This window comes from Parafrankia sp. Ea1.12, from assembly GCF_900465275.1.
Taxonomy (GTDB): domain Bacteria; phylum Actinomycetota; class Actinomycetes; order Frankiales; family Frankiaceae; genus Parafrankia; species Parafrankia soli.
This window is the reverse complement of sequence record NZ_UBIZ01000338.1, coordinates 1-55,362: the sequence shown is the minus strand read 5'-3', so window position 1 is coordinate 55,362 and position 55,362 is coordinate 1. Positions and strand designations below refer to the sequence as shown.

General features: G+C 70.6%; 57 protein-coding genes and 5 pseudogenes (1 of these 62 only partly in view). 31 read left to right on the top strand and 31 right to left on the bottom strand.

Going from position 1 to position 55,362, the window contains the following annotated elements; genetic code table 11:
- The 4 genes and pseudogenes from FMEAI12_RS18865 to FMEAI12_RS18845 all read left to right on the top strand — a co-directional run.
- Positions 1–319, top strand: a pseudogene (locus FMEAI12_RS18865) (transposase); its annotated part reaches 890 nt to the left of the window's first position; the annotation flags it as partial.
- A 47-nt stretch (positions 320–366) separates the two neighbouring features.
- Positions 367–765 carry a hypothetical protein gene (locus FMEAI12_RS18860; protein ID WP_131626267.1) on the top strand — a complete coding sequence of 133 codons (399 nt, stop codon included), beginning with the start codon at positions 367–369 and terminating at the stop codon, positions 763–765.
- A 178-nt stretch (positions 766–943) separates the two neighbouring features.
- A complete protein-coding gene (locus FMEAI12_RS18855) occupies positions 944–1,732 on the top strand; it encodes a hypothetical protein (RefSeq protein ID WP_131626266.1) in 789 nt (262 codons plus the stop codon).
- 742 nt (positions 1,733–2,474) lie between these two features.
- Positions 2,475–3,431 (top strand): site-specific integrase, encoded by a 957-nt coding sequence (locus FMEAI12_RS18845; protein WP_112107053.1) that lies wholly within the window; start codon positions 2,475–2,477, stop codon positions 3,429–3,431.
- Positions 3,432–3,532: 101 nt separating this feature from the next.
- Here FMEAI12_RS18845 and nhaA read toward each other — a convergent pair whose 3' ends face one another.
- Positions 3,533–4,828, bottom strand: a complete 1,296-nt coding sequence (gene nhaA / locus FMEAI12_RS18840; RefSeq protein WP_112107052.1) for a Na+/H+ antiporter NhaA — start codon at positions 4,826–4,828, stop codon at positions 3,533–3,535.
- A gap of 112 nt (positions 4,829–4,940) precedes the next feature.
- On the opposite strand from nhaA, the gene FMEAI12_RS18835 reads away from it, so the two are divergent.
- The gene (locus tag FMEAI12_RS18835) at positions 4,941–5,501 is read left to right on the top strand and encodes a transposase (RefSeq protein ID WP_160144295.1); all 561 of its coding nucleotides are present in this window, start codon (positions 4,941–4,943) and stop codon (positions 5,499–5,501) included.
- 348 nt (positions 5,502–5,849) lie between these two features.
- Here the strand turns inward: FMEAI12_RS18835 and FMEAI12_RS18830 are convergent, their stop codons facing one another.
- From FMEAI12_RS18830 to FMEAI12_RS18820, 3 genes are all read right to left on the bottom strand, one after another.
- A complete protein-coding gene (locus FMEAI12_RS18830; RefSeq protein WP_112107073.1) occupies positions 5,850–6,329 on the bottom strand; it encodes a DUF6326 family protein in 480 nt (159 codons plus the stop codon).
- Positions 6,330–6,573: 244 nt separating this feature from the next.
- Positions 6,574–7,230, bottom strand: a complete 657-nt coding sequence (locus FMEAI12_RS18825) for a response regulator transcription factor (protein ID WP_112107050.1) — start codon at positions 7,228–7,230, stop codon at positions 6,574–6,576.
- Positions 7,227–8,369 (bottom strand): sensor histidine kinase, encoded by a 1,143-nt coding sequence (locus FMEAI12_RS18820; protein WP_112107049.1) that lies wholly within the window; start codon positions 8,367–8,369, stop codon positions 7,227–7,229. The genes FMEAI12_RS18825 and FMEAI12_RS18820 overlap by 4 nt, the downstream gene beginning before the upstream one ends.
- 133 nt (positions 8,370–8,502) lie before the next feature.
- Here FMEAI12_RS18820 and FMEAI12_RS18815 point away from each other — a divergent pair.
- A pseudogene (locus FMEAI12_RS18815) lies at positions 8,503–8,742 on the top strand (ATP-binding cassette domain-containing protein); the annotation flags it as partial.
- Between the two features lie 96 nt (positions 8,743–8,838).
- Here FMEAI12_RS18815 and FMEAI12_RS36655 read toward each other — a convergent pair.
- The gene (locus tag FMEAI12_RS36655; protein WP_112107048.1) at positions 8,839–9,084 is read right to left on the bottom strand and encodes a hypothetical protein; all 246 of its coding nucleotides are present in this window, start codon (positions 9,082–9,084) and stop codon (positions 8,839–8,841) included.
- A 249-nt stretch (positions 9,085–9,333) separates the two neighbouring features.
- Here FMEAI12_RS36655 and FMEAI12_RS18805 point away from each other — a divergent pair, with 249 nt between their 5' ends.
- Positions 9,334–9,648 carry an HAD family hydrolase gene (locus FMEAI12_RS18805; protein ID WP_131626264.1) on the top strand — a complete coding sequence of 105 codons (315 nt, stop codon included), beginning with the start codon at positions 9,334–9,336 and terminating at the stop codon, positions 9,646–9,648.
- Between the two features lie 235 nt (positions 9,649–9,883).
- Here FMEAI12_RS18805 and FMEAI12_RS18800 read toward each other — a convergent pair whose 3' ends face one another.
- The 3 genes from FMEAI12_RS18800 to FMEAI12_RS18790 all read right to left on the bottom strand — a co-directional run bounded on the left by FMEAI12_RS18800 (position 9,884) and on the right by FMEAI12_RS18790 (position 12,503).
- Entirely contained in the window at positions 9,884–11,119 is a 1,236-nt protein-coding gene (locus FMEAI12_RS18800) for an epoxide hydrolase family protein (protein WP_112107046.1), read from the bottom strand.
- A gap of 346 nt (positions 11,120–11,465) precedes the next feature.
- The gene (locus FMEAI12_RS38365) at positions 11,466–11,681 is read right to left on the bottom strand and encodes a hypothetical protein (RefSeq protein ID WP_235014183.1); all 216 of its coding nucleotides are present in this window, start codon (positions 11,679–11,681) and stop codon (positions 11,466–11,468) included.
- A gap of 246 nt (positions 11,682–11,927) precedes the next feature.
- Entirely contained in the window at positions 11,928–12,503 is a 576-nt protein-coding gene (locus FMEAI12_RS18790; RefSeq protein WP_165938651.1) for a PaaI family thioesterase, read from the bottom strand.
- 22 nt (positions 12,504–12,525) lie between these two features.
- On the opposite strand from FMEAI12_RS18790, the gene FMEAI12_RS40000 reads away from it, so the two are divergent.
- Together FMEAI12_RS40000 and FMEAI12_RS18780 are read left to right on the top strand one after the other, a co-directional pair.
- Complete coding sequence (locus FMEAI12_RS40000; protein ID WP_112107071.1) at positions 12,526–12,861, top strand: hypothetical protein; 336 nt, start codon at positions 12,526–12,528, stop codon at positions 12,859–12,861.
- Between the two features lie 175 nt (positions 12,862–13,036).
- Positions 13,037–13,237: a hypothetical protein gene (locus FMEAI12_RS18780; protein WP_112107045.1), complete on the top strand. Its 201-nt coding sequence runs from the start codon at positions 13,037–13,039 to the stop codon at positions 13,235–13,237.
- Positions 13,238–13,906: 669 nt separating this feature from the next.
- On the opposite strand, the gene FMEAI12_RS18770 is transcribed toward FMEAI12_RS18780, so the two are convergent.
- The 4 genes from FMEAI12_RS18770 to FMEAI12_RS18755 form a co-directional block, all read right to left on the bottom strand.
- Complete coding sequence (locus FMEAI12_RS18770; protein WP_112107044.1) at positions 13,907–14,113, bottom strand: Tn3 family transposase; 207 nt, start codon at positions 14,111–14,113, stop codon at positions 13,907–13,909.
- Entirely contained in the window at positions 14,089–14,346 is a 258-nt protein-coding gene (locus tag FMEAI12_RS18765) for a hypothetical protein (protein ID WP_112107043.1), read from the bottom strand. The genes FMEAI12_RS18770 and FMEAI12_RS18765 overlap by 25 nt, the downstream gene beginning before the upstream one ends.
- 67 nt (positions 14,347–14,413) lie before the next feature.
- Entirely contained in the window at positions 14,414–15,283 is an 870-nt protein-coding gene (locus tag FMEAI12_RS18760) for a hypothetical protein (protein WP_112107042.1), read from the bottom strand.
- A gap of 58 nt (positions 15,284–15,341) precedes the next feature.
- The gene (locus FMEAI12_RS18755) at positions 15,342–15,872 is read right to left on the bottom strand and encodes a toxin-antitoxin system HicB family antitoxin (protein ID WP_165938650.1); all 531 of its coding nucleotides are present in this window, start codon (positions 15,870–15,872) and stop codon (positions 15,342–15,344) included.
- A 270-nt stretch (positions 15,873–16,142) separates the two neighbouring features.
- Between FMEAI12_RS18755 and FMEAI12_RS38355 the strand changes: the two are divergent.
- From FMEAI12_RS38355 to rox, 3 genes and pseudogenes are all read left to right on the top strand, one after another.
- A pseudogene (locus tag FMEAI12_RS38355) lies at positions 16,143–16,915 on the top strand (dienelactone hydrolase family protein).
- Positions 16,916–16,958: 43 nt separating this feature from the next.
- Positions 16,959–17,093, top strand: a complete 135-nt coding sequence (locus tag FMEAI12_RS39270; protein WP_255565710.1) for a hypothetical protein — start codon at positions 16,959–16,961, stop codon at positions 17,091–17,093.
- Between the two features lie 255 nt (positions 17,094–17,348).
- Complete coding sequence (gene rox, locus FMEAI12_RS18745; RefSeq protein ID WP_112107040.1) at positions 17,349–18,773, top strand: rifampin monooxygenase; 1,425 nt, start codon at positions 17,349–17,351, stop codon at positions 18,771–18,773.
- A 48-nt stretch (positions 18,774–18,821) separates the two neighbouring features.
- On the opposite strand, the gene FMEAI12_RS18740 is transcribed toward rox, so the two are convergent.
- Positions 18,822–19,316 carry a GNAT family N-acetyltransferase gene (locus tag FMEAI12_RS18740; protein ID WP_112107039.1) on the bottom strand — a complete coding sequence of 165 codons (495 nt, stop codon included), beginning with the start codon at positions 19,314–19,316 and terminating at the stop codon, positions 18,822–18,824.
- Positions 19,317–19,402: 86 nt separating this feature from the next.
- Positions 19,403–20,107 carry an SDR family oxidoreductase gene (locus FMEAI12_RS18735; RefSeq protein WP_112107038.1) on the bottom strand — a complete coding sequence of 235 codons (705 nt, stop codon included), beginning with the start codon at positions 20,105–20,107 and terminating at the stop codon, positions 19,403–19,405.
- 259 nt (positions 20,108–20,366) lie between these two features.
- On the opposite strand from FMEAI12_RS18735, the gene FMEAI12_RS39510 reads away from it, so the two are divergent.
- From FMEAI12_RS39510 to FMEAI12_RS18720, 3 genes are read left to right on the top strand one after another with little or no spacing between them, the layout of a single operon-like run.
- Complete coding sequence (locus FMEAI12_RS39510; RefSeq protein ID WP_112107037.1) at positions 20,367–21,212, top strand: pentapeptide repeat-containing protein; 846 nt, start codon at positions 20,367–20,369, stop codon at positions 21,210–21,212.
- Between the two features lie 51 nt (positions 21,213–21,263).
- Positions 21,264–22,283 carry an aminoglycoside phosphotransferase family protein gene (locus tag FMEAI12_RS18725; RefSeq protein WP_112107036.1) on the top strand — a complete coding sequence of 340 codons (1,020 nt, stop codon included), beginning with the start codon at positions 21,264–21,266 and terminating at the stop codon, positions 22,281–22,283.
- Positions 22,280–22,972: a uridine kinase gene (locus FMEAI12_RS18720; protein ID WP_071063363.1), complete on the top strand. Its 693-nt coding sequence runs from the start codon at positions 22,280–22,282 to the stop codon at positions 22,970–22,972. The genes FMEAI12_RS18725 and FMEAI12_RS18720 overlap by 4 nt, the downstream gene beginning before the upstream one ends.
- 119 nt (positions 22,973–23,091) lie before the next feature.
- On the opposite strand, the gene FMEAI12_RS18715 is transcribed toward FMEAI12_RS18720, so the two are convergent.
- The gene (locus tag FMEAI12_RS18715; RefSeq protein WP_112107070.1) at positions 23,092–24,063 is read right to left on the bottom strand and encodes an epimerase; all 972 of its coding nucleotides are present in this window, start codon (positions 24,061–24,063) and stop codon (positions 23,092–23,094) included.
- A 305-nt stretch (positions 24,064–24,368) separates the two neighbouring features.
- Between FMEAI12_RS18715 and FMEAI12_RS18710 the strand changes: the two genes are divergently transcribed.
- The gene (locus tag FMEAI12_RS18710) at positions 24,369–25,067 is read left to right on the top strand and encodes a PHP domain-containing protein (protein WP_112107035.1); all 699 of its coding nucleotides are present in this window, start codon (positions 24,369–24,371) and stop codon (positions 25,065–25,067) included.
- 128 nt (positions 25,068–25,195) lie between these two features.
- Here the strand turns inward: FMEAI12_RS18710 and FMEAI12_RS18705 are convergent, their stop codons facing one another.
- The gene (locus FMEAI12_RS18705) at positions 25,196–26,131 is read right to left on the bottom strand and encodes a putative protein N(5)-glutamine methyltransferase (protein WP_112107034.1); all 936 of its coding nucleotides are present in this window, start codon (positions 26,129–26,131) and stop codon (positions 25,196–25,198) included.
- On the opposite strand from FMEAI12_RS18705, the gene FMEAI12_RS37215 reads away from it, so the two are divergent.
- Both FMEAI12_RS37215 and FMEAI12_RS18700 read left to right on the top strand, forming a co-directional pair.
- The gene (locus tag FMEAI12_RS37215) at positions 26,064–26,252 is read left to right on the top strand and encodes a hypothetical protein (RefSeq protein ID WP_200835335.1); all 189 of its coding nucleotides are present in this window, start codon (positions 26,064–26,066) and stop codon (positions 26,250–26,252) included. The two genes, FMEAI12_RS18705 and FMEAI12_RS37215, sit on opposite strands and share 68 nt — an antisense overlap.
- A gap of 364 nt (positions 26,253–26,616) precedes the next feature.
- A complete protein-coding gene (locus tag FMEAI12_RS18700; protein ID WP_112107033.1) occupies positions 26,617–27,921 on the top strand; it encodes a hypothetical protein in 1,305 nt (434 codons plus the stop codon).
- Positions 27,922–27,960: 39 nt separating this feature from the next.
- Here the strand turns inward: FMEAI12_RS18700 and FMEAI12_RS18695 are convergent, their stop codons facing one another.
- On the bottom strand, positions 27,961–28,707 hold the full coding sequence (locus FMEAI12_RS18695; RefSeq protein WP_112107069.1) for a dienelactone hydrolase family protein: 747 nt from the start codon (positions 28,705–28,707) through the stop codon (positions 27,961–27,963).
- Positions 28,708–29,176: 469 nt separating this feature from the next.
- Here FMEAI12_RS18695 and FMEAI12_RS18690 point away from each other — a divergent pair, with 469 nt between their 5' ends.
- The 5 genes from FMEAI12_RS18690 to FMEAI12_RS18670 all read left to right on the top strand — a co-directional run bounded on the left by FMEAI12_RS18690 (position 29,177) and on the right by FMEAI12_RS18670 (position 33,623).
- Entirely contained in the window at positions 29,177–30,643 is a 1,467-nt protein-coding gene (locus FMEAI12_RS18690; RefSeq protein WP_112107032.1) for an MFS transporter, read from the top strand.
- 127 nt (positions 30,644–30,770) lie between these two features.
- Positions 30,771–31,403, top strand: coding sequence for a TetR/AcrR family transcriptional regulator (locus tag FMEAI12_RS18685; protein WP_235014178.1), 633 nt, complete (start codon positions 30,771–30,773; stop codon positions 31,401–31,403).
- A 129-nt stretch (positions 31,404–31,532) separates the two neighbouring features.
- A complete protein-coding gene (locus FMEAI12_RS18680; RefSeq protein ID WP_131626261.1) occupies positions 31,533–32,114 on the top strand; it encodes a hypothetical protein in 582 nt (193 codons plus the stop codon).
- A gap of 100 nt (positions 32,115–32,214) precedes the next feature.
- Complete coding sequence (locus FMEAI12_RS18675) at positions 32,215–32,559, top strand: PadR family transcriptional regulator (protein ID WP_112107029.1); 345 nt, start codon at positions 32,215–32,217, stop codon at positions 32,557–32,559.
- Positions 32,556–33,623, top strand: coding sequence for a hypothetical protein (locus tag FMEAI12_RS18670; RefSeq protein ID WP_112107028.1), 1,068 nt, complete (start codon positions 32,556–32,558; stop codon positions 33,621–33,623). Before FMEAI12_RS18675 ends, FMEAI12_RS18670 begins: the two co-directional genes overlap by 4 nt.
- On the opposite strand, the gene FMEAI12_RS18665 is transcribed toward FMEAI12_RS18670, so the two are convergent.
- Both FMEAI12_RS18665 and FMEAI12_RS18660 read right to left on the bottom strand, forming a co-directional pair.
- On the bottom strand, positions 33,577–35,220 hold the full coding sequence (locus FMEAI12_RS18665; protein WP_235014177.1) for an alpha/beta hydrolase: 1,644 nt from the start codon (positions 35,218–35,220) through the stop codon (positions 33,577–33,579). The genes FMEAI12_RS18670 and FMEAI12_RS18665 overlap by 47 nt on opposite strands.
- A gap of 337 nt (positions 35,221–35,557) precedes the next feature.
- Entirely contained in the window at positions 35,558–36,040 is a 483-nt protein-coding gene (locus FMEAI12_RS18660; RefSeq protein ID WP_112107026.1) for a helix-turn-helix domain-containing protein, read from the bottom strand.
- A gap of 55 nt (positions 36,041–36,095) precedes the next feature.
- On the opposite strand from FMEAI12_RS18660, the gene FMEAI12_RS18655 reads away from it, so the two are divergent.
- Together FMEAI12_RS18655 and fabG are read left to right on the top strand one after the other, a co-directional pair.
- A complete protein-coding gene (locus FMEAI12_RS18655) occupies positions 36,096–37,514 on the top strand; it encodes an MFS transporter (RefSeq protein ID WP_112107025.1) in 1,419 nt (472 codons plus the stop codon).
- 194 nt (positions 37,515–37,708) lie between these two features.
- Positions 37,709–38,470, top strand: a complete 762-nt coding sequence (gene fabG / locus FMEAI12_RS18650; RefSeq protein WP_020461636.1) for a 3-oxoacyl-ACP reductase FabG — start codon at positions 37,709–37,711, stop codon at positions 38,468–38,470.
- A 94-nt stretch (positions 38,471–38,564) separates the two neighbouring features.
- Here the strand turns inward: fabG and FMEAI12_RS18645 are convergent, their stop codons facing one another.
- Positions 38,565–38,975: a helix-turn-helix transcriptional regulator gene (locus tag FMEAI12_RS18645; protein WP_112107068.1), complete on the bottom strand. Its 411-nt coding sequence runs from the start codon at positions 38,973–38,975 to the stop codon at positions 38,565–38,567.
- 221 nt (positions 38,976–39,196) lie between these two features.
- Here FMEAI12_RS18645 and FMEAI12_RS18640 point away from each other — a divergent pair, with 221 nt between their 5' ends.
- A complete protein-coding gene (locus FMEAI12_RS18640; RefSeq protein WP_112107024.1) occupies positions 39,197–40,450 on the top strand; it encodes a magnesium and cobalt transport protein CorA in 1,254 nt (417 codons plus the stop codon).
- Positions 40,451–40,528: 78 nt separating this feature from the next.
- Entirely contained in the window at positions 40,529–41,764 is a 1,236-nt protein-coding gene (locus tag FMEAI12_RS18635; RefSeq protein WP_112107023.1) for an EAL domain-containing protein, read from the top strand.
- Positions 41,765–41,836: 72 nt separating this feature from the next.
- Here FMEAI12_RS18635 and FMEAI12_RS18630 read toward each other — a convergent pair whose 3' ends face one another.
- The 3 genes from FMEAI12_RS18630 to FMEAI12_RS18620 all read right to left on the bottom strand — a co-directional run bounded on the left by FMEAI12_RS18630 (position 41,837) and on the right by FMEAI12_RS18620 (position 44,364).
- Positions 41,837–42,283, bottom strand: a complete 447-nt coding sequence (locus FMEAI12_RS18630) for a nuclear transport factor 2 family protein (protein WP_112107022.1) — start codon at positions 42,281–42,283, stop codon at positions 41,837–41,839.
- A 97-nt stretch (positions 42,284–42,380) separates the two neighbouring features.
- Positions 42,381–43,445, bottom strand: a complete 1,065-nt coding sequence (locus FMEAI12_RS18625; RefSeq protein ID WP_235014175.1) for an NAD(P)-dependent oxidoreductase — start codon at positions 43,443–43,445, stop codon at positions 42,381–42,383.
- A 16-nt stretch (positions 43,446–43,461) separates the two neighbouring features.
- Positions 43,462–44,364, bottom strand: coding sequence for a LysR family transcriptional regulator (locus FMEAI12_RS18620; RefSeq protein WP_112107021.1), 903 nt, complete (start codon positions 44,362–44,364; stop codon positions 43,462–43,464).
- Between the two features lie 457 nt (positions 44,365–44,821).
- Between FMEAI12_RS18620 and FMEAI12_RS18615 the strand changes: the two genes are divergently transcribed.
- Entirely contained in the window at positions 44,822–46,246 is a 1,425-nt protein-coding gene (locus FMEAI12_RS18615; protein WP_112107020.1) for an LLM class flavin-dependent oxidoreductase, read from the top strand.
- An 81-nt stretch (positions 46,247–46,327) separates the two neighbouring features.
- Positions 46,328–46,906 (top strand): flavin reductase family protein, encoded by a 579-nt coding sequence (locus tag FMEAI12_RS18610; RefSeq protein WP_112107019.1) that lies wholly within the window; start codon positions 46,328–46,330, stop codon positions 46,904–46,906.
- Positions 46,907–46,932: 26 nt separating this feature from the next.
- Here FMEAI12_RS18610 and FMEAI12_RS18605 read toward each other — a convergent pair whose 3' ends face one another.
- Positions 46,933–48,015: an LLM class flavin-dependent oxidoreductase gene (locus tag FMEAI12_RS18605; protein WP_112107018.1), complete on the bottom strand. Its 1,083-nt coding sequence runs from the start codon at positions 48,013–48,015 to the stop codon at positions 46,933–46,935.
- A gap of 253 nt (positions 48,016–48,268) precedes the next feature.
- Between FMEAI12_RS18605 and FMEAI12_RS18600 the strand changes: the two genes are divergently transcribed.
- Together FMEAI12_RS18600 and FMEAI12_RS18595 are read left to right on the top strand one after the other, a co-directional pair.
- On the top strand, positions 48,269–49,138 hold the full coding sequence (locus FMEAI12_RS18600; RefSeq protein WP_112107017.1) for a Fic family protein: 870 nt from the start codon (positions 48,269–48,271) through the stop codon (positions 49,136–49,138).
- A gap of 98 nt (positions 49,139–49,236) precedes the next feature.
- Positions 49,237–49,932 carry a hypothetical protein gene (locus tag FMEAI12_RS18595; RefSeq protein WP_112107016.1) on the top strand — a complete coding sequence of 232 codons (696 nt, stop codon included), beginning with the start codon at positions 49,237–49,239 and terminating at the stop codon, positions 49,930–49,932.
- A 329-nt stretch (positions 49,933–50,261) separates the two neighbouring features.
- On the opposite strand, the gene FMEAI12_RS18585 is transcribed toward FMEAI12_RS18595, so the two are convergent.
- The 7 genes and pseudogenes from FMEAI12_RS18585 to FMEAI12_RS18555 all read right to left on the bottom strand — a co-directional run.
- Positions 50,262–51,212 (bottom strand): TauD/TfdA family dioxygenase, encoded by a 951-nt coding sequence (locus FMEAI12_RS18585; protein WP_112107015.1) that lies wholly within the window; start codon positions 51,210–51,212, stop codon positions 50,262–50,264.
- A gap of 103 nt (positions 51,213–51,315) precedes the next feature.
- Positions 51,316–52,035 carry an ABC transporter substrate-binding protein gene (locus FMEAI12_RS18580; RefSeq protein WP_235014174.1) on the bottom strand — a complete coding sequence of 240 codons (720 nt, stop codon included), beginning with the start codon at positions 52,033–52,035 and terminating at the stop codon, positions 51,316–51,318.
- A gap of 174 nt (positions 52,036–52,209) precedes the next feature.
- Positions 52,210–52,894 (bottom strand): annotated as a pseudogene (locus FMEAI12_RS18575) (ABC transporter ATP-binding protein).
- Between the two features lie 83 nt (positions 52,895–52,977).
- A complete protein-coding gene (locus tag FMEAI12_RS18570) occupies positions 52,978–53,922 on the bottom strand; it encodes an ABC transporter permease (protein WP_112107013.1) in 945 nt (314 codons plus the stop codon).
- A 422-nt stretch (positions 53,923–54,344) separates the two neighbouring features.
- Positions 54,345–54,548, bottom strand: a complete 204-nt coding sequence (locus tag FMEAI12_RS18565) for a hypothetical protein (protein WP_112107012.1) — start codon at positions 54,546–54,548, stop codon at positions 54,345–54,347.
- Positions 54,549–54,567: 19 nt separating this feature from the next.
- Positions 54,568–54,951, bottom strand: a complete 384-nt coding sequence (locus FMEAI12_RS18560; RefSeq protein ID WP_112107011.1) for an SHOCT domain-containing protein — start codon at positions 54,949–54,951, stop codon at positions 54,568–54,570.
- A gap of 284 nt (positions 54,952–55,235) precedes the next feature.
- Positions 55,236–55,362 (bottom strand): annotated as a pseudogene (locus FMEAI12_RS18555) (DUF2252 family protein); the annotation flags it as partial.

Here is a 55,362-nt window from a genome sequence, read left to right as displayed (position 1 = left end):
GCTGAAGCGGGACCTGCTTTATGCGCATGAGGGCACGGTGCGTGCCCGTCACCTCGAGCAGCAGACCGAGCAGGCATGGTGCCTGACCCTGGCCACCAACGCCGTGGTGACGTGGACAACCGAGTACTACGGGCTCGCGGTCGACTCGATGCGCGGGGCCGGCCGGCGCATAGACGACGAGGTGCTCGCGCACATCTCCCCCGCGCACAGCGAAAACATCAACTTCTTCGGCGCGATCGAGGTGGACATCGAGGGCGAGCTCGCGCAGCTCGGGCCAACCGGGTACCGACCGCTACGCGTCCGCGACACCCTGTTCTGACTGGTCAGAGCGGCACTGGCTGGGGCCGCGGTGGCGATGGTGTAGCCATGGGTGTCAACCGCACCGGCCTGGTCGCCGTCGGCTGGAAACACCCGCCAGTGCCAGGCGGCAGACAACCGGTCGGCAGGCACGCGCTCTTCCTCGATGTGAAGATCGCCGTCCACGGCGAGGACGAGAACGACCAAGGCTGCCTCGGCACCGCATGCACGCCGTCGCCCCTCGTCGCGTTCAGCGACTCGGGTCTACGGGCTGTAGCCCGGGCGATGCGGCAGATTGGACGTGCCGCGCAGGGTGTAGCGAACATGGTGGTCACCCGGGCCAGGGTCCAGTGCTGGTCGGCCCGGCCGGGCCCTTTCCTGTTCCTCCCGGACCCCGAGACCCATCTGTTGCAGGGATTTCCTAATACCTCGGTCTCGCAGGCCATATGCTGGGCCTCGCCAAAGTGAGGCTATGCCGCAGGGCTTCGCACATTCGATCACGAAAATCGAACCACGGTAGAAGGTCTGCGACGTTATCAACGTGGCGCCGCCTGCGGGGATTGATTGCATTGAGTTAGCATTAGTTGCGCAGGGCGACCTCGTCGAAGCCTTGGTGACGCCGTCTGTCTGACGGAGGGTAGTGGGCGTGGAGCCTGTCGAACCAAGCATCGTCTGGTACAACAGCCAGACCGGTGAAACCCAGATCTGGTATATGAACGGCCACCAGCTCCTGCGGCGAGGCGCCGTACTGGGCGAGAACGGCGCGCCGGCCTTCATCGGCCCACCCTTCAGCATCGTCGGGACCTCGGGGGATACCTGGGTGGGGAATTGGAAGAAGAAGGCGGCTGAGCTGATCGCTGGCCACCCCGCGCGACTTGCGCTTGGTGTGCCGACAAGTGATGTCAACTGGTCTAAGAATGGCTACTACAATCGAACTTTCGAGTTCGGGGAGGTCCATGTCAGACCCCTCGGAGGAATGGGAGATTGGCGAGGAATTCCCTGCACATACTACGCCGCTGACATCTTCATCGCCGCAGTGAAGTGTTGGGGAACCGACGACCCAGGCGGCGCCGACGAGCCCTACCTGCTCTTTACCGTCATCAACCCCGCGCCGCCCCTTTGCGGGATTCCAGAGAACACCGCAAAGGTGTGGAGATCCCAGGTCTTTGAAGGTGTCGAGCGGGGAGAGATCTTCGCCCAGGATCAGCTCGTGTTCGAGAACGTCGTCGTCGGCGAACACGGAATTTCCCTGAAGATCGCCATAGTCGACCAGGAGCACGGCAGTCCCGAGGCGGTTCGAGCAGAGCTCCAAAAACAGGCTAACCGCCTAGCGCAGTCCCTAAAAGATTTGGGCGACCTTGCGGGCGTAGACGTCCAGAGGGCTATTGAGAGCAGGCACTTGAGGACAACCTACTCGACACCCTCGGGGATCTGACCCTCGGGGCACTTACCGACGTATTCAGCGACGACAAGATCGACGAGAAGACGTGGCGCATACCAGCACGAGTCCTCAGGGGCTGGGTTGACGATGGCACCTTCGACCAATCCGGCGTGGCATACCCGGCAAGCGAACTGCCGCCGAACATCGACACCAACTTTCCATACGAGAACCTCTTCGCCCGCGAGTTGTTGTTCTCCGGCGGCGGGGGCTCCTACAAGGTCTACCTGCGCATAGTTCCACAAAAACTTATTGTTGAGTACGGGCCGCGACCCTGATGCTGGCTCATCGTCGCCGGCACCCTCGAGGACCTGGCCGCCGCGCGCGAACGCGGCCGCGTCGGCGGCCGACTCACGGTCGCCACCTCCGAGTTCATCCGCGCCACCCGCGACCTGTTCCCCAACCCGGACGCCAGCGTCGCCTCGATCGCGAAGCTCCTCGGCGTCAGCCCCGGCACCCCTCTACAACCACATCCCCGACCTACGCGAACTACGCGCCGCTGGCCGGGCCCGCCACCAGCTCGACGCCGCTCCGCCGCAGGCCAGCTAGATCATCGCCGTTTGCACCTGGTGGCGCGTTTCTTACCGCTCTCCCGGAACCGACCCACCGGATAACGGACCATTATCCGGTAACTTGATCCACGCCGGGCCTTGGCGGCCAGCGGAAACGCAGCGACCGCGAGGACACGACTCGCGCGCGTTATCCGGTAGGTCGACCGAGACGACGGAGGCGGAGCCGTATGGCGGCGACGGTGACCCAGCTCGACGCCCGCCGACTCGGACCCGGCCCGGCCGGCGGGCCGACGGTGCGCGCCGCCGTCGACGCGTTCCTCGACGCGCCGGCGGTCAGGGGCAATCCGCACACGCTGCGCGCCTACACGAACGTGCTCGACCGGGTCGCCGAACTCCTCGGCCCGGACCAAGCGCTCGCCGACCTCGTCGCCGACGACATCGGCGACGCTCTGGCCGAGCTGTGGGGCGCTGCGAAGCCGACGACGTGGAACCGCAACCGCGCCGCGGTCGGCTCCTGGCTGGGCTGGTGCACGACCCGGCGGCACTGGACCGCCCCGGCGGTGCCCGCGGCCGCCGAGCGGCGCCGCGAACCCGCCGACGACACCAAGGCCGTCTCCCGGACCCGCATCGACCGGCTCTGCCGCCGCCGTGACGTCCCGCTGCGGGAGAAGACGCTGTGGCGGATGCTCTACGAGTCCGCCAGCAGAGCCTCCGCGGTCCTCGCGCTCAACATCGAGGACCTCGACCTGCCGAACAAGCAGGCCCGGGTTGTCGTCAAGGGCGGCGACACCATGTGGATCACCTGGGGCACCGACACCGCCCATCTGCTACCCCGGTTGATAGCCGGCCGGACCCGCGGCCCGCTATTCCTCTCCGCCCACCGGCCCGGCCCGCACCGGCGCGCGACGACCGACCCGCGCGACCTGTGCCCCGACACCGGCCGGGCCCGCCTCGGCTACGACCGGGCCCGGATCCCGCTCGGCCAGTACGGCGACGGCCTACGCCTCCACCAGCTCCGACACAGCGCGGCCACCCACCTCGGCGACGCCAACACCTCCGCCAACGTGATCATGGCGAAGACCGGGCACAGGTCGCTGCGCTCCGTCCAGCGCTACGTCAAACCCGGCCTCGCGGCCGTGCACCAGGCCACCGAGGCGCTGTCCAGCCCGCGACGCCGGGGATAGGGGTCTCGGTAGGAACGGAACGGAAAACCGGTGTTGCTGTCAAACTTTTTGACAGCCGGCGGAGGTCAGGTCATGCTGCCGGCGATGTTTCCTGCGTCGGCTCACGTCGCGGTGGTCTGGTAGATGTCGGGTGTGCCGTCGCGGTCGACGTCGGTGGTTTCGGCTTCGCGGATCCGCCGGTGGGTGCGGGTTCGGGCGCGCAGCACGAGCGTGGCGAGGCTGGCGGCGAGCAAAGAGCCGGTGAGGACGGCGACCTTCGCCTGGTCGTCGCGGAGGCTGCCTTCGCCGTAGGCGAGCTCGCCGATGAGCAGGGACACGGTGAAACCGATCCCGCCGAGCAGGGCGAGCCCGAGGACGTCGAGCCAGGACAGGTTCTCGTCGAGGTCGGCGCGGGTGAACCGGGCGACGGTGTACGCGGCGGCGAAGATCCCGACCGGTTTGCCGATCACGAGAGCGAGGATGATCCCGACGGCGACGGTGACGGTCAGCGTCTGGGCGAGTCCGCTGCCGCCGCCGAGGGGCACTCCCGCGGCGAGGAAGGCGAACACCGGGACCGTTACTCCCGCGGACAGCGGACGCCAGCGGTGTTCGAACTGCCCGGCCAGTCCGGGTCCGCTGTTCCGGCCGCGCACCGGGACGGTGAAGCCGAGCAGCACCCCCGCGACCGTGGCGTGTACCCCGGATGCGTGTACCAGTGCCCAGGTCGCTCCCGCCAGCGGCAGCAGCAGCCACCACGACCTGATCCGCCGCTGCACCAGCGCGGTGAACAGGGCCAGCGGGACGGTGGCGAGCATCAGCGGGAGCGGGTCGAGATGATGGGTGTAGAACACCGCGATGATCGTGATGGCCAGCAGGTCGTCGACGACGGCGAGCGTCAGCAGGAACGTCCGCAGCGCGGATGGCAGGCGTCGGCCGATGACCGCGAGCACGGCCAGTGCGAACGCGATGTCGGTGGCCGTCGGGATCGCCCAGCCGCGGGCGGCGCCCTGGCCCGCCTGCAGGTTCACGGCGGTGAACAGCACGGCTGGCACGATCACGCCGCCGACCGCCGCCGCGACGGGGACTGCCGCGCGGCGGGGGTCACGCAGATCCCCGGCGAGGAACTCCGATTTCAGCTCCAGCCCGGCCACGAAGAAGAAGACCGCGAGCAGGCCGTCGGAGGCCCACTGGGCCAGGGTGAGGTCCAGATGCAGCGATCCTGGCCCGACCGAGAGGCCACGCAGCGACTCGTAGGTGTCTGCCCAGGGCGAGTTGGCCCAGCCCAGCGCGACCACGGCCGCGGTCAGCAGCAGCACACCCCCGACGGTCTCCTGGCGCAGGATGTCGGCGATCCGCCTGGCCTCAGGCCACGAACCGCGGGCGAACAGGCGGGGCGTGCGGCCACGGGGCACCGTCATGCGGCATCCTTCCGGGAAGGGGTCAGATCTTGCCGACCAGACTTCCCGGCGCACCGCTTCTGACGGTAGTCGAGAGCCTGCCCTGGACGCCGCTGACCCGGCTGGCGACGCGGTGCTGTTCGTGACCATCGGTGGGCACCAGTTGTGCGCCGCGCACCTTCTTAGGGATCTTGAGGATGCGCGGGAGTCCTACCCCGACCAGGCATGGCCCGAGCAGGCTCAGCGGGCCCTTCGTGGGCTGGTCCACGCCTGGAACCAGGCGCGTGCCGCCGGCCTGGCCCGGATCCCGTTCGCCGCCGTGTTGGTCGGGGTCACCGAGTTCCGCGACGCCGTCAAGGTCGGCCTCGCGAGCGTCCCGCGGGCAGCCAGCGGGAAACAGCCACCCGCCCGCAACCTGCTCGAGTGCCTGCGCGACCGCGAGGAAGACGTGCTCCGCTTCGTCGGTGACCTGCGCGTCTGGCCCACGAACAACATCAGTGAGAGGGATCTCAGGCCCTGGCGGACCCAGGAGAACATCTCCGGCCGGCTCACCTCCGAGACCGCCACCCGCGACCGGCTCACCGTCTACAGCTACCTCGTCAGCGGCCGCAAACACGGCCAGAGCGAACTGAAAGCCATGATCGACGCCTTCCGCGGCGCGCCCTGGACACCCCCGGCCGCCGTCCCCACCTGACCCGCGGACCGGACCAGCCTCGGCCCACCACGCCGGCACCACCGGCGCGGTCCACAGCACTGCCCAAAGACCGTCACTTACAGCAAGATCTCTAAGCCACGTGAATGTTTACCAACCCGGTTCCCTGCTCCGTACCTACCGGACCCCGACGATCCCGCGCCTCCCGGCCACGGCCTCCTACTGCGGTGGGCCTGTGTGCGCATCCGATGACCTGACCTGCCGGTAGTGGCCTTGGAAGGCCCCTACGCGACGTCCCAGTGGTGGTAGTTGGTGTCCCACCGCCACGAGAGGCCCACACCGCGGCACCGAGGCAGATGGCTCCGAACAGGACGGGGACCGTTCTTGGGTTCACGCTTGCTGCTGGGCGCGAACGGTTTCACGGTCCGGGCTGGTCGCCGACGGTGCGGTGCGGGGCCAGGTCCAGGCGTACCGCACGATGAGGGCGAGTAGGATCAGTTCCAGTACGATGCCAAGGCCGTAGAAGTACAGCCAGGACTCGCCCACCGCGTTGAATGCCGTGACGGGAACGTAGAGCGAGGCCACGATGAGGTTCGTGATGCGGGTCGCCCGGGCGGGCAGCGTCATCGACAGCACGACCATGAGGATCGGGATGGCCACTAGGGTCAGCGCCGTGGTCGAAAAGGTCTGGGAGAGGTCGAACTCGAAGACCTTGCCGTCGAGGATGTCTTCGATGACGCCGGGCGTGAAGAAGTTGAGAATGTCCACGTAGGCGTACAGGAACATGAAGCTGGTCCACGCCGCGGCGAGCTTGGCTCTCACCGGGATCGGCTGGTCCTCCAGTGTGGTGGTGGGTTGACGCGTTCTCATCATGGGCTCCGTCGTTGGTGAGGATCGGTACGTCCACGATCGCTGAGCCCGGCGGCGGGCACACCGGCCCGGAGGCCGGAGTTCGCCTGGCCGATGAGATGGTCTCTCTCTCGTGCTTTCGGCTGATCCGCCGCTGCCGCGCTGTCCCTACACTGGACAGAAGGTGACGAAGGCGCTGCGCTCGTTGTGGGCCTCGGTCGCCCCCGGCCGGGACCAGTCGTCGTGCATGTACGTCAGGTTCGGTTCAGTGCCCCACCCGGCCGGTGTCGTAGGCCCACATCGCGATCTCGACCCTGTTCCGGGCGCCGATCTTGGTCAGCAGGCTCGCGACGTGGGTCTTGGCGGTCGTCAAGCTGATGAACAGCTCGGCGGCGATCTCCGCGTTCGTGCGGCCGACAGCGACCAGTTTCAGCACCTCCTCCTCGCGTTGGGTGAGCGGCTCGATAGGTTGGGTACGGCGTTTCGATGAGGCCCCCGCGGCAAGGGTCGCTAGCAGCCTGCGGGTGATGTTCGGCGCGATCAGGGCATCGCCGACGGTGGCGGCATGGACAGCCTGCACCAGCAACTCTGGCCCGGCATCCTTGAGGAGAAATCCTCGGGCTCCGGCCCGAAGCGCGCCGTGGACGTACTCGTCCAGGTCGAACGTCGTGATCACCACCACCGCGATGGGGTCCGCTACGCCCCGCCCTGCGAGGAGCTCGGTCACCTCGATGCCGTCCAGCCCGGGCATCCGAATGTCGACCAGGCACACGTCGGGGCGGAGCCGATGCGCCAGCTCGACGGCGGCCTTGCCGTCGGCGGCTTGGCCGACGACCTCGATGTCGGGCTGGGCGTCAAGGATCATCGACAGGCCGGTGCGCACCAGATCCTGGTCGTCTGCCACCAGCACGCGCGTCGTCATAGGGGCAAATCCATCGGCAGCTCGGCGTCGACCGCCCACCCGCCCTCGGGCGTCGGCCCAGCGCGTAGCGTGCCGCCGAGCAGCTGCACGCGCTCGGTCATCCCCAGCAGCCCGAAACCGTGGGTCGCTGGCCGCGCCGGGTCGATCTGGCCGTCGTCGGTCACGCGGAGCCGCAGCCTTCCTGCGCCCTCGACGACCCTGATCTCCACACGCGAGGCGTTTCGGGCGTGCCGCAGCGCGTTGGTCAGCGCCTCCTGCGCCATCCGGTACACGGCGGCGTCGACCTGGGGCCGAAGTCCGGCCAGATCACCCGCCAACTCCACGTCGACGACGGGGTCCGGTTCGCGGCGGGCGAGGAACACCAGGTCGGCGACGCCGGGCTGGGGACCGTACTCCGCCGGCGCTCCGTCACGCAGCACCCGGACCATCGCTCGCATCTCCGCCAGCGTCCGCGACGCTTCCCCCTCGATGATCGCAAGCGCCTCGAGCGCCGCTTCAGGTCGCTTCGCGGCCATCGTCATGCCAGCCTGCGCTTGCAGAGCGATCGCCGAGACGTGGTGGGCGACCGAGTCGTGCAGCTCGCGCGCGAGGCCGACGCGCTCCTGGCTGCGGACCTGGTCGAGCGCCCGGCGCCGACTCTCGGCGCGGTAGCGGAACGCCGCTCCGCCCGCTGCCGCCGCCGCCAGGACCGCCAACCCGCCGAAGAGCTCGGCTGGCCCGGTGTAGTCGGTCGCAAAGCTGAACACCGCGGCGACCGCAACCACCAGCAGCCCAATCACGATCTGACGCCCTGTGCCCCAGCGGACCAGCGAATAGACGAGCACCAGGATGTAGATCATCGTGTTTAGGCCCACGCCTGGGGTCCCGCCCAGCCAGCTCGCCAGTCCTAACGCCATCCCGGTGCCGAAGCCCACCACGACGCAGACCAACGGGTGAGCACGCCGCCATAGCAGCACCGGCGCAAGTCCGACCGTCACGATCGTCACGACCGGCCCCCAGGTGACGTCCTCTCGGAGGGTTCCTTCGAGCAACGCCGCCACCATCACCACGCCGACCAGCACCCGGTCGAGCCACACCCGTTCGGGCGTGTCCGCGGCGCGGGGCTCGTCCCAGAGCGAGCGCAGGCCGGTAGTGAACACACACCCAGCCTAGAGACAGCCCAGGCGTCGGAGACCCACCGAAAGAACGAGACGCCGCTCCCCCCAATGGCAGAGGCGGGTCCGGCCTCGACGCCGATGTGCCGGAAGGCCGGCCGCGGCGAGGCTTCCGGTCATGATCACTGTTGACCACCTGACCAAGAGCTATCGCGGCATGACCGCCGTCAACGACGTCTCGTTCACCGCCCGACCGGGCCGCGTGACTGGCTTCCTCGGCCCCAACGGGGCCGGCAAGTCGACAACCATGCGGATCATGGTCGGCCTGAGCCCGGCCACCTCCGGCCACGTGGAGGTCCTCGGCGCCCGGTACGCCGACCTGCCAAACCCGGGCCTCGCCACCTTGGCGGACTCGACCTCGGGCCGTCAAAAATTTTGACAGCAACACCGGTTTTTCGTTCCGTTCCTACCGGGACCCCGGATAGCCGGGGCCGTCCGGTGAGGTTGGGGGCGCTCAGTCGTCGGCGGGCCTGGGGCCGCGTATGCCTGTCGGACTCGCCCCCACCCGGTGCCGGTGATCGCTTGGGAAGAGGTTGCAGTCGCACGGCGTCGCCTGGTCGGTGTCCAGCCGGCGGTCGTCAGCCGAGAACTCGATCTCGTTCTCGGCTGGGTCGAGAGAGACGAGCAGCGTGTCGGTGACTGGCTGCCAGGGCCCGTAGGTACCACCCGTATGCCTACGCTGGATGATCCGATAGAGCACAAGGCAATTCTTCCGCTACCCGGCGGGCGGGCAAGACCGCGACCCACCGCTTGGGGCCCGCTTCTCCCGTGCGCCAGGCCACCGAGGCGCTCTCCAGCCTGCCCCACCAGGTGTAGCTCGGCATCACCGCAGGTCAGCCATATCCGCCCGATTTTTCTCCGATGCTACGGCGACCCCCGACAAGCGTAGATGTCTGGCCGTCACGGGGTCCGTGGTGACGTTCCGCGCATTGGGGTGCCGGTAAGAAACGTGTCACCAGCCGCAAACGGCGATGATCTAGATGGCCTGTGGCTCGGCGGCGAGTTCGTGGCGGGTCCGGCCGGCGACTCCTCTGGCGTCAGGGACAAGCGCCACGAGATGATCATCTCTATGGCGGATGTGATTTTCTTCGATCTGGACGGCACCCTGGTCGATCATCGAAGCGCGGTCTTGGAAGCGATCGGTCAGATCGTCCAGGCCGCGCCGAACGCGGCGGCTCCACCGGAGGAGCTGGTGATGCTGTGGTGGACGCTTGGAGGGGCGCCACATGCGGGAATACCTGGCCGGTCAGTGCTCCTTCGCTGAGCACCACCGACGCAGGCTCCGTTCCTTCCTGCCGATGCTCGGCGAGCCGGTTCCGGAAAGTCCCGGCCTTCTGGACGCCTGGATCGCCGACCGCTACCTCACCGTGTTCGGGGAGTCCTGTGCGAGGTGGGTACGGCGGCGGCGATCACCGTCCGATAATCGCCGCCGGAACTGCCGCGACGTCGCTCTCGCGTCGCTCACGACTGGCCGTCGCCAGACGAGCCCGCAGGGTCGTTCAGGGCCTGCGGCCGTGGAAGGTGCGGCGCAGGTCGCTCACCCAGGCGTCGGGATTTTCCCAGGGGATGAAGTGGCCGCCGTGGTCATGGGCGTTGACGTTGACGTGGTTGAACCAGTCGGCCTGCGGGCCGGTCTTGAACGCCTGGACGCGCTCGCCCGCCGTGTGGATGCCGGGCGGGTTCTCATAGGTGACGAAGGTGAGGCCGACCGGGGCCTGCACGACTGGGGTGCGGTCGTGGGCGGGGGCCCAGGGGTAGCGGTTGGCGTTGGTGTAGTAACGCATCGACGTGGCGATGGAGTTGTTCACCCAGTAGATCGTGGCGTGGGTGAGCAGGTCGTCCTTGGTGAAGACGGACTCGACGTCGCCGCCGTTGTCGCTCCAGGCGTTCCAGCGTTCCAGCAGCCAGGCGAGCAGTCCGGCGGGTGAGTCGCTCAGCCCGTGGGCCAGGGTGGCGCCGTCGAGCATGTGCACGACGAGGTGGGACGCCGAGCGGTGGTCCAGCTCGATGATCCGGGCGCGGACGTCGGGGGGCTGGTCGTCGGTGAGGGGCCGGTTCCGGGCGAAGTCCCAGGCGCGGGGGCCGGTGAAGAAGTCGAGCGGCAGCCCGGAGCCGATGTGGATGCCGTACAGCTCGTCGGCGTACTTGTGGCCGAGCTGGCTGGAGACGATCCCGCCGATGTCGCAGCCCCCGACGGCGTACTTCTCGTATCCCAGGGTCTCGGTCATCAGGGTGTGCCAGAGGTCGGAGACCTTCCAGAAGTTGACGTCGGAGAAGCCGGTGAGCGGGCCGGGGAAACCGAAGCCGGGCAGGGACGGCACGAGGACGTCGAACGCGTCGGCGGGGTCACCGCCGAACGCGGCCGGGTCGGCGAGCGGGTCGATCACCTTCGACCAGTGCCAGAACGTCCACGGCCAGCCGTGGGTGAGGATCAACGGAATCGGGCGGGGGCCGCGGCCGGGCCTGCGCATGAAGTGCACCGGGACACCGGCGACGCTCACCTGGTAGTGCTCGTAGGCGTTGATGGCGGTCTCTGCCTTGCGCCAGTCGTAGCCGTCCCGCCAGTAGGCGACAAGCTCACGCAGATAGCTGTCCGGGACGCCGTAGGACCAGTCCTCATTCCCCTCGTCCAGCGGCGGACGGGTCAGTGTGAGACGGGCGCGCAGGTCATCGAGGACGTCGTCGGACACATGGATCGGGGCGGGCTCCAGGGGGAAGGCGCGCGGGGGGGTCATGGCGTGATTCTCCTGCTGGATGGCGGGAAGCGGTGTCGTCGGCCTGAGCGACGCGGCGTCTGCTCTACCGACGCCAGGCGAAGGAACACCGCCGTGAACTGCTCCATGCCCGCTACCGCGCTCGCCCCGACCACCTCACCGCGCACGGCCTGAACGCCATCGGATCAGCGCTGGTCAGCCGTATCCGCCCGATTTTCGGCGGATACTTCGGCGACCCCGGTACGAGGGGAAGATCCGCCCACGTGGGAACGCGTCGCGATCAATCGGCCCACCCGCGCCTGTCGATGTCCACATCGCCGGCGTGCATCCTCCCCTCGGACACCGCACCTCCTGGCTGCGAAGTCACTCAGGGCTGAGCCGGTCTGAGCTGGACGAACAGGCTTTCGGCGTCGGCGCACAACGTGTCGCCGTCGAACAGACGACCGGTGAGAAAGAGTTTGCGGCCCTCGACCCGGTCGACCGTCGCGTCCAGGCGCAGCGGCACGTCGACACGGGTCAACGAGCGGAAGGTGACGTTCACGTACACCAACCGGGCGAAGGGCCGCCCCGTGTTGGCCAGCATGGCCAGCGCCTCGTCGAAGCGGGTGCCATCGTCTGACCGCGGCCGGGGAGATCCAGACGGAGCCCCGTCGCCCTCGCGGACTCCGGCACGGTGAACGGCGCCAGCCGGGCGCTGATCCGCGCGAACTGATCGGCGACCTGTGTCACCACCTCGGACGGCGGCCGAACACCGGCAACGACGTCGAGCAGATGACGCAGATTGTCCACGAAACGGCCGAAGTCCGGGCCGCCGGAGCGAGATCCTTCATCAGGGATTGACGGTGTAGTCGCCCAGATCGACCAGGCCGGGATCCTGCTCGATCGCCCTAACCTCGTCGGCGCGCGCATGGGTGATGAAGTGCTGGAGCGTCACCTCGACGAACACCCCCCGCACCTGCACGGCAACCGGCCCGTCCGCGGTATCGAGTCGGCCCTCGGCGCTCACGTAGCTCTTCCGACCGGAAACGCCGTCCACCCGTGCATCGATGAACAAGGTGGAACCGACCGGGACCGGCCGCCGGAAGTCGGTCTCCAGGCGCGCGGTGACCCGGCTCGTGCGGGTCAGATGGCTGAGCAGCCCGAGGGTCTCGTCCAAGGCGCAGGTGAGCAACCCGCCATGACCCAGACCCGGGGCGCCCTGATGATGTTCGGTGACGTCGAACCTGGCCTGCAGCGTCAGCCCTGGGCCGGCGAAGGCCCGCAGGTGCAGGCCGTCGGGCTCACCGGAACCGCAACCGAAGCACCGCACATAGTGCGAGGGCAGTTCCACTCCTGCGGCGGGGGCCTCGGGGTGCCGTTCCGGCACTGTCAGATCCGGCGGGAGGTCCGCACGGTACTCCGTCACGCGACGGACATTACCGAAACACCTGCTGCTCGGCCTACTCGGTGAGGACACCCGGGGCGGCAACGACCTACTCACCCGACTCGGGGCCGACCCTGAACAAGCCCGCCGCCGATCGGGACGCCCGGCGGCTCCTCCGCCGGGACGGCATCAGCCTCGGCGCCGAGGTGGGCGTTCAGCGTCGCCTGCGCGAGGCCCCCCTGAGCTGACAGGTTCGCTGTTTACACGAGGGTCTTCTCCGCTGCCGGTGCCGCGCGGCGGTGAGCTCACCGCCGCCGGTGTGCAGCAGGCAGTCCCCGAGCCGGCCCCGTGGGCGGTGAGGGTGGCCACGGTGCGGGCTTCGACGCGGCGTGCGTCGTGACGGAGCCTGCCCGCATGACGCCGGCGCCCGTTGACGCGCTTCGTGTGGACGTACACCGTCCGGGATCGTTCCGCTTGTGTGATCGTTCTACAGGCGGCGGCTACTTGGACTGCTTCGCGCCGCCGCCCTGGCCAGGCGCGTTCTGGTCTTCGTCGCGGTTCCACAGAGGAGGATCATGTCGGGTGTAGCGATCATGATGTGGCTCGGGCTTCTAGCGCTCGCGGCTCTGAACATCTACGGCAGAGTCAGGAACGGTCCTCCCTCGGACGAGAAGTGGAAGAGGGACCAGCAGGCCTATTGGGATACCCGCGACTCCAACAGGCGGCGGGACGAGCAGTACCGGCAGATGAAGGAGCGGTGGCGCCGGGGGTACTGAGCGACAGCATGATCGTTGCGGGAAGTCAGGACTGCGCCGGCGTGGTTGCCGAAAGTTCGATCGTTACGTGACGACCGTGCTGGCGGGTCGATCAACGTTGACAATGTCGTCCGCGGCCGTCAGGACCACGTTGCCGAGATCCGAGGGCAGGTCGTGGGCGAGGTTGCCCAGCGGCCTCAGACCCCTGTTGCCCGACAGGCGTGGAGACGGCGAAGTGAAGCTCGACATCACCAGCCGGCTCGCGCTCTCCGGATAGCGGCGCCGGACCGTCAGACGGCGGTGTGGTGGGTTAGGGCGGCGTGCGGGTCGGCGCCGTGGGGCGGATGGACGGTGGCGGCGGTCAGCCCCGGGGCACGGCATGGATGAGGGCGTGCTCGGCTGACGGAGTTCAGGCACCCCGACGACACCCTCGTCGTGCCCGCGCTCGACCGCCTCGCCCGCTCGCTCCAAACGTCGACCCCGCCACTCGCCGCCGCACCCGCTGACTCAGGCGACGGAGTAGGTGATCGTGGCGGTGTAGGTGCCGGCCGTCAGCGTCGTCGGGGTGGTGATGACGAGGGTGGGGTTCCAGGTGGCGGCGGTGGCCCCGGCCTGGCCGGTGACGGTGAAGGCGGTCCGTCAGGGCGATCTTGGGATCCCGGCAGTCCTGTCGGATCTCGCCGGACAGGCTCATCCCGCGATGTTCTGCTGGGCGCCGATCATTCGCCGGTAGGACTCGTCATGTAGGACCTGCAGGACGTGGAGGGTCTTGAACAGCCGGCCGTAGGCGACGAAGGCGTTGCCGAGCCCGGTCGGGTTCCCGTCCCGGGTGAGCATGCGGATCACGTCGTGGGCGCGGACCTCCCCGGTGATCAGGGAGCCGGCGACGCGGAGCATGTCTCCTGCCAGTGCTCGACGATCCGGGCCAGGTTCACGACGTGCCCGGAGACACTGTTCAGCGGCCCGTAGTCGACGTCGGGGCGGGTGCGCCACGGCCCGGGTGTCGGCCAGGCCGGTGATCCGCAAACGTCGACGAACAGCTCGTCGGGGTAGCTCGGCCGGACCCGGTCGTAAAGCTCCGGCACCTCGTTGAACAGCCGACCGATCTCACGCCGATGCAGGTCTGCCACCGCACCATGCTCTGCCGAGACTGTCGGACTGTCGACCAGCGATGCCACCGGCCGCCCCGCTCGCCGTTCACGCGAGGGTCTTCTCCGTGGCAGGTGTCGCACGGCGGATCACGATGTCGCCGTGGCCGGTGCGGGCGCGCACGGAGACGGTCTCCTCGTCCGGGTCGGGCTCGTCGGTCGCGTACAGGTCGTTGCGGACCCGGCCGTGCCCGGACAGCAGATCCACCAGCGCGGCGGTGCCCTCGCGGATCCCGACCTCCAGCCGGCCGTGGCCGGAGACCAGTGTGACCGTGCCGCGGACGACCTCCCCGAGACAGATGGCGGCGCGGCCGGCGCGGGCGTGCACACCGGCGCCGGCCCGCTCGACGCTGATCGGCCCGGCGCCGCTGGCGACTGTCAGTGGACCAGCGACCTCTCCGAGATGGATCTCACCGCGGGCGGTCTGGATTCGCGCGGCCCCCTCGACCCGCCCGACCCGGATCGGGCCGCGGGCGGTGGCGATGTCGGCGTCGCCGTCCACGCACCCCACCGACACCGCCGCGTGCGAGGTACGTAGCCGCAGGCCGCCGGTCCGCTCGAGGGTCACCGCGCCGCCGGCGGCGTGCAACTGGCAGTCCCCGAGCCGGCCGCTGGTGGTGAGAGCGGCCGCGGTGCGGGCCTCGACGCGGGAGCCGGCCGGCAGGCTGATCGTCACCACCACCGCGCCGCTGCCACCGAACAGGGAACGCACCGTCCGGTTCGGGCCCCGGATTACCAGCCGCCCGTCGGCGTGGTCGACGGTGGTCTGCTCGGCGGCCCGGGTGTCATGGTCGCTGCCCGGGTCGCGGGGGCGCACCGTCACCACGGTGTCCGTGCGTTCCTCGGCGTCGATGCGTACGGTGCCGGCGCCCACGTCGAGGACGGTGAGGATCGGGGTCGGGGTGTCGAACGTCGCCATGGCAGGTCTCCTCAAGGGTGGATATGGGGACGGGTGGATGGTGCTGTGGGGGCTGCGGTCAGCGGACCCAGCCGCGGTAGCGGTAGCCGCGCGGCGGGTCGGCACGCCGAAGGGTGGCGGCGGTCGGGTCGAGGGCGGTGGTGATCGCCTGCACCAGCCAGGTGTTGACCGACATGCCCGCGTGGGCGGCGGCCTCGTCGACGCGGGGCTTGAGATGTTCCGGCACGCGCAGCGTGATCCGCGCCGTGCGGCCCTCGCTGTCTCCTGGCACCTCTGTCGCCATGCCGCCGCCGGGCGGCGCCGCGGGCACGTCGGCGGTGACGTCACCGCTGACATCTTCGGCCGGCCATGGTGATGTCACGACGAAGTCGGGGTCGCTGCCGCGGAGCCGCACGTCGACCGAGCCGGGTGCCAGCTCGCAGCTGATCTCCTCGGCGGCGGCCGCGAGCGCCTCCAGCAGGACAAGTCTGGCCGCCGACTCCAGCGGGGCGGCGAGCCGCTCGGCCAGGGCCCGCGCCTCCGGCCCGCCCGCTTCCGCGGCGACGGCAAGATCCCGACGCAGACTGTCGACATACGACGCAAGCTCCATGACGCCATCATGACGCCATAGCGGCGTCACCCGCAAGCGGGATGCCGTCATCCCGGTGCCGCGCGGCCGGCCCACCCACCGGCCCCGCTCCCAGGGAAGCGATGACCATCGACTGGTACTGTGCCCACGTCGATCCGCGACCTGAGGAGGTGAGACCCGTTTCCGCTCCACTCACACGGGTGCTCTCCCTCGTCCGCACCGCGGGGCACCGCCTCTGACGTGAGGTGGCCGCCGGGAGCATCCCCACGCATCCCGGAAGGCAACGCCACCATGCGTCTCACCTCGCAGACAGTCAGCAACGGCGTCACCGAGCGCCTGTTCACCCACGGCGGGATCCCCGGCGCGCTCTGGACCCCGGCCGACGCCCACGGTCCCCGCCCCCTGGTCCTGCTCGGCCACGGAGGCGGCCAGTACAAGACCGCCCCAGGCCTACTCGCCCGCGCCCACCGCTACGTGACACGCCACGGTTTCGCGGTGACGGCGATCGACGCACCGGGCCACGGCGACCGGCCGAAAACCGCGCACGACGAGCAGTTCACCGCACGGCTGCGGCAGCAGATGGCGACCGGCGAGCCCGTCGCCGCGCTGATCGCCCAGGACAACGCCCGCCGCGCCACCCAGGCCGTACCCGAATGGCAGGCCACCCTCGACGCCCTCCAGAACGTCGACGACGTCGGCGCGGCCGGCCCCGTGGGCTACTGGGGTGTGTCGCTGGGTAGCAGGATCGGCATGCCGTTCGTCGCCGCCGAACCGAGAATCACCGCCGCCGTGTTCGGTCTCGTCGGCTGCGACACCCGTACCGGCGACACCCTCACCGACGCCGCAGCCCGCCTCACCGTCCCGGTACGGTTCCTGCTCCAGTGGGACGACGAACTCGTACCCCGCGAGACCGGCCTCGCCCTGTTCGACGCCATCGCCTCCCCGGACAAGACGCTGCACGCCAACCCCGGCCGGCACGTCGACCTCCCAGGGTCGAAATGGACAGCGACGAACGCTTCCTCACCCACCACCTCACCGGAAAGCCCCAGTCGAACCCGCTCTGACCCGCACTGACATCGATCAGGCTGCGGCACACACAATGAGCGGGTGCGTGCCGCAGCACACGTCGAACGACCCCGCCCCGCCGCCGCGTGGCGCGGACTCGCAGCACTCGCGCTCGCCGGCGGCACCGTCGTCCTGCTCACCGGCCTGATCGCCCGCGAACTCGGCCCGCCGCCGTAGCGAAACTTCTCCACCCACAACGGGCGAAGAAAAGAAGAAGGCAAGGAAGTCTACCCACTCCTTGCCACTTCTAAGATATAGCACACCGGGGGGCTTGCGGCAAGACCAGGGTGGTGCTGCAGAATCTCCAGCCGAAGCCAGGACCTGCGGAAATCGGGGATCGCGACGCACGCGCAGGCGCGGATATCCGCGCCGCCGGACCGCGCGACGCACCTGGCCGAAAACGCACTCTCGGTGAATGGTGAATGAGGATTCATGATTGACGTGATAGTGGTGGGCGGCGGACCGACCGGCCTGATGCTGGCCAGCGAGCTGCGACTGCACGGCGTGGACGCGCTCGTGCTCGAGAAGGACACCGAGCCGACCCCGGTCGTGCGGGCACTCGGCCTGCATGCCCGCAGCATCGAGATCATGGACCAGCGCGGCCTGCTCGACCGGTTCCTCGCACTCGGCACCCAGTACCCGGTCGGTGGATTCTTCGCCGGCATCAGCAAACCCGCCCCTGACCGGCTCGACACCGCACACCCCTACGCCCTCGGCATCCCACAGCCCATCACCGACCGGCTGCTCGCCGAGCACGCCACCGAACTCGGCGCCGAGATCCGACGCGGCCACGAACTGGTCGGCCTGCGCCAGGACGACGACGCGGTGACCGCTGAACTGGCCGACGGCACCCGGCTACGCGCCCGCTACCTCGTCGGCTGCGACGGCGGCCGCAGCACCGTGCGCAAACTGCTCGGCGTCGCCTTCCCCGGCGAGCCCACCAGACACGAGACGCTGCTCGGCGAGGTGGAGCTGACCGCGCCGGCGGAAACGGTGAACGCCGTGGTGACCGAGGTCCGCAAAACCCACAAACGGTTCGGCGCCGTGCCACTGGAGAACGGGGTGTACCGCCTCGTCGCACCCGCCGAAGGGGTCACCGAGGACCGCACCCCGCCCACCCTGGACGAGCTCAAGCAGCAGATGCGCAAGCTCGCCGGCACCGACTTCGGCGCGCACTCACCACGCTGGCTCTCCCGCTTCGGTGACGCCACCCGGCAGGCCGAACGCTACCGGACCGGCCGGGCCCTGCTCGCCGGCGACGCGGCACACATCCACCCGCCGGCCGGCGGGCAGGGACTCAACCTCGGCGTCCAGGACGCGTTCAACCTCGGCTGGAAACTCGCTGCCGAGATCACCGGCTGGGCACCAGCGGGCCTGCTGGACAGCTACCACACCGAACGGCACCCGGTAGCCGCCGACGTCCTGAACAACACCCGCGCGCAGATGGAACTGATGTCCCTCGAACCCGGCCCCCAGGCAGTCCGCCGACTCCTGACCGAACTGATGGACTTCGACGACGTCAACCGGCACCTCACCGAAAAGATCATCGCGATCGGGATCCGCTACGACCTTGGCGAGGGCCATCACCTGCTCGGCCGGCGGATGCGCGACATCGCACTAAAACACGACCGCCTCTACGCGCTGATGCACCGCGGCCGCGGACTGCTCCTCGACCAGACCGGCCAACTCTCCGTCGCCGGCTGGGCGGACCGGGTCGACCACGTCGTCGACGTCAGCGAGGAACTGGACGTCCCCGCCGCGCTCCTACGCCCAGACGGACACATCGCCTGGGTCGGCGAAAACCAGCAGGATCTGCTCAGCCACCTACCCGCCTGGTTCGGCGCCGCCACCACCTGAACGCGCCCCCGGTGGCCGGCCGGCGCCACTACAGCGCCTGACCCGAGGTCAGCCGAGGTTCCGCCGATACCGCACAAGCCTGTCCCTGGAGGAGCCGTCCGGCTCCCAACCCAGCTGCGAGTAGAAACGGACCGCGCGGGTGTTCGCCTCCAACACCCACAACATCGCGGACATGTAACCGGCCGCGTGCAACCCGCGGACCGCCGCGGCCATCAGGTGACGCCCCACCCCCTGCCGCCAGGCCGCCGGTAGAACATAGAACCCGGTGATCTCCCCGACCCCGACCGCGTCCGGGTCGTCGTCCTCAGCGGGACGCAGGTCCACGAAACCGACAATGGCACCCGCATCGTCCGCGACCAGGACACCCCGCCCCGGCCAACTCGTCTGCCGCACCGTCGCGGTCCACCGGGGCACCCGCTGCGCCGGCCGCAACCCGTCGAGCAGCGGCTGCGGCAACAACCCCCGATACCCGGCCTGCGAGGACAGCACATGCACCCGCGCGATCCCCTCGGCATCGGCAACACCAGCCTGACGGACCTGCACATCACGATCATCCCACCGTGACGTCCGCTGACCAACACGGATCAACAGCGCGAACCGCCGTACCCCGCCAACATCGCGTGCCGTCCTCAGCGGTGAGGGTGCTGGCCGGTCGGACGGATGACGATCTCGCTGATGTCGACAGCGTCGGGTTGGTCGAGGGCGAACAGGACAGCGCGGGCGACGTCCTCCACATCGAGCACCGGGTCGGTGACACGGTCGGGTGATCTTTCGCCGGTGTCGACCAGGCCAGGCTGAATGAGGGTGACGCGGACACCGGTGTGGGTGGCCTCGGCGCGGATCGACTGGGCGAGGGCGGTCACAGCCCACTTCGTCGCCGAGTACAGCTGGCCGGGGACAGTGACACGGCCAGCCACCGATCCGGTGAGAACCAGGTGCCCACGAGAGCGGGCGAGAGTGGGCAGGGTGGCGCGGGCGACGAGAGCGGTGCCGTAGACGTTCGTCAGCACCATCTCGCGCCACTGCTCCGGGGAGCCGGTGGCGTGCAGGAACGAGGTCGGAGTGAACACCCCGGCGTTGACGAACACCGCGTCGAGCCGGCCGAACGCATCCTCGGCGCAGGCGGGGAGGGCGGCGACCTGAGCCCAGTCCTGCACGTCACAGGGCGCCACCACGGCCTTGGCTGGGCCGCCGAGGTCCGCGGCGAGAGCGCGCAACGCGGAGCGGGACCGGGCGGCCAGCACGAGCGACCAGCCCATACCCGCGGCCAGGCGTGCGGTCGCAGCGCCAATGCCGGAAGAGGCGCCGGTGATCAGGAGAACGGGTGCGGTCATGCCGACACATCGTGCCCGCTAGGTTTCCCGCATGCAGGAGCCCTCGCCGCGCCCCCCGACACTGCGCCTGACGCAGGCCGGCACCGTCGGCGAACGCGAGATCCTCACCGCCGGGTGAACTGACCGGGGGGGCCGCCCCGCCAGGCGTGTCCATGACACCCACCACCACTGTCAGCTCGGGAGATCTCCCCGCCGGTAACGCGCCCGCCGCCCGCGGCGACGCCGGCTCCCGGCCGCCCGCGGCAACGGACGGTTCATCATGGTCGCCATGGCCCTACCCGATCCGCTGCGCGGCGACTGCGGGAACTGCTTCGGCCTGTGCTGCGTGGCACCGGCCTTCGCCGCCTCCGCGGACTTCGCCATCGACAAGAAGGCCGGGCAGCCCTGCCCCAACCTGCAGAAGGACAACCGCTGCGGCGTCCACGGCCAGCTACGCGACCGCGGCTTCACCGGATGCGCCGTCTTCGACTGCTTCGGTGCGGGACAACACGTCAGCCAGGTCACCTTCGACGGACAGGACTGGCGGCACACCCCCCGCCTCGCCCGACAGATGTTCGCGGTCTTCCCCGTCATGCGCCAACTGCACGAACTGCTCTGGTACCTGACCGCCGCACTCGACCTCGGGCCGGCCCAGCCGATACACCCCGAGCTGGCCGCCGCCCGCGACCAGACTCGACGACTCACCCACGCCACCCCAGAGCAACTCACCGCACTGGACATCACCCGCCACCGCCATGACGTCAACCTGCTCCTGCAACAGGCAAGCGACCTGGCACGCGCACGGGCGGGCCGGCGCCGGCCGCAGTACCGCGGCGCTGACCTCACCGGCGCCAACCTGCGACGCACCGACCTGAACGGGGCCAACCTGCGCGGAGCACGACTCATCGGCGCCGACCTGCGCAACGCAGACCTGACCACAGCCGATGTGACCGGCGCCGACCTACGCGCCGCGAACCTGCGCGGCACACGCCTCGCCGACACCCTCTTCCTGACCCAGACACAGCTCGACTCCGCGCACGGCAACCTCGACACCACCATCCCCGCAACGCTGAGCCGGCCCCGCCACTGGCACACCAAGCCTCCTCCGGTAGCGGATGCGGTCTGATTCGTCTCCACGTCACCGTCGACCACACCTGGTTCGCAGCCCGGAGGCACCATGTCCGAGTCCGACCGGAAGATGCACGCCAGCGAGGTCGTCGTCGACACCTCGCTGGTGGGCCGGTTGATCGCCGCGCAGTTCCCCGAGTGGGCGGGCCTTCCCCTCGAACCGGTCCGCTCCGCAGGCACTGACAACGCGATCTACCGCCTCGGCGTGGACCTGGCAGTACGGCTGCCCCGCATCCCCGCAGCGGCCGGGCAGGTGGACAAGGAGCACCGGTGGCTGCCGCAGCTCGCGCCGCTGCTGCCACTGGACATCCCGGTCCCGCTCGGGACGGGCACACCCGGCGAGGGCTACCCGTGGCCCTGGTCGGTCCACCGGTGGCTGGAGGGCGAGGACCTGCTCGCCGAACCTGCCGTTGACCTACACCGCATGGCCATCGAACTGGGAAACTTCGTCGCAGCCCTGCAACAGGTCGACCCCACGGGGGGACCACCTCCCGGGACGCACAACTTCTTCCGTGGCGCCCCGCTCGCCCGGCGGGACGCGGCCACCCGGGCCGCCATCCACTCCCTACGGGCCACCCTCGACACCGCAGCGGCGACCGCGGCGTGGGACACGGCCGTGCACGCGCCCCGCTGGCAGGGAACGCCGGTATGGATCCACGGCGACCTTCTCCCCGGGAATCTGCTCACCCGGGGCGGCCGGCTGCATGCCGTCATCGACTTCGGCGGCCTGGGCGTGGGAGATCCGGCCTGCGACGTAATGGCCGCCTGGACGCTGCTGTCCACCGAAAGCCGCGAGGCGTTCCGGAGCACGATCGGAGCCGATGACGCGACCTGGGCACGGGGCCGTGGCTGGGCGCTGTCCTTCGGACTCATCGCCCTGCCCTACTACCAGGACAGCAACCCCACACTCGCCCACATCGCCCGGCACACCATCGACGAGGCCATCACCGATCCATCCCGGCCGCCGCCCACCGGCACCGCGCCGACGCCGGCGAAACCTGGACCCACTACGCCCCGGGCGAGCACAGTCGATGACCAGGAACTTCCTCGCTACCGTCACATCACATGATCACCGATCCTGTTTCGGTACCGTCCCGTGACCATGTCGTGGACGCGCTCATCGGCCTGCTGGCAGGCACATGCCCGGACCGGGTGCTACGTGTTGCGATCGACGGCCCGGACGCCGCCGGCAAGACGACCCTGGCGGACGAGCTCGCCGGCACGCTCGCTGACCGGGGCCGGCCCGTCATCCGCGCCAGCGTCGACGGCTTCCACCAGCCCCAGGCCGTGCGCCGCCGCCGCGGGTCGCTGTCCCCGGAGGGTTACTTCCTCGACGCGTTCGACTACCCCGCTCTACGGCGTCTCCTGATCGACCCGCTCAGCCCAGACGGCGACCGGCGCTATCGCACGGCGGCGTTCGACCATCGCAGCGACTCCCCGCTCGACAGCCCCACCCGCGAGGCAGCCGGCAACGCGGTGCTCATCGTCGACGGCGTCTTCCTCCTCCGCCACGAACTACTCGGCTGTTGGGACCTCGCCGTGTTCCTCCAGATCAGCCCCGCCGAATCGCTGCGCCGCGCGCTGCGCCGCGACGTCGCCCTGTTCGGCTCACCCGACGCGGTCCGCGAACGCTACAAGGCGCGCTACCTGCCCGGCCAAAAGCTCTACCAGGCCTCCGCCGCGCCCCGGGACCACGCCGACGTGCTGATCGACCACGAACGTCCAGAAACTCCCCGCGTTCTGCGCTGGCCCGGGTGACGAGGCCCCTGATCCGAGCGTCGGTGAGCACGCTGCCGTCCGGCCCAGATCGCCATCCAGCGAAGTGCGCGGAGGCTGCGCGACAGCGATCGTCAGAGAACCCTGCACCCGTCCCGTCACTAGCCCGACGCCCGCCTGGAAGGCCTCCGACTACGCGCCACCAGATCACGGGCGGCCTCCGGCCACTCGGGTAGATCGAACACGAACCCCGCCCCAAGCAGCCGGCCCGGCACCACCCGCCGGCTCTTCAGAAGCAGCTCAGTGTCGCTACGCATCACGAACGCACCCACCTCGGCCATCCACGCCGTCGCCGGCAACCCCACCCGCACGCCCACCGCCGCCCGCAGACCCGCGACGAACTCCCGGTACGGCAACGGGTTCGGCGACGCCAGATTCACCGGCCCCACCAGATCGTCACACTCCACCAGGAACACGACCGCCCGGACGAAATCACGGTCGTGAATCCACGACATGTACTGCCGGCCCCCGGCGACCGGCCCACCCAGACCCAGCCGGGACATCCGCCACAGCACGTCAAACGCACCACCCCGGCCCGGCGCCATCACAATGCTCGTCCGTAGCGCCACCCGGCGGGTATCCGGCGTCGCCGCCTCCGCCTGCGCGGCTTCCCACCGCCGGGCGATGTCAACACTGAACGCCCAGTACGCCGGCACACCCTCCTCGCCGCCGCCGACAATCCCCGACACCTCGTCATGGGCCCGGTCAAAGCTGTGCGCGTAGATCGTGGCGGTGCTCATCTGCAACCACACCCGCGGCGGACGAGCCGCCCCCGCGATCGCCGCCCCCACCACAGCCGCGGAATCCACCCGCGACGCCATCATCTCCGCCAGATTCGCCCGGGTGTACCGGCAGTTCACACTGCGCCCAGCCAGGTTGACCACCGCGTCGGCGCCATCCACCTCGGCCACCCATGCGCCCTCGGTCCGACCATCCCAACACTCCGTCCGCGCACCGGGCACCTGAATATCGGCGTGCCGGCTGAGGACAACCACCTCATGCCCCGCACTCCCGAACGCACCCGTGAGCAGTAACCCCAGATGCCCCGTCCCACCCGGAACAACGATCTTCACGATCTCCCCGCTCCCGCTCGACCGGCACGCGACCACAGCCAGTCTTACGCGCGCCCCGATCCCGATGCGCCGCAGAGAAACCATCCCGTCACCAGGGTTCACGCCGCCGAGCGTGCCCGAGCAACAGCCGATCAGGCCTGCCGCGCCTCGGCGAGGAGCGCGTCGAGGCCCTCTGGCGCAGCCCGTTCCCCGATGTCGACGATCTGGACGCAGCCCTCGAATACACCCCCGGCGACCATGACAGACGGAGGCCGACCCCCAGGTAGCTGGGCGCCTCATCGCAATGATCGAAGGAGGAGAAGGTCATGCTGCCACCGGACAGTCATGTGCACAGCCAGTGGTCCTGGGATGCAGCAGCGGGATCGATGGAGGACACCTGTCTACGTGCACTCGAGCTCGGGCTGCCCTCGGTGGCGTTCACCGAGCATGCTGACCTCACTGCCTGGACTCTCAAGCCAGGGGAGGAAGTTCCGGAAGCGTGGCGTCCTCTAGTCGCAGAAGGCGTCCTGACGCCGCCTCCACTCGACGTCGACGGCTATCGGGAATGTCTGCAATCGTGCCGGGAACGTCATCCTGACCTGCGCATCCTGTCGGGCATCGAGTTGGGTGAACCTCACTGGCACACCTCCCACGCCGAGGCCCTGCTCGGCAGGGGCGCCTTCGAGCGGGTACTGGCCTCGGTCCACTCCGCACCGGCCGCCGGCGGCGGCGGCTTCACCGAGGTCTCCGCCCGGTACAAGGATCAGCCGCCGGACCGGGTCGTGCGGTCCTACCTGACCGAGACCGTGCGCCTGATCGAGCGGTTCGACGCGTTCGAGATCCTGGCTCACATCGACTATCCGGTCCGCTACTGGCCCGCAGACGCACAGCCCTACGACCCCTACGACTTCGAGGAGGAGTACCGCCACGTGCTGCGCGTGCTGGCAACGGCCGGCAAGGTCCTTGAGGTCAACACGAGGGTTCTGCAGCGATTTTTGTTTGTTGGTTTTGGAGATTGCTTGTGAAGATCAACATGGGGACGAAGGACGGTCAACACTGTTGATTATCTTGAGGGTGGGAAGTGATTAGCCTGTTTCCTCGGGTGGCTGCCCGCTCAAGTCGGTGACAGAGCGGGCAGCCACCCGAGGGCTGATCAGGCCTCGTCCCCCGGCACGTAGCGGCCGGCTGTCACAGTGGCGCTCAGGTCCTCACAGGTCGCGACCGTTGTGACGAGGCCGGCGTGGAGAAAGGTCTCCCCCGCCAGCGGCGCCTGGGCCCGGCTGGTCTCGACGAGCAGACTCCCCCCGGGCGCCAGCCAGTCTGTCGCCTCGGCGGCCACCCGGCGCAGCACGTCCAGCCCGTCCGAACCGCCGTCGAGGGCCTCCCGGGGCTCGTGGACCCGCGCCTCGGGAGGCAACAGCCCCAGTCGACCCGTCGGCACGTACGGAACGTTGGCCACCAGAAGATCCACCCGCCCGCGCAACACCGGCGGCAGCGGCGCGTAGAGATCACCTGTGTAGACCCGGGCCGGTGCCGGGGTGATGCGCCCCGGACCGGTCAGGTTGCGCCGGGCGCAGGCGACGGCGACCGGGTCGACGTCCGCCGCGTGCAGGTCGACCGGCCCGCGGACGGCGCCGGCCAGCGCCGCGCCGACCGCGCCCGACCCACAGCACAGATCGACGACCACCCAACCCACCGCCGAACGGGCCCTGTCCCCCACGGTCGCGCCGGCGGCCAGGATCGCCGCGGCGCGGTCGACGAGGAACTCGGTGCGGCGGCGGGGGACGAACACCCGCTCGTCGACAGCCACCCGCAGGCCGCGGAACGACACCCAGCCCAGCACGTGCTCCAACGGCAGCCCGGACGCCCGACGGGCGACCATCACGGCGAGCTCGTCGGGGGTGCTCGCGGTTGACAGCAGCAGCGCGGCCTCGTCCTCGGCGAACACACAACCGGCCCCGCGCAGCGTCGCCACGACGGCCGACCGGTCGAGCGAGAGGCGCGCAGCGGTGGGCAACGGGGTGGCGAACGACGAAGACGCGGAGAACGACGAAGACGGTGAAGCGGGAGAGGCGGTGGAACCCGACATGAGGACCTTCCGGAAAACCGAGGGCGCACTGCACGGTGCACCGGTCCTCCGCGCGGCGCCGCTCGGCGTCGGACGCCTCAGTGGGCGGCGCGGCGAGCGGGTCGGCCGGCGGGCCTGGTGAACGCGCGGGGAGAGCGCCCAGCCTGCGGCAGCGGGATCGGGCTCACCTCCCCAGGTCGGCCGACACCTCGGGTCACCTGGTGACCCCGGCACGGGCGCGGACACCGCCGGTGCCGGAACGGCAGCCGATCCAGCTCGGCGGCCCGCCGTCACCAGCGCGTTTGCAGGTCCCGTTCCTACCGCGTCACACCCTGCCACGTCCACCCCACGCGGACGGCCACCCGCTGCGTTTCCGGGCTGGCGTCGGGCGTGTGGCACCACGTCACGCGCGGTGGGCGGCCGCACCGGGCGAAACACGCGAATGACCTGGTCGCCACGCGGGTCGCGCACGATCCGCTTCGGGGTTCGTCCGGTAGAACCGGAGCATGAGCTCGGCCGACGATCCCAGGGCGATACCGGCAGACGACGATCCCGCCACCATGACGGGCGGTGCCCAGACGGCGGCACCACCGTCGTCGCGGTGCGGCTTCCCTGGCTGCGAGCGGCCCACCGCACCCGCCGACCGGCCTGGACGGCCACCGTCCTACTGCGAGGACCCGGCCCACAACCGGCTCGCGGCCTACCGCCGTCGCCGCGACCTCGCCCGCCGGGAGAGCACCCCGCCCGCCGGCGGTGACCCGGCGGCCGTGCGTCCGCCGGTCGCGCGGCCGATCGCCGCCGGGCGGCTGCGGGCCGACGAGCTCGCCGCCCAGATCCGCGTGCTGGCCGCCGACCTGACCCGTTCCCTGGACGGCTTCTCCCGGGAGATGGCCGGCCTCGGGGATGTCGCCCGCGCCGAGGCGCAGGTGGAGGCGGCCGAGGCCGATGCCGCCGAGCGGGTCGCCGAGGCGGTGGCCCGGGCCGTGCGCGCGGAGCAGACCGCCCGGGCGGAGCAGACCGCCCGCGGGGAGGCCGAGGCGGTGGCCGCCGAAGCCGTCGCCGCCCTCGAGGATGCCGAACGGCGCCTGGCCGCCGCCGAGGCGGCGCACGCGGGCGCGGTCACCGATGCCGAGACGGCCCGCCGGGAGGCCGCCGCGGCGGTGGAGGCGGCGCGCGCTGACGCCGACGCCCGCGTCGAGCAGGCGCAGGCCCGGGCCGACGACGATGTGGCGCGTGCCCGGCGGGAGGCGGCCACCGAGATCGGTCGGGTCCACGCCGAGGCAGAACGGGTCCGTGCCGAGCTGACCGCCGAGACTGACCGGCTGACCGTGGCGTTGCGGGCCGCGGAACGGGCCGCCGAGCGGGACGCGGCGGCCCTGCGCGAACTGCGGGCGGACCGCGACCATCTGCGGGCCGACCGGGACCGGATCCGCGACGACGCCCGCCGCGAACGCGACGAGCTGGCCCGGGCGCACGCCGACGCCCAGGCCGAGACCGCCCGGGTCCGCGCGGCCGCCGCCGAGGACCTCGAGCGGGAACGGGCGGCCGCCACCGACCAGCTGGAGCGGGCCCGCGCCGAGGCGGCGTCCCGGCTGGCGGCCGAGCAGCAGGCCGCCGCCGAACGGCTCGCCGTGCTCACCGATGCCCGCGCCGAGGCCCGGACCCGCGCCGAACGCGCCGAACGGCAGGTCGACGAGCTCACCGCCGAGCTACGCACCGCCCGTGCCCAGCCCCCGTCCCAGCCCTCGCCAGCCGGTGGACGTCCGGCCGGCGAGGTGCCGGTGCCGCCGGGTCGCCCGGCGGTCGAGTGAGCCTGCCGGCCCCGCGATGAGTCGGGAACCGGGGTGGGATCAGGCTGCGGGACGCAGAGTGCGGGCGAACAGCGCCAGCGACTTCTCCCAGTGCCGCTCGGCCGCCGCCTCGTCGTACACGGGGAAGTCGACCAACGCGAACCCGTGCCGCGCGGGGAGGATCTCCGCCTCGTAGTCGACCTTCGCCTCGTCCAGCGCCGCCACGAGCCGGGCGTGGTCGGCGTCGGTGTGGTGGGCGTCGCCGGTGGCGATCGCGATGTACAGGGCGGCGCGGATGCGGTCCGCCGCCAGGTACGGGCTGGACGGGTCGTCGCTGGCCAGCCCGCCGCCGTGGATCGACGCCGCCGCCGCGACCCGATCGGGGTGTGCCGTCGCCGCGGTGAAGGCCATCCGGCCGCCGACGCAGTAGCCGATGGTCCCCACCGGGCCGGGCAGCGCGCCCGGCTCGTCGGCCAGGGCGTCCAGCAGCGCGCCGGTGTCGGCCATCACCCGCTGCGGGGTCGCCTGGGAGACGACCCGCCCCAGCCGGGCGCGCTGCTCGGGGTCGGCAAAGTCGATCTTCTCCGGTGCTGCCGCGTCGGCCCCGGCGCGGTAGAACATGTTCGGCAGGGCCACCAGGTAGCCGGCCGCCGCCAGCCGCCCGGCCATCCGCTGCACCGTCTCCCGGACGCCGTAGGCATCCGGGTACATGATCACAACCGGGGCGGGGGCGCCGCCGTCGGGGGCATGGAGATCGACGTCCATCAGCCCGTCTGCCGTCTGGACGTCACGTCGGGACACCGCCATCGGGATCACCTTCCACTCATGCCGCCCCCCGCGCCCGGGCTCCGGTGGGCGGATCCCGGCGGGGACGGCCACCACGTGGCCCACCCACAGTCCGCGGCCGCGCCGGCCGCCAGGGTCCGGCATCCGGCTCCGGATGGTCCGGAGCCGGGAATCCGACGCCCTTCGGGAGCCTGACACCCCGGTCCACCCGCCGCGACCGGCGGGGGACGGGACGCCGGATGACGCCGGCCGCCGTCCAAAGCATTCACCAGCGCCACCTGGCCGCGTCTACAAGGGGGCGCCGACGGGACGGTGGGTGGGGCCCGCCCGGCCCACCGCCCGCACGGCACCGTCAACGGCCGGCGCCCGGCTCACGGCTCACAGCGGCGATCCGTCGCCGGAGGAAGGCCCGGGCCTCGACGGGAACGGAGGATCGACTCCTGTTACGCTTCTGCGGAGCGGAGGCTCCGTTCCGGAACCTGGAGGGTTCATGATCCAACCTGCCCGCAGAGCCCACCACCAGGTCACGTTCGCCGTACTGGCGCTCGCCGTGGCCACCTACGCCCTGCTGCAGTCACTGGTCACCCCCGTGCTACCCACGATCATGGAAAGCCTGCACACCAACCAGACCACGGTCACCTGGGTGCTGACCGCCTACCTCCTCTCCGCCTCGATCTTCACCCCGATCATGGGCCGCATCGGCGACGCCGTCGGCAAGAAGAAAATGCTGCTGGTCGCCCTCGGCGCACTCGCCGCGGGCTCGGCGCTGGCCGCGATCGCCACCGGCATCACCCTGATGATCATCGCCCGTGTCATCCAGGGCGTGGGCGGCGGCATCCTCCCGCTCGCCTTCGGCATCATCCGCGACGAGTTCCCCCTCCCGAAGGTCTCCAGCGCCATCGGCGTCCTGGCCGCGCTGACCGCGGTCGGCGCCGGCCTCGGCCTCGTCCTGGCCGGCCCGATCGTCGACCTGCTCGACTACCACTGGCTGTTCTGGGTTCCCCTGATCATGGTGCTGCTGGCCACCGCGGCCGCCGTCGTGTTCATCCCGGAATCCGCCATCCGCACCCCCTCCAGGATCAGCATCACCTCGGCACTGCTGCTCTCCGCCTGGCTGGTCTGCCTGCTGCTCGGCCTCTCCGAAGGCCCCGACTGGGGCTGGACGTCCGGCAAGGTGCTCGGCCTGCTCGCCGGCGCCGTCGTCATCGGCGGAGCGTGGGTCGTCGTCGAGGCCCGCTCCACCGCCCCACTGATCGACATGACCATGATGCGCCTGCCGGCCGTGTGGACCACCAACCTCGTCGCCCTGCTCATCGGCGTCGGGATGTACGCCCTCATGGCGTTCCTGCCGCAGTTCGTGCAGACCCCGGCCTCCGCCGGATACGGCTTCGGCGCCACCATCACCGAATCCGGGCTGATCCTGCTGCCGCTGAGCATCACGATGTTCGCCGTCGGGATCGCCTCCGGCCCGTTGGCCGCCCGCTACGGCTCCAAGGCCGTCGTCGTCACCGGCTCCGCGGTCACGATCATCTCCTTCGCCCTGATCGCCTTCGCCCACCACGACAAGTGGGAGGTCTACATCGCCACCGCGGTGATGGGCATCGGGCTCGGCCTGGCCTTCTCCGCCATGGCCAGCCTCATCGTCGAGGCCGTCCCCGCCCACCAGACCGGCGTCGCCTCCGGCATGAACGCCAACATCCGCACCATCGGCGGCTCGATCGGCGCCGCACTGATGGCCACCATCGTCACCTCCGGCGCCGGATCCGACGGCATGCCCAAGGAATCCGGCTACACCAACGGCTTCGCCATGCTCGCCGGCGCCACCGTGCTCGCCCTGATCGCCGCCCTCGCCATCCCGGCCGCCCGCCGGGGCCACCCGGCGACCGCCCAGGACCTGCCGCACGCCGAGCTGGGGCTGGTGCCCGGCGGCGCCCTGCTCGGCGCCGACCCGGAGTAGACCGCACCAGCCGGTGCGTACCGGCTAGGGCCCTACCAGCCGGGACAATCAGACCAGTCGCCCCCGTCAGGCCGACCACGGTCCGTCGGCGCCCACGGCTATGGTGGTAGCCGATGATCGTGTAACGATGCTGAGGCGGACTACAGTGATCTCCACGGCTACCGGCGGTGGGAACCAGAACACCGGAGACAGCACCGCGACCGACGCCGGGCCGCGGCTGCGCCGAGACGCCGCCGCCAACCGTCAGCGCCTGATCACCACCGCGATCGAGGTCTTCAACGACGAAGGCATCGAAGCCGGCGTCGAACACATCGCGCAGCGCGCCGGGCTCGGCATCGGCACGCTCTACCGCCACTTCCCCACCAAACAGGCACTCATCGAATACCTGATCCACGAGATCCTCGCCGACATGGCCGGGGCCGCCGAAACCGCCCGCAACGCGCCCGGCGGGCACGGCCTGGAACGCTACGCGCGCGCCGTCGCCAACACCATGGCCGCCCACCGCGGCTGCCTGGCCCGCCTGTGGGAACGCGCCCCCGCACCCGAACAGGAGAAGATGCGCCACACGGTCGCGGACCTGCTGCGCGACGCCCAGACCGCCGGCGTGATCCGCGACGACGTCACCCTGACCGACGTCCTGATGACCCTGCGCTCCGTGCGCGGAGTCGTCGAGGCCCCCGGCGACAACCCCGCCCAGGCCTGCCAGCGCCACCTCGACTTCATCTTCGCCGGCATGCGCCCCGCCTCCGTCCAGCGGTAACCGGGAACAACAGAAGTCCACCGGCAGACCTCGACCCACCGGCCGCACGGGCGTGTCGAACCCGCGGACGGCCGGTGGGTTCGACATACCATCTGACTCCTGACAATGATCAGGAGAGGCTGTCTGGTCGTGACGCTCGCCGCCCGGGAACGGGCACACCCACAAGTGGACGACGCGGTCACCAAGGCGGCGACCCGCTACCGGCGCAGCCGCCGCCTGGCCGGCATCGGCATCGGCGCGCTACTCCTCACCCCCGGCTGGGCCCTGGCCGCCGCCACCATCGCGCGGCACCTGACCGGAACCCACCCGGGCACCCCCTGGACCGCCGCGGCCATCGTCCTGGCCGCCGCGGGAACACTCGGCTACGCCGCGATCTTCGGGAGCCGGTCCGGCGCCCAGATCCGGGAGCGACTGCCCTACGACCGGGTCGACGACCTGGCCTACCACTACCTGCGCGTACGCCAGGAAGCCGCCGCCGGCGGCGCGACAGCGCCCCCACCCGAACTCCTGACCGCCGCCGGCCGCGCCGCCCGCCGCCTCAGCGTCACCTGCCCGCACAGCGCCTCCCGACTCAAGGCCGCGATGCTCGCCCAGCGCTACTTCGACACCGCGGCCGGCGCACGCACCCCGGGCCGCCGCCACGGAGCCCTCGACCTCGCTGAAACCCTCGAGACAACCCACCACCTCCTCGCCTCTCTCCGCCCCGTCTGACCGACCCCGACGGCGCCGATCGACCCCGATCGGCAACGCTGGAACGCCGGCCCCGCAGAGACGTCCACAGATATACAGATCACCGGTATATGCTGATGATGTGGGTATTGAGGACATTCGCGAGCCGACCTTCCTGGTGCTCGCGGCACTCGCCGACGGCGCCAAACACGGGTACGCGTTGATCCGCGAGGTCGACACCATCTCCCAAGGCCGGGTGACTCTCCGAGCGGGCACCCTCTACGCCGCCCTCGCCCGCCTCGCCGACCAGGGCCTCGTCCGCCAACGCGGCGAGGAGGTCGTCGACGGCCGGCTACGGCGCTACTACGACCTCACCGACGCCGGCGCCGAGGTCCTCGCCGCACAGGCCGACCGACTACGGGCGAACGCCGCCGAGGCTGACCGCCGGCTCCGCTCCCGGGCCCACCTGCGGACGGCCCAGGCATGAGCACCCCGCGCCTCGAGATCACCTACCGTCAGCTGCTGCGGTGCTACCCACACCGCTGGCGGCAGGACAACGGCGACGAGGTCGTCGCCACCCTCCTCGACGCGGCGGACGCCGACGGACGCACCAGGCCGACCCCCGGCGACGTCGCCGATCTGGTCGTGCACGGACTCGCCACCCGGTGCGGCGCCTCACTCGGCCTGGTTCCCGCCGCGGTGTGGCACCGCATCGCCACGACGGCCTTCGCGTCCCTCGCCGTGCTGTCGGCGGGCCTGCTCGTCGTCGCGGAGTGGCTCCCTGAACCGTGGCCGCCCTCGGGCGCACCCACCAGCACCGGCCTGAGCTTCGGCCCGTTCGTCACCCTCGGCGTCCTCGTCTACCCGCTGCCGATCCTCGCGTTCACCGCCGCCGCGTGCGGCGCCCGGAGCGCCGCACGCGCACTTCTGGGGCTCACCTGCCTCGCGGTGTGCGCCACGGTGCCGGCCGCCGCGCACAGCGACGCCGAACGGCCCCAGATGTACCTGCTCGTCGTCCTGTGCCTGCTGGCCGCGATGGCGGCCGCCGGCCTGCCGCCGACGATCCGCCGACGCGACCTGTTCGCCGCGGCGGCGGTGTTCGGCCTGTTCCTCGCCGTGGCGACCGCCCGCAGCATGGCGCATTTTCACCAGGCTTACTCCGGCGCTCCCTGGAACTACTGGAGCTACCCGTTGCTCGCCTACCGCGGCCCCACCGGGCTCCTCGACACCCTCGAGATGACGATCCCGGCTGCCATCGTCATTGGCGCCCTCGCCGCGACCGGGGTCAGCGTGCGGCACCCCGGCTGGATCCTCACGACCTCCGTGGTCGGCGGAACCTGGTCACTCATGCCGATCGCGAACTCGGTCCGCTACGGGCGCTGGGCATGGGAGGACAACTACGCCGGGAGCGGATTCGTCATCCTGTTCGGCCTCATCACGATCGCAGCCGCCATCGACCTGTTCCGCGCCGCCGGACTGAGAGTTGTCCGGACCGACACGGCTGTCACTCCGGAAGCGAACCCGGGGGAGCCGGCGGACGGGTGCAGGTGAGGTCGGCGCTGGGCAGGGTGCCCGACCGCAGGTAGGCATTGACTGCGTCGTCGACACAGCCGCTGCGCCCGCCGTACACGCCGTGCACCCGTGCTCCGCGCAACGTCACCAGCCGCGACGAGGACAACGCCCGGTGCAGCGCCCGGCTGCCCGCGTACGGCGTGCGGTTGTCCTTCTCCGCGGCCACCACCAGCGCGGGTACGGCGTTCGCCACCCGGGTCGGTGCCTCCACCGGGCGCACCGGCCAGAACGTGCACGGGGTCAGGTTCCAGATCGCCGCACCCACATGCGGCTGCGCCCGCTGATGACGGCGGATGTCCGCCAGGTACTCACCGGCCACACGGGACGCCGGCACATCCCCGCACAGGACCGCGAGCTGCGCGCTCTGGAACGCGCTGATCGACCCCTCCGGCACCGCCTCCACCCGGCGCCCGGGTGACCCGCCGGGCAGCGTCGGACCGCCGGTCGCGACCCCGTCCAGGAACTCGTCGAGGTAGGGGTTCTCCGCCGGCGCGCGGCCATCCGCCGCGTCGGCGAAGGCCCGCACACCCATCGCCAGGATGTCGGACGCCTCCGCACTGTCGTCGACGAGTGCATCCATGAGCAGCCCCGGGATGTCCCCGGCGTCGTACTCCACGCCGTCCACGGTCAGCGGACCGCGCGCGGCCGCGGCGTAGATCCGGTCGACGGTGGCCAGCACCTCCGCGGCCGTGCTGCCAAGCCCGAACTGGGCGTCCCGCCCGGCGGCCCAGCCGGCCCACTCCCGCAGCGCGCCCTCGAGCAGATCCCCGGTGTCGCGCAGCACCCGTGGGTTGTACGTCGTCGGATCCACCACGCTGTCGAGAACGAAACGATCGACCCGGTCAGGGAACATCTGCATGTACACCGCACCCAGGTAGGTGCCGTAGGAAAAGCCGAGGAAGGACGTCTTCCGCTCATCAAGCGCAGCACGGACAATATCCATGTCACGAGCGGTGTTCCGTGTCGACGCGAACGGCAGCACATCGGCGTGCACCGCGCACGCCTGCGCTATCGCGGCCTGACCGTCGGCGGTGCGATCGAAACTGTCCTGGTCGGGGCCGCCGGCGCGCGGCCAGGGCCGCTTCAGGATCGGCCCGCAGTCCAGCGGTGCGCTGCGGCCGACGAAACGGGGGTCCATCCCGACCACGTCGAAGCCGTCCGCCGCCTCACCGAGCAGCCCACGCAGGTCCAGGGTGGCGTCCAGAGCGGGGCCGCCGGGACCGCCAAGATTGATCATCAGAATGCCGCGCCGGTGGGCGGTGTCGGCCGCCCTGATCCGGGACACCCCGAGGGTGATCTCCCGGCCGTCGGGGCGGGCGTAGTCCAGCGGGACGCTGATCCCGGCGCACTGCGCGCCGGCCGCGTCCAGGTAGGAGCCGATCGCGTCGTTGGGGCCGGTCCGGCACTCGTGCCAGCGCACCGGCTGGTTCTCGAACGGGGCGAGGGCCGGGTTCAGGCTCGCCACACCGGGCGGGGCGGGATCGGGCGCGCCGTCCGCCGCCAGCGCCCCGGGGATCGGCCCGGCGAAGGAGCTGACCCCGACGAGGGCCGCGGCGCCGACAACGACACCGCACATCCACGTGCGTTTCTCATCTCGTCTCATCGCCAGCCAGGATCAACGCGGACGGCCTTTTCCCCGAGGTCCCGGGAAACCGGGCGTTTCCATGATCAAGGCGACATTGATGTTATTTGGAGGCACTCGGGGATTCCGTTTGCCTTGTATGTGGGTTGAAAGGTGTTCAAGGAGGAGTCGGTGGCCGACTGATCAAGATCATAAACTGGAAGGCGGTGGCGTCAACACCGTTGACTATCTTGAGTCTCGGGACACCGCGCAGGGGCGCGGGGCGGACACGCCGCTCCCCCACCGCATCTGTCTGGCGTTCCAGCGGCAGGTCGTCGACGCCTTCGTACGCTCAGGCCTGCGCTGACCGGGCGGGCAGGAGATCCGCGCTGCCGCCGGGGCCGACGACCGCGCGGACGTCGCCCGGGCCCACCTGCTCGCCGCACTGCGAGCAGGTGGGCACCGTGTGGAAGACCTCGCCGCAGCCGCGGTGCCGCACGTTCACCGGCGGGCCCGCGGGCGCGGCGTACCGGTCGCCCCACTGCCGCATCGCGGACAGCACCGGCCACAGGTCGCGGCCCTTGTCGGTGAGCCGGTAGTCGTAGCGCGGCGGATGCTCCCGGTAGGCGGTCCTGGCCAGGACGCCGGCCTCGACCAGACCGGTGAGGCGCTGGGTGAGCACGTTGCGGGAGATCCCGAGCCGCCGCTGGAAGTCGTCGAAGCGGCTCACCCCCAGGAAGGCGTCGCGCAGGATCAGCATCGTCCACCACTCGCCGACGACCTCGAGGCACTGGGCCACCGAGCAGTTCATGTCCGCGAAGCTCTTGCGCTCCATGACCGGCACGTTAGTCAGTTGCGTGACGGAACGCCAGCGCCCTAAGTTCAGTTGCATGACAGAACTGATGATGGACCGGGGCGTCTCGCCCTCACGACGCCGCGAGGCGTCCGGACGCGAGGTTCTGCTGATCGTCTGCAGTGGCGTGATCCTGGCGAGCCTCGACCTGTTCATCGTCAACGTCGCGCTGCCGCAGATCGCCCACGATCTCGGCGAGACCGACCTGAGCCGGCTGTCGTGGGTGCTCAACGGCTACGCGGTCGTCTACGCGGCGCTGCTCGTCTTCTTCGGACGGCTCGCCGACCGGTACCGCCGCGACCTCGGCTTCCTGCTCGGCGTCGCGGTGTTCACGCTCGCGTCGGCGGCCTGCGCGGCGGCCACCACCGTCGACATGCTGATCGGCTTCCGGCTCGTGCAGGCCGCCGGGGCCGCGCTGGTGACACCCACCTCACTGGGTCTGGTGCTCGCGGCCCACGAACCCGAGCGCCGTCAGGGCGCCGTGCGCACCTGGACCGCCGTCGGCGGGATGTCGGCGGCGATCGGCCCGGTCGTCGGCGGGCTGCTCGTCGCCGCCAGCTGGCGCTGGGCGTTCCTCGTCAACGTCCCGGTCGGCCTCGCGGCCCTCGTCGTCGGCTGGCGCCGGCTGCCACGCCTGGCCGGCCAGCCGACCGAGCGGCCCGACGCCGTCGGTGTGCTGCTGGCCACCGGCGGGGTCGGCCTGCTGACCGCCGGGCTGGTCCGGGGGCCGGACTGGGGCTGGTCCTCGGCGGCGCTGGTGGGATCCCTCGCCGGCGGGGTCGGCCTGCTCGTCCTGTTCGCCGTCCACTGCGCCACCAGCCGGAACCCGCTCGTGCACCCGTCCCTGTTCACCTCCCGGCACTTCACCGGCGCCTCGGTCGTCGCGCTGTTCTTCTCCGCCTCCTTCGGCGCGATGCTGCTGTCGATCGTGCTCTGGGAGCAGGGCCAGTGGGGATGGTCCGCGCTGCAGGCCGGCCTGGCCATGGCGCCTGGGCCGCTCATGGTCCCGCTCGTCTCGTTCGGCATCACCGGCAGGCTGATCGCCCGCTACGGGCCGGCGAGCGTCATCGGGCTGGGCAGTGTCATCTTCGGCGGCGGGGTCGCCTGGTGGGCGCTCGCGATCACCACGGAGCCGGACTACGTCTCCGGCGTGCTCGGCGGCATGACCCTCACCGGGATCGGCGTCGGCCTGACCCTGCCCACCATGATGTCCACGGCCGCCGCGTCGCTGCCCCCGCAGTCGTTCGCGACCGGCTCCGCGGTCGTCAACATGGTGCGCCAGACCGGCATCGCCCTGGGCGTCGCCGTCACCATCGCGGTGCTCGGCGAGTCGTCGGTGGCCAGCGGCATCCCGCTGCACCTGTTCACCCGGGTCTGGTGGGTCACCGCCGCCCTGTCCGTCGCCGGAATCGTGCCCGCCGTGGCCCTCCTGCGCCGCCCCGCCCGCGCGGCTTGAGCACCCGACCGGCGACGTTGTCGACCGGTGGCGTTCGGGGCCGCGAACCGGTTGACTTTAGGCCGCCGGGCCGGTGTGGGCCCGGTGCCGGCGGTGGTCCGGTCGCACCGGCGACTCGCCCGCGGCGGACGGCTGCCGGCGTGTGTCCGATCGCCACGCCGTCGCGCGTGGCGTCTGGTGTGAGGAGCCGGTCCGTGTCCGAAGCCCCGTCCCGCGTCGCGATCGTCACCGGAGCGGCCCGCGGCATCGGCGCCGCCATCGCGCAGCGCCTGGCCCGTGACGGCATGGCGGTGGCCGTGCTCGACCTCGAGGAGTCAGCGGCCAAGACCACCGTGGACGCGATCGCGGCCGCGGGCGGGAAGGCGATCGCCCTGGGTGCCGACGTCTCCGACGCCGCCGCGGTGGACGCGGCCGTCGCCCGGGTGGCCGCCGAGCTCGGCGCGCCGACGGTGCTGGTCAACAACGCCGGTATCACCCGCGACAACATGCTGTTCAAGATGACCGAGGGCGACTGGGACGCGGTCATGGGCGTCCACCTGCGTGGCTCGTTCCTGACCGCCCGGGCCACCCAGAAGTACATGGTGGACGCGAAGTGGGGCCGGATCGTCAACCTCTCCAGCATCTCCGCGCTGGGCAACCGCGGCCAGGCGAACTACTCGGCCGCCAAGGCCGGCCTGCAGGGCTTCACCAAGACGTTGGCGATCGAGCTGGGCAAGTTCGGCATCACGGTGAACTGCGTGGCGCCCGGGTTCATCGTCAGCGACATGACGCGGGCGACCGCCGAGCGCCTGGGTGTCGGCTGGGAGGACTACCTGGCCGTGGCGAAGTCGAAGATCCCGGTCGCCCGGCCCGGCGAGGTCGACGACATCGCCCACGCGGTGTCGTTCTTCGTCGGCGAGGGCGCCGGCTTCGTGTCCGGCCAGGTCCTCTACGTCGCCGGCGGCCCGAAGGCCTGAGCCTGTCTGCACGATCAGCCCGGGCGGGCGGACCTCATCGTGGTCGGGTTCGTGTCGGTGGCGGGCATGTCGATGCTCCTGTCAGGCTCGGCGGTCAGGCCAGGTCAGGTCGTCGGTTCGGTCGGGTCGGGTCGGGTGACTCGGTCAGGTCGGGTGGGTGGCGGGGCGGCATCGGGTCGACGTCGTCGGGCATGGCGCGCAGGACGTCGTCGAGGCGCCGGTAGCGCTCCTCGGCCTGGCGGCGGTACCGCTCGAGCCACGTCGTCAGGAGGTCGAGGACGTCGGCCTCCAGGTGCATCGGACGCCGCTGTGCCTGCCGGCCGCTGCTGACCAGGCCGGCGTCCTGCAGCACCCGCAGGTGCTTGGACACCGCCTGGACGGTCATGTCGTAGGGTGCGGCGAGCTCGTTGACGGTGGCGTCCCCCACCGCCAGGCGCGCCACGATGTCGCGCCTGGTCGGGTCCGCCAGCGCCGAGAACACCCGGGACAGCGTGTCCGCCGCCACCACCGGCACTCCCCCTCCGCATTCCCCAGGCCGGCCACGATCAGCCGGCCACTTCCTCAACCGATTGGTTGAATACCGAGCTTAGGTCGCCTCACCCAGGTCGTCAACCAGTTGGTTGAGGACAGGGCGCGGCGACCGGCCGCCACTGTTCGTCCCGCCGCGGTCACTGCCGTGGGCCCAGGGCTCATCCGGGGCCGGGGCCGCCTGCGCCGTCCGCAAGGATGGACTCCGGGCCGGACAGGGGCCGCAGCGAGCTCGCGGAGGAGAACGGCGTGAACGGGCACGACCAGGACGGCTCCGGCACCGGCGGACACCACGGGCACGGACACGACAGCAACGGGCTCGACGACGGGCTCGACCTCGAGCACGGCAGCGGGTTGCTGCGCGACCTGCTCGCCGGTGCCCTGGCGCGCCCGGTGTCGCTGGTGCGCACCCGTCCCAAGCGGCCCCCGACGCCCACCGCCGAGCAGGTCCGTTCCGGGCAGGTCGTCGCCTGCCACGTCTACGCCGACGGCCAGCGGGTCCCCGACGGGTCGAACATGCTGACCGCCGCGCACATCGCCCGCCGTCACCATGGCGCGTTCGCCTGGCTGGGCCTGTTCGAGCCCACCGACTCCGAGCTGGAATCCATCGCCGGCATCTACGGCCTGCCCGCGCTCGCCGTGGAGGACGCCGTCGTCGCCCACCAGCGACCCAAGATCGAACGGTACGGCAGCACGCTGTTCGTGGTGCTCAAGACCGCCCGCTACGTCGAGCACGGCGAGCTGACCGCGGACACCGAGGTCGTCGTCACCGGCGAGGTGATGGTCTTCATCGGCTCCGACTTCGTCGTCACCGTCCGCCACGGTGCGCACGGTGGGCTCCAGCAGCTGCGCGGCCAGCTGGAGGGACGGCCGGAGATGCTGCGCCACGGGCCGTCCGCGGTGCTGCACGGCGTGTGCGACCGGGTCGTCGACGACTACCTGGCGGTCGTCGACCGCATCGAGGCCGACGTGGACGCCGCCGAGGCGTCGGTGTTCGAGCACTCGGCGCGGCCGTCGGTGGAGAAGCTCTACCAGCTCAAGCGCGAGATCCTCGAGTTCAAGCACGCGGTGAGCCCGCTGACCGCCCCGCTGCGGTCGCTGTCCGACACCCCACTGCCGATGATCGACCCGCATGTGCGCGACCACTTTCGGGACGTCTTCGACCATCTCGTGCAGGCCACACAACGGATCACCCACCTCGACGAGCTGCTGTCGTCGATCCTGCAGGCGACACTGACGCAGGTGACCATCGCGCAGAACGAGGACATGCGCAAGATCAGTGCGTGGGTGGCGATCGGGGCCGTGCCCACCGCGGTCGCCGGGATCTACGGAATGAACTTCGAGCACATGCCCGAGCTGCGGCAGGTCTGGGGCTATCCGGCCGTGCTGGTGACGATCGCGACCGCCTGCCTGTTCCTGTACCGGGCGTTCCGCCGCAACGGCTGGCTCTGACTCCTCGGGAGCCCTCGGCCGTGTCGCGGTGTGTGTGCCGCACCGGCCTGGGCATGCCGTAGCGAGGAGGTGGTGCCCATGGCGCGTCCGGCGTCGCCACTGGGCCCACCGATCGAGGTCGTGGAACCGGACCCCGCGGTGGCCGACCTGCTCGGGGTGCTGCGCCGCCACCTCGGCATGGATCTCGCCTGGCTGGGCCGGGTCGAGGGCAACCTGCTGGTGCTACAGGTCGTCAACGGCGACGCGGCCGGTTTCGGCATCGCGCCGGGCAGCACGATCCGCCGCGAGGCGGCTCTGTACGCCCAGGTACTTGCCCACGATCAGCCGGTCATCATCCCCGACACCCACCGCGACCCGCGGACCGCCGGCGCGGGCACCGTCCAGGTACTGGGTATCGGGGCGTACGTGGCCACGCCGGTCTACGACAACGACAACGACATCTACGGCATCCTTGGCTGCCTCGCGCACCAGCCCCGCCCGGAGCTGCGCGAACGCGACGGCCGGTTCCTCAGCCTGCTGGCCGCGTTCCTCAGCGACGCCGTCATCGACCTGCACCGGGTGTGGGAGACGCGCAGCCGGGTCTCCCGGGTGATCAACGACCTCATCGACGCCGGTGGCCCGCAGATCGTCTTCCAGCCGGTGGTCGACCTCTCCGATGGCGGCGTGGTGGGAGTCGAGGCACTGTCACGCTTCCCGGGATCGACCGACGACCCGGAGGGCTGGTACGCCGTCGCCAGCAGCGTCGGGCTCGGCACGGACCTCGAGCTGACGGCCATCCGGCGCGCACTGACCGTGATGTCCGAGCTGCCCCGCTCGGTCACCCTCGCCGTGAACGCCTCACCGGCCACCATCACCTCCGGTCTGGTCGGCCTGCTGGCCCCGTTCCCGGCCTGCGAACGACTGATCGTCGAGATCACCGAGCACGAGTACTTCAGCGCCGACCCGGTGGTCATGCGCGGCATCCACGCGCTGCGCGCGCTCGGCGCCCAGATCGCGGTGGACGACATCGGCACCGGCTACGCCGGCCTCGAACAGCTCATCCACCTGCGGCCCGAGATCGTGAAACTCGACTACCTGATCACCCACGGGATGGACGGCGACCCCGCCCGCCGCGCCGTCGCCGCCGCCATCGTGGACGTCGCCGCGGAGATCGGCGGCTGCGTGATCGCCGAGGGCATCGAGAACACCGCCGAGCTGCGGGTCGCCATCGACGCCGGCATCGACTTCGGCCAGGGCTACCTGCTCGGCGCACCCGCCCGCACCGCACGCGCCGCCTGCGCCCCGGCCGTCGCACTCGCCAACTACCCCGGCTGACCCCCGCACGACGGGGCGCGAGCCGACGTACGGCGCCGGTGTTCCGGTGTTCCGCGGAACACCGGGTCCGGTTCAGGGGTGGCCGGTCTCCGGCAGGTCGACGGTGTTGCGGCGGTAGTGGATCCTCCAGCCGTCCGGAGTGCGCACGTGCCGGCTGTGGTGGTGTCCGAACCAGATGACGCGGGTCAGCCCGTCGTCCTGGGTGCGGCCGACTCCGTAGAGCATCGTGGAACGGGCGGTGTCACCGTCGACGGTGATCCGCGGGTTCATCTCCATGCGGACAACTGCCGGCGGGTTCTTCTCCATCACCGCGGCGAGCATCTCCCTGATCGCGGCCCGCCCGCGTGCCGTCCGACCCGTACTCATCTCGAACTCGCCGTCCTCCGCCCACAGCTCGGCCCAGGCATCGAGGTCACGTGCGTCGAGCAGCTCGCCGTAGTCGATCAGACTCTGCCGGATCTCCTCCCGGTCCTCCAGCAGTTGCACGCGCTCTTCGAGGCTCAACCTGCTTCTGCTCATGGCGAGTAGCTTGACCAAAAAATTTGTACTCAGTCAAGATAATTCTCTCGGCAGCACCGCCCGGTCGCACAGCACGGTCGCCGCGCCGCGCGTCGCCTCAGGGTGGTAGGTAGAGGTCGAACCTGCTCTCGTCCGGGTCATCCCTGGAGAGTTCCATCCGAGTCAGTAGCCGGGCCTCGACGTCGACGACGCCATGCAGCGGCCGGCCCGCGCGCCAGCGTTGCAGGTTGTCGGCGAAGAGGTCGAAGCCGCGACTGAGGCCGCCGGGAGCCGACCAGGACAGGTGCGGCAGGATCCGGACGCGGGCGTCATGGCGCAGCGGATGGTCGGCCGGCAGCGGTTCGGGGTCCGTGACGTCCAGACTGGCGCGGGACACCGTCCCGGCGGCCAGCGCCCGGACCAGCGCGTCGGTGTCGACGATCCGCCCCCGGGCGACGTTGACCAGGTGCAGACCGGGCTTGGTGACGGCGAACGCCGCGTCGTCCAGCAGCCGGTCCGTGTCCGGGGTCAGTGGCGCGGCCACGACGAGGTGGTCCGCCTCGCCGACCAGCTCGGGCAGGGTCCGCACCACGGTCACGGTCGGCTGTTCGGCCGGGCGTCCGCTGCGACGCAGGGCCAGCAACCGGGTCCCGAACCCGTCCAGCCGGCGAGCCAGCTCCTGACCGATGGACCCGAATCCGATCAGCCCTACCGTCCGACCGACGAGAGTGCCCAGCGGCTCGGTGAGGAACGGCTCGTTCGTCTCGGCCTCCCAGATCTGCGGGATCCGCTTCTCGGCGGCGAGCAGCAGGCTGACGGTGAGCTCGGCGATCGCCGGGCTGTTCGCCCCTCGGCCGCACGTCACCGCGCGGCCGGAAAGGCGATCGAGTGGGAAGCCGTCGACACCGGTCGACAGGAAGTGCACCCAGTCGGCCCGGTCGACCGCCGCCAGCACGGCGCGCGGCCGCGCGCCACGCAGCACCGCGGGCATCACCAGCGCTGTCACCGGTCCGGGCGGTTCCGCCGGCACGGCCTCTCCACCGAGGACGTCGACGACGTGTGCCTCGGTGCCGAGCCGGGAGCGGACCTGGTCGACGAACGGGCTCGGCAGCACCGCCGCGATCACCACGGAGGTGCCCGGCCGGGCGCGAGGTGAGGCGCCGGGGATTGAGGTGAGCGACATGGTGCGCTGGCTCCCGTCAGGCTCCTGTGGCGAGTTCGAGATGCGTGGCGTTCCGCTGCGCGGCCGGCAGCTGCGCGAGCACCTGCCGCAGTGCCTCCGCGACGCGCTGCGAGGTCTCCGCGGGAAGGCCCTGCCTGGCCCAGAGGGCCAGCGGCAGCGGGGCCGGCCTGGGCAGGTCGTCGCGGGCGACGAGGCCCTCGGGGGTCTGACCGAAGGTCGCCATCAACGCGATCCCCAGACCGGCCCCGACCGCCGCCTGCACACCGGCGAGCTGCATGGCCTCCGCGCCGATCACCGTCTCGACCGCGTGCAGCGACAGCGTCTCCAGGGCCCGGGACCGCAGCGCGCAGGGCTGGTCGAAGGCCACCACCGAGATCGGCTGCGCCGCCGCCGGCCGCCGCCAGGCCGGGGCGGAGTACCAGGTCAGCTCCAGCTCGCCGACCGGCCACGTGCGCGGGTCGTCGGCCGGGCCGATCAGCAACGCCAGGTCGATCCGGCCGGCCTCGAGCCCTTCGCGCAGCGTGGTGCCCCGGTCGATGCGGAACCGGACGCGGTGCTGCGGCAGCGACTGCCCCAGGACCGCGGCGAGGACCGGCAACAGTTGGGCCGCGCCGTGCTCGGTCGAGCCGATGAGCACGGTCTCCTCGATCTCCTCCAGGCCGAAGCCGTGCAGGGTCTCGTCGTGCAGGCTCAGGATCCGCCGGGCCTGGCCGAGCAGTTGCTCGCCGTCCCGGGTGAGCTGGGATCCACGCCCCTGGCGCTCGACCAGGACCCGTCCGGTGGCGGATTCGAGGCGGCGCACGTGCTGGCTCACCGCCGCCTGGCTGAGATGCAGTGCCGTCGCGGCCCGCTGGAAACCGCCACAGTCCGCGACAGCCACGAAGCTGCGCAGCGGCGCGATGTCCAGAGTCCGGCGCATGCCACACACGCTACTTGTCAAACTCTTTATGTTCATCGGGATAATAGAAAATCATCACGAGTCGTGATGGGTCTCCATCGCGAAGCGTCGTTGGACATCCGGTCAGGCACCCCGCATGCTGATCGGCATGGCCCAGTCGACCACCGTGCTGCTCACGTGTCGTCGCTGGTTGGACCATGCACGCAGTCAGGCCACCCGCTGTCGCTGACCCGATCCGTCCGCCGACCCGATCGGGCCGAGGACCGACTCCCGGTTGCCCTGCGTCACCATCGATCCGCACCGTCGCCGATCTGACCTGACCAGTCCGTGCGAGGCGCCGACCGGAGGACGAGGCGGCACATCCCGTTCAGATCCCCTCCCGTCCCACCGGCGCGCCCGTCATACCGGATCCGGCGCGATCCGGTGGACGGGGCCACCCCCACGCGCTCGTCGCGCGATCATCAGGAAGGTTCCACCGATGTCCGCTCGCACGCTCAAGCTGGGTGCCGTCCTCTTCGGGGTCGGCGGCCCCGGGCAGCACAACACCTGGCTCAGCCCCGAGATCCCGGGCAACGCCAGCGTGGACATCCGCTGGTACATCGCCCGCGCGCAGCAGGCGGAGGCCGCGAAGTTCGACCACATCTTCATCGTGGACAGCCAGTTCATCACCCCGGACTCGCCAAACCACTACCTCAGCCGGCTCGAGCCCCTGACGCTGCTGTCCGCGGTCGCCGTGCACACCAGCCACATCGGCCTGGTGGGGACGATCACCACCTCCTACAACGAGCCGTTCAACGTCGCCCGCCGGCTCGCCTCGCTCGACCACATCAGCGGCGGCCGGGCCGGCTGGAACGTCGTCACCAGCGGTGACGCCGGGACCGCGGGCAACTACAGCCGCGACGAGCACTACGACTACGCCACGCGGTACGGGCGGGCGCACGAGCACGTCCGGATCGCGCAGGGGCTGTGGGACTCCTACGAGGCCGACGCCTTCCCCCGGGACAAGGACCGCGGCGTCTTCTTCGACCGCGACCGCCAGCACGCGCTGAACCACAAGGGCGAGTACTTCTCTGTGGTCGGGCCGCTCAACCTCGAGCGCACCCCCCAGGGCCAGCCGGTGATCTTCCAGGCGGGTGATTCGGAAGAGGGCCGCGACCTGGGGGCGAGCATCGCCGACGCGATCTTCAGCCACGCCCAGACCCTCGAGCAGGCGCAGGCGTTCCGCAGCGAGCTGCGGGCGCGCGCGGCAGCCAAGGGGCGCAACCCCGAGCAGCTGCTCGTCATCCCGGGCATCTTCCCGATCATCGCCGACACCGACGAGGAGGCCCGTGCCAAGGAGGACGCGGCCCTCGGCGCGAAGAGCTTCGAGCGGGCGCTGGCCGAACTCGGCCGTCCCTTCGGCTGGCACGACTTCTCGCAGTACGACCTGGACGCGCCGTTCCCCGAGGTCGGCGACGCGGGCGCGCTCAGCTTCCGGACCCAGGCGGACGGGATCAAGAAGCTGGCCCGGGAGAACAACTTCACGCTGCGCCAGGTGGTCGAACACCAGCTCGAGGCGTTCCGCTCGCCGTTCGTGGGCTCACCGCGCACCGTCGCGAACGAGATCGAGCGCTGGTTCGAGAACGGCGGCTTCGACGGCATCAACATCATGGTGACGGTGCCCAGCGAGTTCGCCCAGTTCGTCGACCAGGTGCTGCCGCTCCTGCGTGAACGGGGCATCGCCCGCAGCGAGTACGAGTCCACGACGCTGCGCGGCAACCTCGGCCTGCCCATCCCGGAGAACCGGCACACCGCGGCCCGCCGCCAGCAGCAGCACTCCGCTGTCGACACCGCGCCCGTCCTCGGCACCGGCTCCGTGGCCGCGACGGCCGCCGCGGCCACGGAGCCGGCACTTATTTCCTGAGTCCAGGCCGCGACGGCACCGGCGTCCCGCGCGGCGGTGCCGTCGGCGGCGCGTTCCCCGAAGGGGCAGGAGTGTGATCCCATGACCTACCACCGCACCGCTCCCCCGCCGCACCGCGGTGTCCTCGGCGACGTGCCGACCGCCGGACGGGCCGCGACGCAGATCTTCGATCCCGGGCGGCTGCGGAACGTCTTCGGGGCCTTCCCCTCGGGCGTGGCGGCGGTGGCGGCGCTGGTCGAGGATGTGCCGGTGGGGATCGCGGCAAGCTCGTTCACCTCGGTCTCCCTGGACCCGCCGCTGGTCTCGCTGTGCATCGGCCACACGTCCAGCACCTGGCCCGCGCTGCGCGCCGCGCCGCGGCTCGGGCTGAGCATCCTCAGCGCCGAGCAGGAACGGGCGGCCCGTCAGCTCGCGGGCAGGCAGGGCGACCGCTTCGCCGAGCTGCGCTGGCGGGTGACCGACGACGGGGCCGTTCTGCTGGACGGGGCCAGCGCCTGGATCGAAACCAGCATCGACCAGCAGGTACGCGCCGGCGACCACGACATCGTCGTGCTGCGCGTGCACGACCTGGACGCCGACCACGACATCAGCCCACTGGTGTTCCACGCCAGCCAGTTCCGCAGGCTCGAACGCTGGGCGCGCGGGATCACCAGCAGGTGAACGCCGTGGGTGGCCAGGTCCGGAAGCTACACCGGCTGGGCGGCGACCGGCCCTGTCTCCCAGATCGTGCTGGGGATCTCCGACCGTAGGATCGGGGCCACCTCGGCGAAGAAACGCTCGAGGTGGTCGCGGGTCGAGCCCAGCTCGTTCGTGTAGGTGGAGAAGAAGCCCTCCACGCCGACCCCGAAGACCTGATTGCCGAACTTCTGCTGCAGGCCCATGAGCTTCTCGGCTATTTGCTCAGCCGTTCCCACCAGCGCCGATCCGTTCTGCAGAAAATCTTCCAGGGAGTCGAACGGGAAGGCGGCCCGGTCACCGAAGTGCTCGCGGACCGAGACCTCGTAGGCGGGCCGGGTGATCGCCAGTGCGTCCTGGGAGCGGTCGGTGATGATCGGTGAGTGCACGCCGACCGCGACCAAGGCGGTGTCGGGCTCGTGGCCGTGGAAGGCGAGCCGCTCCCGGTAGTGGCGAACGAGATCCAGATAGTGGTCGACCCTGCGCAGTCCGTTGGCCGAGTACAGCGGATCACCCCAGCGTGCGGCGAGCTCGGTGGAGCGGGGACTGGTGGCCGAGCCGTGCCACACGCGGGGAGCCGGCCGCTGCAACGGGTGGGGCTCGATGGTCGCGTTGGTCAGCTTCGGGCGGAAGCGGCCCTCCCAGGTGACGTTCTCCTCCCGCCACAGCCGGCGGACCAGTTCGTAGCCCTCCTCCAGGCGGTCCCACAGATCGGCGTCGGCGACGTCGAAGACACCCGGTGCGACCGGATCGCCGCCCTTGCCGATGATCAGATCGAGGCGGCCGTCGCTGAGATGGTCGAGGGTCGCGTAATCCTCGGCCGCCCGGACGGGATCCGTCAGGGACAGCACGGCGACGGTGGTGACCAGGCGAATCCGGGTCGTCCGCGCCGCGATGTGCGACAGGATCACCGCCGGCGACGAGGACAACAGGGCCGGGTTGTGCCGCTCCCCGACTCCGAAGGCGTCGTAGCCGATCCGCTCGGCCCACAGGGCAAGGTCCACGACCTCACGGAACCGGTCGCGCTGACTGAGCGGTGGACGCCCGGCGCCGGTGCTCTGTTTGGGTACCAACGTGCTGGCCAGGAACTTCACGACCGACGGCCTCCACCGGGATCAAGCGAGGAATCACACCCGCTGCCAACTCCGCGACGCCGCTGTCAACTTTAGACCGGCCAGTCCTGTCGGTTCAGCGGTCGAGGTAACTCAGCGACCGGGTGATGCGGCGAGGTCGTTTGCGCGTGATCGCCGTAGCCCTCGAAGGACCGCTTCCGGCGCCGCCGGCCGGCCCACCGCCCGGAACTCGAACTGATGTGATCCGGCGGCGCACCCGGCGCGAATTGTGTGCATGGCAGGTATCGAACGGCGGGTCACCCGGGTGTGGAAGGACGGCACCCGGTACGACATGCTTGTTCCGGCACTCGTCGGCGACTTGGTCGGCGCGCCGACGCTGACCGCGGCCGCGGACGGGATGCGGCTGCTGGACGCTGTGGCGGGCCGAGCGGGGACACGTGCCCGCGTCCGGGCGCTGCTCGGGGTGGAATGCCTGTCGTCGCGGCAGATTGCCGCACTGGCCGCTGGACGCGTGGTGGCGCCCGGGCATGTCGGTGACGAGCAGCTCCGTCGATTCACTCGGGCCTGCGCGGACGCCGTGACCGCCCGCCGGATCGGCCCCGACGAACTGCGGCGCGCCCACCGGGCCGTCGCGCCCGGCGGGGGCACCGTGCGGACCGGTGTCGTCTGGATCGGCGGTGTGCCCACGCCCGCTCGGGCGCAGTTCGTCCCGCCGCCGGTCGAGGAACTCGACCGGCTGCTCGCCGACCTGGCGGCCTTTCTGGACCGGGAGGACCTGTGCCCGGTGGCGCAGGTCGCCATCGGCTACGCACAGCTCGTCCTGATTCACCCGTTCACGGACGGCAACGGCCGCCTGGGCCGCTGGCTGCTGCAGGTGATGCCCCGCCGGCGCGGGCTGGTCCGCGATCTGTTGGCCCCGATGGGTCTGTACTTCCTGGCTAACGCGGCGGCCTACCGGGCGGCGCACGCGGCGTACCGCGCCGGGGACGTGGACCGGTGGTGCGCCTTCTTCGCCGATTCGGTACTGCGGTGCTCGACCGCGGCGACCGATGTCCTCGCGCCGGCAGCCGGCCGCAGCGGCCATGCCGCCGCCCTCGCTCCCACCTCCACCGAACCGTTTCGAAAGGAAGGCCATCGTCCATGAGGATCAGACGGGCGTCTGCACCGACCGGAGAGGAAGCTCGCCCACGCCGCGGAGCGCGGCTACGGCGTTCCTTCGCTGTGATGACGGCGGCTACCGCAATGCTCGGCGCGGTCCAGGCCGTCGCCGTTCCGGCGCCGGCCGAGGCTGTGTCCTGCAACCTGAGCGCGTTCGCGGTCTGGGATACCAGTGACGACTGTCTCCAGCAGTTCATCTGGGAGATCATCGGGTCCGGCGGCTTCATCGACCCGAACCCGCAGTTCGTGCCGGTGCAGAACCCGCCGCCCCCGCCCCCGACGCCGGTACAGCGCACCCGCGCCGAGATCTTCCGCACTGTCCGGGACAGGGCACAGTACGTCCTGGACTCCTTCGATAGCTGTAACGGGCACATCTCCGAACTCGAGGGGTCTCAGGCCAGGGACGCACTACGCAACGCCGTCATCATCAGTTCACCTGTTCCGGACATGCAGGTCCCGAACACTGTCGCGACCTACGATGCGAATGCTGTGGTGTTCCCGGGCGGACAGAAGGGAGTCATCACACTTTTCCCCAGTTTCTATGAGAGCTCGGCGTCGACACTGCGGTCGATCTTCGGGACGTATCAGCTCGATCAGGAGCCGACACTCGACGAGCTCCGGGTCGTCGCCCTGCTCCACGAGGTGGGACACATCACGGAAGTCAACAACCACCCGGTCAACGATCCGGGCGCGGACTTCAACGTCGGCATCCTTCGGGAGTGCATTGGCATCACCGCCACCAAGCCGGGGCTCCAGCCGGAGGCACCGACGCAGAACTGAAGGCTGTACAGGTGGCAGGCGCCTGTCGATACCCCCATCTGCCCGGCGGGTTCTGATCAAGCTCGATCTCCCCACCATGGCAGGCGGGCGTAGCGTCCAGGCAGGCCGAGGTCTGGCCTGGCGACACGCGCCTGCCCCTCCTGGCCGGGTACTTCGACGGCGACGGCCGACTGCTGGGCTGTGTCGCCCCGAACTAGACGTCGAGCCGCTACGGGTCGCCCTCGCCTGGGTGAACAGCGCCTCCGACCCGCTCGTGGCCGGGTTCGCCGAGGTCGTCCGCGAACTCGCCGCCGCTTCGGTGCCCGGCTGACACCGGCCCACAGGCGGGGTCAGGGCCGAGGCGCGTCGGGCGCACCGGCGATCGGCGAGTAGGCCGACGAGTCACCGGCTCGGACGACACTCGGCCGGCCGTCGGTACCGACCGGGAGGTCGCCCGCCACCGTCACGCGGTGCACGATTCGGGGCTCGGTCGTGTAGTCGTTGACGGCGTAGTGCTGGGTCGCCCGGTTGTCCCAGATCGCGACGTCGCCGGTGTTCCAGTGCCAGCGAACCTGGTTCTCGGGCCGGCTGACGACCTCGGCGAAGATGTTCAGCAGCAGTGCCGACTGGGTTTGCGAGACTCCCTTGAGCTGCTTGACGAATCCGCCGAGCACCAGGGCGCGTTCGCCTGTCTCGGGGTGGACCCGGACGACGGGGTGCTCCGCCTCGAACTCGATGGAGCGGAACTCCTCGAACTTCGCGATGAACTCCTCCGGCAGCCCTTCGAGGTCCTGCCGACGCAGGCCGTAGTCATGCTGGTTGGTGTGGAAGACCCGCAGGCTCTCGGCGAGCGCCTGGAGCTCGAGCGGGAGGTCGGTCAGGGCGGTGGCGGTGTTGCCCCAGACCGTGTCGCCGCCGGTCGGCGGGATCTCCACGCCCCGGAGCACCGAGATCGCCGGTGGGTTGACGACGAACGTCACGTCGGTGTGCCAGGCGCCCGCCCGGCCGCCCTTGGAGGCGTCCAGCTCGTGGATGATCGGGTAGCCGGCCAGCGACGTCTGCGTCGGGTGCGCCAGCGTGAGCTCCCCCAACGTGCGGGTGAAGGCGATCTGGCTGTCGGGGTCCAGGTGATGCTGCCCCCGGAAGAACAGCACCTTGTGCTTCAGCAGCGCCTGGCGCAGCGCCGCCACGGTCGCGGCGTCGAGATCGCCGGACAGGCGGACACCGTCGACGCGAGCGCCGATGCGGAGAGTCAGGGGGGTGACGTCGAGGTCGACGTCCACAACGGCCGGGCTGGTCATGGTGCGGCTTCCTTCCGGGAGGAGTTGCGGGCCGACGGGATCAGGGGCGGCGGCTCGGAGAACCCGGGGCGCGAGGCGGGCGGGAACCAGTGCGGGTGGATGGTCACGATTTGGCCGGCGTTGCCGGAACGGACGACGACGCCACCGCTGAGGGAGTGACCGACGCCGGGACCGCGTCGTTGAACTCGTCGGTGACGAAGTCGGCCACCACCACCTCGCGGGGGATCAGCTCGGCGTCGGTGAAGGCATCCGCCACCACCTGCAGCCGCTTGGCGACGTCGTCGTCGAGCGGGATCCAGACCCGGTTCTCGCGGCCCAGCGCCACCTTGGCGATCTCGGTCGTCAGACCGGTCTCGGTGGCCCACGCCTGCGCCCACGCGTCCGGGTTCTCGGTCGTCCAGGTGTAGGCCTTACGCAGTCGGGCCAGGAAATCCGCGATCGCGGCGTGCCTGCCGGGGTCGGCCACCGCCTCCGGGCGGGCGGCCAGGAAGGTCAGGCCGGTGCTGAGGCCGCCCTCGCCGTTCACCAGCACCCGGGCGCCGAGGTTCTGCTCGGCGATGGCGGTGTAGGGGTCCCAGATCGCCCACGCGTCCACGCTGCCGTTGTTGAACGCCGCCAGCGCGTCCGGCGGCTGCAGGTAGGCCGGGTCGATGTCGCCGAAGGTCAGGCCTTCCTTGTCCAGTGCGGCGAGCAGGTGGTGGTTCGCTGACGAGCCCTTGGCGACGGCGACCTTCCTGCCCCGCAGGTCCGAGACGGTCCTGATCGACGGGGCCCGCCGCGGTGTCCGGGGTGGTGGTGTCGCCGTTCGACGAGCAGGCGGCACCGAAGGCGAGCGCCGCGGCCAGCGGGACGACGACCCACCGCGGGCGGCGGCGGACGAGGGTGGACACGGGTGGTTCTCCTTCGGTTTCGGTCCGTCGGCCGGCCCGTCGGCCGGTCTGTCTGTCTCTCGGGACGTCGGCGGGAGAGCCGGGAACAGCGCGGGCGCCGGCCGAGGTCACACCGGAACCCCCAGCAGGCCGAGCAGCTGGGTGCGCAGCCGTCCGACTTCGGGGTCGTCGAGCCGGCGAGGCCGGTCGACCTCGACCGGGACGTCCTGGGCGATCCCGCCGTCGGCCATCACGAGGACACGATCGGCCAGCAGCAGTGCCTCCTCCACGTCGTGCGTGACCAGCACGACAGCCGGGCCGTGCCGCCTGCCACAGGTCCACGATCAGCGCCTGCATCCGCAGCCGGGTGAGCGCGTCCAGCGAGGCGCAGGGCTCGTCGAGCAGCAGCAGGTCCGGCGAGCGCACCAGCGCGCGGGCCAGCGCGGCGCGCTGCGCCTCCCCACCCGACAGCGTCAGCGGCCAGGCGTCGGTCCGGTGGTCGAGGCCCACTTCGGCGAGCGCGGCCAGGGATCGCAGGCGCACGTCGGGTCCGGTGAGGCCGAGCGCGACGTTGCGCCACACCTTTTTCCACGGCAACAGTCGTGGCTCCTGGAAGGCGACGGAGCGTCTGGTCGGGACGACCACATCGCCCTCGACCTCGCGGTCGATGCCGGCCAGAACGCGCAGCAGTGTGCTCTTGCCACAGCCGCTACGACCGAGCAGCGCGACGAACTCGCCGGGGGCCACCGTCAGGTCGAGCCCGTCGAGGACGGCCTTCTCTCCGACGGCCGGATCGGTGAACACCCGGCGCAGGCCTCGTACGGTGACGGCGCCACGCCTGGCGTTCTCCTCCGTGGTGTTCTTATTCCCGGTGTTCTCGTTCGCCGCGGTTTCTTTCACTGCCCCGAGAATCCGCGCCGCCACGACAGCGCCCCCTTTTCCAGCAGGCGGACGACGACGTCGGTCAGAAGCCCGAGCAGGCTGTACACGACGAGACAGACCACGATCACGTCGGTCTGCAGGAACTCGCGGGCGTTCATCATCAGGTAGCCGATGCCCTGGTCGGCGTTCACCTGCTCACCGATGACCAGCGCCAGCCAGGAGAACCCGAGGGCGTAGCGCAGCCCGACCAGCATGCCCGGCAGTGATCCCGGCAGCACGACGTGCCAGACCAGCTGCCAGCGGTTGAGCCCGAGTGTGCCGGCGGCTTCCACCAGGCGTTCGTCGACGTCACGGATGGCCGCGTAGGTGTTCAGGTAGAGCGGGAAGGCGACCGCCAGCGTCACCAGTGCGATCTTCGGGGCCTCGCCGATCCCGAACCAGATGATGAGCAGCGGGATGAGGCCGAGGAACGGAACGGTGCGCAGCATCTGCATGGGCGCGTCGATGAGATCCTCGCCGAGCCGGAACAGGCCGGAGAGCAGGCCGAGGACCAGCCCCGCGAGCCCGCCGAGGACCAGCCCGTAGCCGACCCGGCGCAACGAGACCGCCAGCGCCTCCGGCAGCGAACCATCGACGATCATGTCCCAACCGGTGCCGGCCACCGCGCTCGGAGCCGCGATCGTGTCTTCGGGGATGTAACCGACGACCGAGCCGACCTGCCAGATCGTCAACAGCAGGACGGGGCCGAACAGCCGACGGATCGGCCGGGGCAGGCTGCGCCGCTGCCGCAGTCCGGCCCCGGACAGCGTCTCGACGGCGGGCATGGGCCGGGCCCTCTCCCCCGGCGGGTCCGAGGCTGGCGGGGATTCGTCCTTCTGCCGGGACGTCACCGCGGGTGGGGGCACCGCCTGCCGGGACGCCGCCTCGACGAGCAGGTCCGACGCGTCGGGTGGTGACATGTCAGCCTTCCGTTGCTGCGCTGATTCTGTGACGTGGTTCGAGCGCGTCCGTCCCCTCTGACGTCCTTGCCGTCACCCAGCCGGGAATCGGTGTCAGACGGGAGGACTGACCGTCAGGGCGAACTCGCACATCGGAGCGTTTGCCAGGCGGGACCGGCCAGCCGCCCGGCGCCGCCGCAGGTGGGATGTTCGGTTGCGCTGGTGGCATGGCACAGCTACGAGTGCGCGACGTCGGAACTGTCAGACGAGCAAGTTCGGACGATCAGCGAGGAGACTTTCGTGGAGTGAGCGGCAGGCTCAGCGGCAGCGTCGACAGAGGGCGCTGGCTACCCGCCCGTAGTCGACGTGCGGGCGGTCGACCAAGATTGCATGACCGCTCATGTCAGGGACGGTACCGGCAGGCCAGAACTATGTCTACCAATTTAGTAGATAAAGCCCGGAACCTCTGCCAAGCTGGCCGAGGACGACCGCATGGTCGTGGTCGAAGCCTCATCCAGCGCGGCCGCGTCGAGCAGGGCGAAGACCCGGCGGAACGTCGACTCGTCCGGGACGCGGGCGATCCCCGGCGCGGCCGGGGCGCTGGTGCCGGGCCCGACTAGGTTGCGCCAGACGCCGCAGCGACACACTCACAGATCCGTAGCACGCTCAGGCCAGGACCCGCGACTTCGCCTGCTGGAACTCCTCCTCGCTGATCTCACCGTTCCTCCGGAGAGCGACCAGCTTCGCCATCTCATCGGCAACCCCCTGAGACTGCACCGCGGACGGCCGAAATGCCTGATGCAAGGCATGCTGCCGCTGCGCGTCCTCAAACGCCCGCTCACCCATTGAATCGCCACGGAATATGGTGTATGCCAGGACACCCAGCAGTGGAATGATGATTACCGCCGCCAACCAACCGGCCTTCGCCCAGCCGGAGAGGTCGCGACTACGAAAAACATCCGATACGACGATGAAGAGCAGGTACAGCCACAGGACAAACCCGAAGAAGAGCAGCATCGTCCAGAATACTGACAGAAGTGGATAATCCATTACGGAGCCCCCTTGCGCGCGTCAACAACGATCGTCAACGACGTCTCACGGGTCCGCCGCGCGGTTTCGGCGCCCGCCCTCGGTCGTCCCTGACAGCGCGCCGGCACCCCCGCGTGGTCCGACCGCCGACGACATTCGCGGTCTGCCGGCCTTCACCCGGGCCACTGGGGCCGGGGACGGTCGATGCCGACGGGTCCCCGGCCCCGCTCGTTGACCTGCCGTACTGATCCGTCCGGACCGCGCGGCCTCGGCGAGCGCCGCGAAATCACGTTCGTTCTGGTCCGGTCCCACTCCCACGGGCCGGGAAGCGTCTCGTCGAAGTCGTTGATGTCGAACACCAGGTGACGCTCAGGCGACGCGAGCAGACGGAAGTTGAGCAGGTGCGCGTCGCCGCAGAGCTGGACGTCGATC

Coding starts and splice junctions, on each gene's coding strand:
- FMEAI12_RS18830 (WP_112107073.1), bottom strand. CDS start 6,329: ATGAGAACGCGTCAACCCACCACCACACTGGAGGACCAGCCGATCCCG.
- FMEAI12_RS18780 (WP_112107045.1), top strand. CDS start 13,037: ATGTCGGGTGTAGCGATCATGATGTGGCTCGGGCTTCTAGCGCTCGCG.
- FMEAI12_RS18595 (WP_112107016.1), top strand. CDS start 49,237: ATGCTCGGCGCGGTCCAGGCCGTCGCCGTTCCGGCGCCGGCCGAGGCT.
- FMEAI12_RS18630 (WP_112107022.1), bottom strand. CDS start 42,283: ATGAGCAGAAGCAGGTTGAGCCTCGAAGAGCGCGTGCAACTGCTGGAG.
- FMEAI12_RS18770 (WP_112107044.1), bottom strand. CDS start 14,113: ATGCTCCGCGTCGCCGGCTCCCTGATCACCGGGGAGGTCCGCGCCCAC.
- nhaA (WP_112107052.1), bottom strand. CDS start 4,828: ATGACGGTGCCCCGTGGCCGCACGCCCCGCCTGTTCGCCCGCGGTTCG.
- FMEAI12_RS18685 (WP_235014178.1), top strand. CDS start 30,771: ATGCTGAGGCGGACTACAGTGATCTCCACGGCTACCGGCGGTGGGAAC.
- FMEAI12_RS18735 (WP_112107038.1), bottom strand. CDS start 20,107: ATGACCGCACCCGTTCTCCTGATCACCGGCGCCTCTTCCGGCATTGGC.
- FMEAI12_RS18640 (WP_112107024.1), top strand. CDS start 39,197: ATGGACTCCGGGCCGGACAGGGGCCGCAGCGAGCTCGCGGAGGAGAAC.
- FMEAI12_RS18635 (WP_112107023.1), top strand. CDS start 40,529: ATGGCGCGTCCGGCGTCGCCACTGGGCCCACCGATCGAGGTCGTGGAA.
- FMEAI12_RS18655 (WP_112107025.1), top strand. CDS start 36,096: ATGACAGAACTGATGATGGACCGGGGCGTCTCGCCCTCACGACGCCGC.
- FMEAI12_RS18760 (WP_112107042.1), bottom strand. CDS start 15,283: ATGGCGACGTTCGACACCCCGACCCCGATCCTCACCGTCCTCGACGTG.
- FMEAI12_RS18560 (WP_112107011.1), bottom strand. CDS start 54,951: ATGGATTATCCACTTCTGTCAGTATTCTGGACGATGCTGCTCTTCTTC.
- FMEAI12_RS18800 (WP_112107046.1), bottom strand. CDS start 11,119: ATGACCCCCCCGCGCGCCTTCCCCCTGGAGCCCGCCCCGATCCATGTG.
- FMEAI12_RS18585 (WP_112107015.1), bottom strand. CDS start 51,212: ATGACCAGCCCGGCCGTTGTGGACGTCGACCTCGACGTCACCCCCCTG.
- FMEAI12_RS18620 (WP_112107021.1), bottom strand. CDS start 44,364: ATGCGCCGGACTCTGGACATCGCGCCGCTGCGCAGCTTCGTGGCTGTC.
- FMEAI12_RS18690 (WP_112107032.1), top strand. CDS start 29,177: ATGATCCAACCTGCCCGCAGAGCCCACCACCAGGTCACGTTCGCCGTA.
- FMEAI12_RS18860 (WP_131626267.1), top strand. CDS start 367: ATGGGTGTCAACCGCACCGGCCTGGTCGCCGTCGGCTGGAAACACCCG.
- FMEAI12_RS18845 (WP_112107053.1), top strand. CDS start 2,475: ATGGCGGCGACGGTGACCCAGCTCGACGCCCGCCGACTCGGACCCGGC.
- FMEAI12_RS18695 (WP_112107069.1), bottom strand. CDS start 28,707: ATGGCGGTGTCCCGACGTGACGTCCAGACGGCAGACGGGCTGATGGAC.
- FMEAI12_RS38365 (WP_235014183.1), bottom strand. CDS start 11,681: ATGCTGGCCAACACGGGGCGGCCCTTCGCCCGGTTGGTGTACGTGAAC.
- FMEAI12_RS39510 (WP_112107037.1), top strand. CDS start 20,367: ATGGTCGCCATGGCCCTACCCGATCCGCTGCGCGGCGACTGCGGGAAC.
- FMEAI12_RS18665 (WP_235014177.1), bottom strand. CDS start 35,220: ATGTGCGGTGTCGTTGTCGGCGCCGCGGCCCTCGTCGGGGTCAGCTCC.
- FMEAI12_RS18700 (WP_112107033.1), top strand. CDS start 26,617: ATGAGCTCGGCCGACGATCCCAGGGCGATACCGGCAGACGACGATCCC.
- FMEAI12_RS18570 (WP_112107013.1), bottom strand. CDS start 53,922: ATGTCACCACCCGACGCGTCGGACCTGCTCGTCGAGGCGGCGTCCCGG.
- FMEAI12_RS18755 (WP_165938650.1), bottom strand. CDS start 15,872: ATGGAGCTTGCGTCGTATGTCGACAGTCTGCGTCGGGATCTTGCCGTC.
- FMEAI12_RS18600 (WP_112107017.1), top strand. CDS start 48,269: ATGGCAGGTATCGAACGGCGGGTCACCCGGGTGTGGAAGGACGGCACC.
- FMEAI12_RS18625 (WP_235014175.1), bottom strand. CDS start 43,445: ATGTCGCTCACCTCAATCCCCGGCGCCTCACCTCGCGCCCGGCCGGGC.
- FMEAI12_RS18705 (WP_112107034.1), bottom strand. CDS start 26,131: ATGTCGGGTTCCACCGCCTCTCCCGCTTCACCGTCTTCGTCGTTCTCC.
- FMEAI12_RS18610 (WP_112107019.1), top strand. CDS start 46,328: ATGACCTACCACCGCACCGCTCCCCCGCCGCACCGCGGTGTCCTCGGC.
- FMEAI12_RS18710 (WP_112107035.1), top strand. CDS start 24,369: ATGCTGCCACCGGACAGTCATGTGCACAGCCAGTGGTCCTGGGATGCA.
- rox (WP_112107040.1), top strand. CDS start 17,349: ATGATTGACGTGATAGTGGTGGGCGGCGGACCGACCGGCCTGATGCTG.
- FMEAI12_RS18670 (WP_112107028.1), top strand. CDS start 32,556: ATGAGCACCCCGCGCCTCGAGATCACCTACCGTCAGCTGCTGCGGTGC.
- FMEAI12_RS18720 (WP_071063363.1), top strand. CDS start 22,280: ATGATCACCGATCCTGTTTCGGTACCGTCCCGTGACCATGTCGTGGAC.
- FMEAI12_RS18615 (WP_112107020.1), top strand. CDS start 44,822: ATGTCCGCTCGCACGCTCAAGCTGGGTGCCGTCCTCTTCGGGGTCGGC.
- FMEAI12_RS18660 (WP_112107026.1), bottom strand. CDS start 36,040: ATGGAGCGCAAGAGCTTCGCGGACATGAACTGCTCGGTGGCCCAGTGC.
- FMEAI12_RS18825 (WP_112107050.1), bottom strand. CDS start 7,230: ATGACGACGCGCGTGCTGGTGGCAGACGACCAGGATCTGGTGCGCACC.
- FMEAI12_RS18725 (WP_112107036.1), top strand. CDS start 21,264: ATGTCCGAGTCCGACCGGAAGATGCACGCCAGCGAGGTCGTCGTCGAC.